General features: G+C 69.2%; 56 protein-coding genes and 1 pseudogene (2 of these 57 running past the window's edge). 21 read left to right on the forward strand and 36 right to left on the reverse strand.

Translation table 11 applies throughout. The annotated features are described in order from the left end of the window. Positions 1-46, forward strand: partial view of a GntR family transcriptional regulator gene (locus EV644_RS27595; protein ID WP_132191871.1) — the end only. The gene continues 635 nt to the left of window position 1, outside the view; the window shows 46 of its 681 coding nt (coding positions 636-681); the start codon falls outside the window, past its left edge; the stop codon is at positions 44-46. A 131-nt stretch (positions 47-177) separates the two neighbouring features. Here the strand turns inward: EV644_RS27595 and EV644_RS46600 are convergent, their stop codons facing one another. The 15 genes from EV644_RS46600 to EV644_RS27660 form a co-directional block, all read right to left on the reverse strand. Further along, complete coding sequence (locus tag EV644_RS46600; RefSeq protein ID WP_241998895.1) at positions 178-375, reverse strand: endonuclease domain-containing protein; 198 nt, start codon at positions 373-375, stop codon at positions 178-180. Beyond that, complete coding sequence (locus EV644_RS27600; protein ID WP_241998896.1) at positions 320-1,069, reverse strand: type IV toxin-antitoxin system AbiEi family antitoxin domain-containing protein; 750 nt, start codon at positions 1,067-1,069, stop codon at positions 320-322. Before EV644_RS27600 ends, EV644_RS46600 begins: the two co-directional genes overlap by 56 nt. 162 nt (positions 1,070-1,231) lie before the next feature. After that, entirely contained in the window at positions 1,232-2,884 is a 1,653-nt protein-coding gene (locus EV644_RS27605; protein ID WP_132191872.1) for a phosphodiester glycosidase family protein, read from the reverse strand. A 119-nt stretch (positions 2,885-3,003) separates the two neighbouring features. Further along, positions 3,004-4,200: a Gfo/Idh/MocA family protein gene (locus tag EV644_RS27610; RefSeq protein WP_132191873.1), complete on the reverse strand. Its 1,197-nt coding sequence runs from the start codon at positions 4,198-4,200 to the stop codon at positions 3,004-3,006. A 122-nt stretch (positions 4,201-4,322) separates the two neighbouring features. Beyond that, positions 4,323-4,997 (reverse strand): glycerophosphodiester phosphodiesterase, encoded by a 675-nt coding sequence (locus tag EV644_RS27615; RefSeq protein ID WP_132191874.1) that lies wholly within the window; start codon positions 4,995-4,997, stop codon positions 4,323-4,325. A gap of 118 nt (positions 4,998-5,115) precedes the next feature. Further along, positions 5,116-6,531: an MFS transporter gene (locus EV644_RS27620; RefSeq protein ID WP_132191875.1), complete on the reverse strand. Its 1,416-nt coding sequence runs from the start codon at positions 6,529-6,531 to the stop codon at positions 5,116-5,118. Further along, positions 6,528-6,956: a MarR family winged helix-turn-helix transcriptional regulator gene (locus tag EV644_RS27625; protein WP_132191876.1), complete on the reverse strand. Its 429-nt coding sequence runs from the start codon at positions 6,954-6,956 to the stop codon at positions 6,528-6,530. The genes EV644_RS27620 and EV644_RS27625 overlap by 4 nt, the downstream gene beginning before the upstream one ends. A gap of 33 nt (positions 6,957-6,989) precedes the next feature. Next, on the reverse strand, positions 6,990-7,124 hold the full coding sequence (locus EV644_RS47260; RefSeq protein ID WP_255511354.1) for a hypothetical protein: 135 nt from the start codon (positions 7,122-7,124) through the stop codon (positions 6,990-6,992). Between the two features lie 19 nt (positions 7,125-7,143). Continuing rightward, complete coding sequence (locus EV644_RS27630) at positions 7,144-8,166, reverse strand: 2-hydroxyacid dehydrogenase (RefSeq protein WP_132191877.1); 1,023 nt, start codon at positions 8,164-8,166, stop codon at positions 7,144-7,146. Then, positions 8,163-9,635 (reverse strand): FGGY-family carbohydrate kinase, encoded by a 1,473-nt coding sequence (locus EV644_RS27635; RefSeq protein ID WP_132191878.1) that lies wholly within the window; start codon positions 9,633-9,635, stop codon positions 8,163-8,165. Before EV644_RS27635 ends, EV644_RS27630 begins: the two co-directional genes overlap by 4 nt. 23 nt (positions 9,636-9,658) lie before the next feature. Next, entirely contained in the window at positions 9,659-10,498 is an 840-nt protein-coding gene (locus EV644_RS27640; protein WP_132191879.1) for a DeoR/GlpR family DNA-binding transcription regulator, read from the reverse strand. Then, positions 10,495-11,112 (reverse strand): histidine phosphatase family protein, encoded by a 618-nt coding sequence (locus EV644_RS27645; protein ID WP_132191880.1) that lies wholly within the window; start codon positions 11,110-11,112, stop codon positions 10,495-10,497. Before EV644_RS27645 ends, EV644_RS27640 begins: the two co-directional genes overlap by 4 nt. Further along, entirely contained in the window at positions 11,109-12,530 is a 1,422-nt protein-coding gene (locus EV644_RS27650; protein WP_241998897.1) for an FGGY-family carbohydrate kinase, read from the reverse strand. Before EV644_RS27650 ends, EV644_RS27645 begins: the two co-directional genes overlap by 4 nt. Positions 12,531-12,711: 181 nt before the next feature. Beyond that, the gene (locus EV644_RS27655) at positions 12,712-12,945 is read right to left on the reverse strand and encodes a hypothetical protein (protein ID WP_132191881.1); all 234 of its coding nucleotides are present in this window, start codon (positions 12,943-12,945) and stop codon (positions 12,712-12,714) included. 175 nt (positions 12,946-13,120) lie between these two features. Continuing rightward, positions 13,121-13,741, reverse strand: a complete 621-nt coding sequence (locus tag EV644_RS27660) for an excalibur calcium-binding domain-containing protein (protein ID WP_132191882.1) — start codon at positions 13,739-13,741, stop codon at positions 13,121-13,123. A 127-nt stretch (positions 13,742-13,868) separates the two neighbouring features. Here EV644_RS27660 and EV644_RS27665 point away from each other — a divergent pair, with 127 nt between their 5' ends. The 4 genes from EV644_RS27665 (at position 13,869) to EV644_RS27680 (ending at position 16,310) form a co-directional block, all read left to right on the forward strand. After that, entirely contained in the window at positions 13,869-14,573 is a 705-nt protein-coding gene (locus tag EV644_RS27665) for a phosphatase PAP2 family protein (protein WP_158292940.1), read from the forward strand. After that, a complete protein-coding gene (locus EV644_RS27670) occupies positions 14,510-15,211 on the forward strand; it encodes a phosphatase PAP2 family protein (RefSeq protein ID WP_132191884.1) in 702 nt (233 codons plus the stop codon). Before EV644_RS27665 ends, EV644_RS27670 begins: the two co-directional genes overlap by 64 nt. A gap of 64 nt (positions 15,212-15,275) precedes the next feature. Continuing rightward, entirely contained in the window at positions 15,276-15,953 is a 678-nt protein-coding gene (locus tag EV644_RS27675; protein ID WP_132191885.1) for a hypothetical protein, read from the forward strand. Between the two features lie 36 nt (positions 15,954-15,989). Continuing rightward, positions 15,990-16,310, forward strand: coding sequence for an NIPSNAP family protein (locus EV644_RS27680; protein ID WP_132191886.1), 321 nt, complete (start codon positions 15,990-15,992; stop codon positions 16,308-16,310). A 502-nt stretch (positions 16,311-16,812) separates the two neighbouring features. On the opposite strand, the gene EV644_RS27690 is transcribed toward EV644_RS27680, so the two are convergent. Genes EV644_RS27690 through EV644_RS27720 form a run of 7 tightly spaced genes read right to left on the reverse strand, consistent with a single transcriptional unit; the run spans position 16,813 to position 26,867 of the window. Next, on the reverse strand, positions 16,813-17,358 hold the full coding sequence (locus tag EV644_RS27690) for a GNAT family N-acetyltransferase (RefSeq protein WP_132191887.1): 546 nt from the start codon (positions 17,356-17,358) through the stop codon (positions 16,813-16,815). Positions 17,359-17,412: 54 nt separating this feature from the next. Continuing rightward, positions 17,413-18,276, reverse strand: a complete 864-nt coding sequence (locus EV644_RS27695; RefSeq protein ID WP_132191888.1) for a discoidin domain-containing protein — start codon at positions 18,274-18,276, stop codon at positions 17,413-17,415. Further along, positions 18,273-19,904 (reverse strand): alkaline phosphatase D family protein, encoded by a 1,632-nt coding sequence (locus EV644_RS27700; protein ID WP_132191889.1) that lies wholly within the window; start codon positions 19,902-19,904, stop codon positions 18,273-18,275. The genes EV644_RS27695 and EV644_RS27700 overlap by 4 nt, the downstream gene beginning before the upstream one ends. 16 nt (positions 19,905-19,920) lie before the next feature. After that, positions 19,921-23,808, reverse strand: coding sequence for a hypothetical protein (locus EV644_RS27705; RefSeq protein ID WP_132191890.1), 3,888 nt, complete (start codon positions 23,806-23,808; stop codon positions 19,921-19,923). Between the two features lie 4 nt (positions 23,809-23,812). After that, positions 23,813-24,640, reverse strand: a complete 828-nt coding sequence (locus EV644_RS27710; RefSeq protein ID WP_132191891.1) for a carbohydrate ABC transporter permease — start codon at positions 24,638-24,640, stop codon at positions 23,813-23,815. Continuing rightward, positions 24,637-25,575 (reverse strand): carbohydrate ABC transporter permease, encoded by a 939-nt coding sequence (locus EV644_RS27715; RefSeq protein ID WP_132191892.1) that lies wholly within the window; start codon positions 25,573-25,575, stop codon positions 24,637-24,639. Before EV644_RS27715 ends, EV644_RS27710 begins: the two co-directional genes overlap by 4 nt. After that, a complete protein-coding gene (locus EV644_RS27720; RefSeq protein WP_132191893.1) occupies positions 25,572-26,867 on the reverse strand; it encodes an ABC transporter substrate-binding protein in 1,296 nt (431 codons plus the stop codon). Before EV644_RS27720 ends, EV644_RS27715 begins: the two co-directional genes overlap by 4 nt. A gap of 214 nt (positions 26,868-27,081) precedes the next feature. Between EV644_RS27720 and EV644_RS27725 the strand changes: the two genes are divergently transcribed. The 3 genes from EV644_RS27725 (at position 27,082) to EV644_RS27735 (ending at position 29,169) form a co-directional block, all read left to right on the forward strand. Next, positions 27,082-27,693 (forward strand): TenA family protein, encoded by a 612-nt coding sequence (locus tag EV644_RS27725; RefSeq protein ID WP_132191894.1) that lies wholly within the window; start codon positions 27,082-27,084, stop codon positions 27,691-27,693. Continuing rightward, positions 27,690-28,385, forward strand: a complete 696-nt coding sequence (locus EV644_RS27730) for a hypothetical protein (RefSeq protein WP_132191895.1) — start codon at positions 27,690-27,692, stop codon at positions 28,383-28,385. The genes EV644_RS27725 and EV644_RS27730 overlap by 4 nt, the downstream gene beginning before the upstream one ends. A gap of 76 nt (positions 28,386-28,461) precedes the next feature. After that, positions 28,462-29,169 (forward strand): hypothetical protein, encoded by a 708-nt coding sequence (locus tag EV644_RS27735; RefSeq protein WP_132191896.1) that lies wholly within the window; start codon positions 28,462-28,464, stop codon positions 29,167-29,169. Positions 29,170-29,300: 131 nt separating this feature from the next. Here the strand turns inward: EV644_RS27735 and EV644_RS27740 are convergent, their stop codons facing one another. After that, a complete protein-coding gene (locus tag EV644_RS27740; RefSeq protein WP_241998898.1) occupies positions 29,301-30,959 on the reverse strand; it encodes a serine/threonine-protein kinase in 1,659 nt (552 codons plus the stop codon). A gap of 62 nt (positions 30,960-31,021) precedes the next feature. Here EV644_RS27740 and EV644_RS27745 point away from each other — a divergent pair, with 62 nt between their 5' ends. The 5 genes and pseudogenes from EV644_RS27745 to ptsP all read left to right on the forward strand — a co-directional run bounded on the left by EV644_RS27745 (position 31,022) and on the right by ptsP (position 35,771). Continuing rightward, a complete protein-coding gene (locus tag EV644_RS27745; protein ID WP_132191897.1) occupies positions 31,022-31,582 on the forward strand; it encodes an RNA polymerase sigma factor in 561 nt (186 codons plus the stop codon). A 103-nt stretch (positions 31,583-31,685) separates the two neighbouring features. Next, the gene (gene dhaK / locus EV644_RS27750) at positions 31,686-32,690 is read left to right on the forward strand and encodes a dihydroxyacetone kinase subunit DhaK (RefSeq protein ID WP_132191898.1); all 1,005 of its coding nucleotides are present in this window, start codon (positions 31,686-31,688) and stop codon (positions 32,688-32,690) included. A gap of 2 nt (positions 32,691-32,692) precedes the next feature. After that, on the forward strand, positions 32,693-33,325 hold the full coding sequence (gene dhaL, locus EV644_RS27755; protein WP_132192005.1) for a dihydroxyacetone kinase subunit DhaL: 633 nt from the start codon (positions 32,693-32,695) through the stop codon (positions 33,323-33,325). Positions 33,326-33,350: 25 nt separating this feature from the next. Next, positions 33,351-33,761, forward strand: a pseudogene (gene dhaM, locus EV644_RS47860) (dihydroxyacetone kinase phosphoryl donor subunit DhaM); the annotation flags it as partial. 45 nt (positions 33,762-33,806) lie between these two features. After that, complete coding sequence (gene ptsP, locus EV644_RS27760) at positions 33,807-35,771, forward strand: phosphoenolpyruvate--protein phosphotransferase (RefSeq protein ID WP_369410543.1); 1,965 nt, start codon at positions 33,807-33,809, stop codon at positions 35,769-35,771. 3 nt (positions 35,772-35,774) lie between these two features. Here the strand turns inward: ptsP and EV644_RS27765 are convergent, their stop codons facing one another. The 9 genes from EV644_RS27765 to purS form a co-directional block, all read right to left on the reverse strand. Next, positions 35,775-36,425 carry a cupin domain-containing protein gene (locus tag EV644_RS27765; protein WP_132191900.1) on the reverse strand — a complete coding sequence of 217 codons (651 nt, stop codon included), beginning with the start codon at positions 36,423-36,425 and terminating at the stop codon, positions 35,775-35,777. Between the two features lie 13 nt (positions 36,426-36,438). Further along, complete coding sequence (locus EV644_RS27770) at positions 36,439-37,008, reverse strand: GNAT family N-acetyltransferase (protein WP_241998899.1); 570 nt, start codon at positions 37,006-37,008, stop codon at positions 36,439-36,441. A gap of 14 nt (positions 37,009-37,022) precedes the next feature. Continuing rightward, positions 37,023-37,355 (reverse strand): YnfA family protein, encoded by a 333-nt coding sequence (locus EV644_RS27775; RefSeq protein ID WP_132191901.1) that lies wholly within the window; start codon positions 37,353-37,355, stop codon positions 37,023-37,025. A gap of 124 nt (positions 37,356-37,479) precedes the next feature. Beyond that, positions 37,480-37,980, reverse strand: a complete 501-nt coding sequence (locus EV644_RS27780) for a DUF1707 SHOCT-like domain-containing protein (RefSeq protein WP_132191902.1) — start codon at positions 37,978-37,980, stop codon at positions 37,480-37,482. A 68-nt stretch (positions 37,981-38,048) separates the two neighbouring features. Next, positions 38,049-38,744, reverse strand: a complete 696-nt coding sequence (locus EV644_RS27785; protein ID WP_132191903.1) for a tyrosine-protein phosphatase — start codon at positions 38,742-38,744, stop codon at positions 38,049-38,051. Position 38,745: 1 nt separating this feature from the next. Next, positions 38,746-41,007 (reverse strand): phosphoribosylformylglycinamidine synthase subunit PurL, encoded by a 2,262-nt coding sequence (purL, locus tag EV644_RS27790; protein WP_132191904.1) that lies wholly within the window; start codon positions 41,005-41,007, stop codon positions 38,746-38,748. A 2-nt stretch (positions 41,008-41,009) separates the two neighbouring features. Next, on the reverse strand, positions 41,010-43,079 hold the full coding sequence (locus EV644_RS27795; protein ID WP_241998900.1) for a hypothetical protein: 2,070 nt from the start codon (positions 43,077-43,079) through the stop codon (positions 41,010-41,012). A gap of 14 nt (positions 43,080-43,093) precedes the next feature. Then, a complete protein-coding gene (purQ, locus tag EV644_RS27800; RefSeq protein WP_132191906.1) occupies positions 43,094-43,765 on the reverse strand; it encodes a phosphoribosylformylglycinamidine synthase subunit PurQ in 672 nt (223 codons plus the stop codon). Further along, positions 43,762-44,013, reverse strand: coding sequence for a phosphoribosylformylglycinamidine synthase subunit PurS (gene purS / locus EV644_RS27805; RefSeq protein ID WP_132191907.1), 252 nt, complete (start codon positions 44,011-44,013; stop codon positions 43,762-43,764). The genes purQ and purS overlap by 4 nt, the downstream gene beginning before the upstream one ends. A 111-nt stretch (positions 44,014-44,124) precedes the next feature. On the opposite strand from purS, the gene EV644_RS27810 reads away from it, so the two are divergent. From EV644_RS27810 to EV644_RS27825, 4 genes are all read left to right on the forward strand, one after another. Then, positions 44,125-44,646 carry a PadR family transcriptional regulator gene (locus EV644_RS27810; RefSeq protein WP_132191908.1) on the forward strand — a complete coding sequence of 174 codons (522 nt, stop codon included), beginning with the start codon at positions 44,125-44,127 and terminating at the stop codon, positions 44,644-44,646. After that, a complete protein-coding gene (locus EV644_RS27815) occupies positions 44,643-45,323 on the forward strand; it encodes an ABC transporter ATP-binding protein (RefSeq protein WP_132191909.1) in 681 nt (226 codons plus the stop codon). The genes EV644_RS27810 and EV644_RS27815 overlap by 4 nt, the downstream gene beginning before the upstream one ends. Beyond that, positions 45,320-46,735 carry an ABC transporter permease family protein gene (locus EV644_RS27820; protein WP_132191910.1) on the forward strand — a complete coding sequence of 472 codons (1,416 nt, stop codon included), beginning with the start codon at positions 45,320-45,322 and terminating at the stop codon, positions 46,733-46,735. The genes EV644_RS27815 and EV644_RS27820 overlap by 4 nt, the downstream gene beginning before the upstream one ends. 159 nt (positions 46,736-46,894) lie before the next feature. Next, positions 46,895-47,383 (forward strand): VTT domain-containing protein, encoded by a 489-nt coding sequence (locus tag EV644_RS27825; protein WP_132191911.1) that lies wholly within the window; start codon positions 46,895-46,897, stop codon positions 47,381-47,383. 21 nt (positions 47,384-47,404) lie between these two features. Here the strand turns inward: EV644_RS27825 and EV644_RS27830 are convergent, their stop codons facing one another. Together EV644_RS27830 and EV644_RS27835 are read right to left on the reverse strand one after the other, a co-directional pair. Further along, positions 47,405-48,280, reverse strand: a complete 876-nt coding sequence (locus EV644_RS27830; protein ID WP_132191912.1) for a phosphoribosylaminoimidazolesuccinocarboxamide synthase — start codon at positions 48,278-48,280, stop codon at positions 47,405-47,407. Then, positions 48,277-49,416 (reverse strand): FAD-dependent monooxygenase, encoded by a 1,140-nt coding sequence (locus EV644_RS27835; RefSeq protein WP_132191913.1) that lies wholly within the window; start codon positions 49,414-49,416, stop codon positions 48,277-48,279. The genes EV644_RS27830 and EV644_RS27835 overlap by 4 nt, the downstream gene beginning before the upstream one ends. Positions 49,417-49,464: 48 nt before the next feature. Between EV644_RS27835 and EV644_RS27840 the strand changes: the two genes are divergently transcribed. From EV644_RS27840 to EV644_RS27855, 4 genes are all read left to right on the forward strand, one after another. Next, positions 49,465-50,076, forward strand: coding sequence for a TetR/AcrR family transcriptional regulator (locus EV644_RS27840; RefSeq protein WP_132191914.1), 612 nt, complete (start codon positions 49,465-49,467; stop codon positions 50,074-50,076). A gap of 313 nt (positions 50,077-50,389) precedes the next feature. After that, positions 50,390-50,779 carry a hypothetical protein gene (locus EV644_RS27845; RefSeq protein WP_132191915.1) on the forward strand — a complete coding sequence of 130 codons (390 nt, stop codon included), beginning with the start codon at positions 50,390-50,392 and terminating at the stop codon, positions 50,777-50,779. Positions 50,780-50,995: 216 nt separating this feature from the next. After that, entirely contained in the window at positions 50,996-52,171 is a 1,176-nt protein-coding gene (locus tag EV644_RS27850; protein ID WP_158292941.1) for a DUF222 domain-containing protein, read from the forward strand. Next, positions 52,129-52,665, forward strand: a complete 537-nt coding sequence (locus EV644_RS27855; RefSeq protein WP_132191917.1) for an HNH endonuclease signature motif containing protein — start codon at positions 52,129-52,131, stop codon at positions 52,663-52,665. Before EV644_RS27850 ends, EV644_RS27855 begins: the two co-directional genes overlap by 43 nt. A 412-nt stretch (positions 52,666-53,077) precedes the next feature. Here EV644_RS27855 and EV644_RS27860 read toward each other — a convergent pair whose 3' ends face one another. Further along, on the reverse strand, positions 53,078-53,497 hold the full coding sequence (locus EV644_RS27860) for a hypothetical protein (protein WP_132191918.1): 420 nt from the start codon (positions 53,495-53,497) through the stop codon (positions 53,078-53,080). A 902-nt stretch (positions 53,498-54,399) separates the two neighbouring features. Next, on the reverse strand, positions 54,400-56,394 hold the 3' portion of the coding sequence (locus EV644_RS27865) for an ArnT family glycosyltransferase (protein WP_132191919.1). The gene runs 84 nt beyond the window's last position; 1,995 of the gene's 2,079 nt are visible here — the last part of the coding sequence; its start codon lies beyond the right edge, outside the window; it ends in the stop codon at positions 54,400-54,402.

Consider the following 56,394-nt stretch of genomic DNA (forward strand, 5'->3'; position numbering starts at 1 on the left):
CATAGAAAACTCCATGTCAGTAAGACTCCGCCGAATCTACGACTAGGTACTGCAGCCCCGTGGGGTCCGACGTACCGACCGACAGGGAGTACTTCCTGCCGCCGCCGACATCCCGCCTCGCCACGGCGCACCGTACCGGACACAAGGAGGTACTACCTGTCGGTCCGTACGCCGACGTCAGCTGATCCGGTGCGACAACGCTCGGCGGACCGTGGCGACCACCCAGTCCGGGTCGGCTATCACCTGCTGGTAGGTGAACCTCAGGACCAGCCATCCCGCAGCCACCAACTCGTCGTACCGGCGGCAGTCGGCCGCGAAGTCACTGCTCGATCCATGGAATTGGTATCCGTCGGCCTCCAGAGCGATCCGGGCCACGCCGTGGCCGAGGTCTCAGGTAGACCTCGGCCACGCCGTGGCCGAGGTCTACCTGAGCACGGAAGCGCCCATCCTCCACCAAGTACTGCGGAACGAATCCCTCGATGCCAGCGGTGATCAGCAACGCCCGGAGCATCGACTCGAGGAAGCTGTCCGCGGCACCGGTCGCGGTTGCGGCGACCCGACGGGCATTCGTCCGCCCAGGTCCACGCATCGCGTCGGTCGCCGCGGCCAACTGGTGGTGGCGCATCATTCCACTCGCCAGGGCGGCATCGGCCACCGCGAGCGCCTCGCCGTACGGCAGGATCCGCGCGCAGTCGGCGACTGTCCGAACCAGCGAGGTCAGCCGACTCGGACGATCAGCGGGACCGATCGGCGCCCAGTGCAGCACAGCAGGCGGTCCCGGCCGCGGACGGCGTTTTGTCGGGACTGTGATGTGTGGCTTCGGTGGATGGGAAAGCAGCGGCAGATCCCCGGCGACCGCCGCACTCAGGTGCGAGACGACTCCGTCATACGCCAAGGCTGTCCGGCGATCACTGTCAATGCCGGGAAGGACGTAGATCCCGCGGGCCGGGCGCTCCACCCGCCCCGCCTTGACCGCTGCCGCGAGCGCTCGGCGCGAGGTCGCCTCGACCAGCTCGGCGAAGGTGGCGTTGCCGCGATTGCGGGCCACCACCTTGGGCACGGATTCCATCCGCACAAGCCTGCCGGAGAACTGCCGGTCGCCTCTGGAGTTGTCCACAGGCGTACCGACCGACAGGTAGTACTTCCTTCAGCGGCTGCGGTTCACGGTGGGTGCAGGCAGCCTGAGGCGGAGTACGAGGGGCACTTCCTGTCGGTCGGTACGGGGGTTGATCTACCTGCGCGGGGTGATGACCAGGGCGTCCCCGACGGGGCGTTCGCCGGCGGCGTCGGACGGGGTGTTCAGGACCTTGTTGTTGGCGACCATGGTGGTGGAGCCGCCGCCGTCCAGGTTGATGGCGTCGCGGAGGCCGAAGGACTTGGCTACTGCTGCGGCTTCGCCGATTCCGAGGCCGAGGCTGTCTACGTTGCGGCCGTCGGCGGTGATCAGGACGGTGCGGCCCTGGGCGTCTACGCCGGCAATAGTGCGGGGGTTCCGTTTGTGGACCCAGCCGTAGTAGAAGCTCGGGTTGTCGGCCGGGGCCATGCCGTCTGCCTTCGGGGTCGCCAGCAGGCGGCCGTCGCGGACTAGTTCAGGTCCGCCGTTGACGATCGTGGTTCGCGGCGAAAGGCGCACGTCGTGACCCCGCGTGTCGACCAGTGACGCGCGGATCTCAAGTCGCTCGCCGATCTTGGCCGCGGCCAGGAGCGGCGCCACCTGGGCACCCGTCGCCTGGACGGTCCGGCCGCCCTCGGGGATCGCGCCACCGCGCGTCGTACGAATCGCTGTGACCACGCCGTGCCGGTCGATTACGACCTCGGCGCCGGGACCGCTTGGGGTCGCGGCAGCGTACGACGCGTCGAAGGCGATCAACTCGTCCGCGTCGGTACACGTGACGTCGTGCAAGGGCTTCGCGGTCGGCAGGTCGTCCGCAGTACCGCCGCAGTTGCGGATCAGGCCGGGCACTCGGTTCAGTCCGTCCAGCGGAAGCGGGCGTCCCACCCCACGGACCTCGCCTTGCCAGCGGAACCGCTCGACCGCAGTACCGCGGGCGTTGTCGCCGATCACCAGCGCGGGCCGTCCGGCGGTCGGCTCGCTCACCAGTCGCCCGTCGTACACCCCAACGCCCGCGGGGTCGCCAGGAGCGCCGGCCTTCGGGTCGAGCACGAAGAACCCGGCGTTGACGGCCGCGGTGGCGCCGGTCAGCGTCGCCAGCGTGCTCGTCGTCTCGCGCGCTTCGATGTCAGGCCCGTACGTCGCGTCGAGGCCGCCGCGGAACTTCGTCGGGTCGATCGTCAGCACCTGGACGTGCCAGGGGCCGGTGGAACCGCTGACGTCGTCGGGTTCGCCGTCCCAGCCGGTGTAGAGGCTGGATCCGCCCAGACCGGCGGCGATCACCTTGGTCCGGAGGGCATCGGCCTCGGCCTTGGTGGCGAGGGAGCCGAGGCGGACGCGGTAGCCGAGCGACCCCCCGCCCGCGTCAGCGAGCTTGGGAGTCGGGACGTTCTCCACCCTCGGGTCGAGGCCCGCGGTGCGAAGACGCGCGGCGGTGGCGTCGGCGGTTGCCTGGTCGGACAGCGCGGCCGCCGGGGCGTCGGGGTCGGGCGAATTCGACGGGATCGCGACCTCGACGGTCCAGAAGGACTGGGGCCCGGCTTGTCCGCGGACGATCGTCGTCAGCGTCACCCCCGGCTGGAGGGTGCTGGTGTTGCGGGTCTCGGCGAGGTTGGCCGGGCCTAGTGGCAGCGACTTGGAGACCGAGGAGGTTTCAGCGGCGGGGGGCTGCGCGACCGCAGTACTGGCGGCTACTGAGCCGGCCACGAGAGCGGCGGCGAGCGCAGTACCGGCCAGGGCTGAGCGGGGGGAGGCAGGGTGGCGGATGGTCATGGCTCTGTCCTATGTCAGTCGCCGACCACCTGCAAGGCTTCCACGTGAATTACCAACGACCTCCAGACAAAAGTGCCGCACCCCATCCGGACAAGGGGTGCGGCACTGGCAGCTGAGGCTCAGGCGGGGGCGTCGCCGTGGTCGGGGATCTCCAGCTGGACGCCGCCCTGCAGCGCGGACTGGTGGGCGAAGATGCCGGGCAGCGTGTACCGGGCGGAGACCCAGGCGTTGATCGGCGGCAAGGCCTTGTCGGCGACCGCGCGGACGAAGTCGTCGGCGAGGAAGTGGTGCGAGCCCTCGTGGCCGTTGTGCAGGCCAGCGAACTCGGCCGGCAACCGGTCGCGGTCGTGCACGGGCGAGAGCCCCGACATGAACGCGTCGCGCAGGGCCGGGTCGACGGCCGCCAGGTCGTCGTCGTCCAGCGAGCCGCTCGGCGCGGTCTCCATCAGGTGGCTGACGTCCTCGACGCCTTCCTTGGTCTGCCAGAGCGTGGTGGTGGCCAGCTGCTCGAAGCTGCCCTCGGTGCCGAAGACGCGCAGCCGGGACTCACGGATGTGCGACGGGTAGCCGACCCGGCGCATCTCGTTGGTCCGCATCACCCCGCCGTCCGCGAGCTTGAACAGCGCGGTCGCGTTGCTGAAGTCGTTGTCGAACTGGCTGATCTCCTTGTCGAAGACGCCGTCGCCGCGGTCGTCCTTCACCCCGATGCAGGACACGTGCGTGGCGTGCTGCCCGGTCACCGAGAGAACGTTGCCGACGGCATGCGTCGGGTAGAGCATGGGCGGGAACGAGGCGGTCTTCTTCCAATCCTCGCCGCCGCTGTACTGGTAGGCGGCGTAGAAGCCGAGGTCCATGTCGTGGACGTAATCGCCCTCGGAGTAGAAGACCCGGCCGAAGTCACCGGCGGCGAGCTTCTGGCGGCAGTAGACCGACGACGGGTAGTAGAAGCTCGTCTCGCCCATCATGTAGGTCAGGCCGGTCTCCTTGACCAGCTCGACGATACGGGCGATCTGGTCCGCCTCGATCGCCATCGGCACGGTCGAGTAGACGTGCTTGCCGGCCTCCAGCGCCTGGATCGCCATCTCGCCGTGCAGCCAGCGCTGGGTGAAGATCGCGACCGCGTCGACGTCGGACGCGAGCATCTCCTCGAACGACTGGTACGTGATGGTCACGCCCTGCTTCTCCGCCAGCTCGGCCAGCCGGTCCGGCAGGACGTCGGTCAGCCGGACGTCCGAGACGTCGGGATGCGCGGACCACAGCCGCAGGAACGAGGGGGCGAACTGGCCGGCTCCGACCACACCGATGCTGATGCTCATGAACCAAGGCAATCACACATTTCCCGCTCATGTAAGAACAATTCCGCACACCAAGATGTGACCCACCCCACCCGTACTGCGAACGCCGCCGGCTGAGGTGGGCTGCATGGCTGAGGTGGGGGTTAGCGGGTGGGGAGGTGGTTGGGGTGGTCTGTGGTGATGCCGTCTACGGCCAGGGCTACTGCTTGGGCGTAGGTTTCGGCGTCGGGGACCGGCCAGGCGGTTACGGCGAAGCCTTCCTTGTGGAGTTTCTCAACGGCTTCGACTGTGAGGCCTGCGATGCCGCACAGCGCAGTACCGGCTTGGGCTGCCTTGGTGAGGGCGAGCACGTCTGCCACGTCCGGGGTGCGACCGAAGATCAGGCCGGTTTCGGCTGTCGGCATCGCCTGGCGGACAGTTAGCAGGATGTCCGCGTGGGAGGAGGTGACGAGTGTCCGGGCGGCCAATGAAGGATCAGCCTGCAGGGACTCCACCAGGAGCGGGACCGCCCGCGCAGCCTTGACCTCTGCCTGGAAGCGCACGGAGATGGCATCGACCGTTTCCGCCCAGGTGGGCACAACCTCGCCGAGACCGGCGTCGAGGGACCGCAGTTCCTCGAAGGTCAGGTCCTCGACCGCGCCGGTTCCGTTGGTTGTCCGGTCGACCGTGGCGTCGTGCATCACCACGAGGTGGTCGTCGGACGTGACCCGCAGGTCGAGCTCGATCTCGTCGCACCCGTCCGCGACGGCGCGGCGGAACGAGCGCAGGGTGTTCTCCGGTTCGGACCCGACTGCTCCCCGGTGGCCGGTGATGATCAAAGCACCTTCTCCTCGTACTGGCGGCGAACCTCGTCACCGATCGCCTCGAGCCGGCGAGGCCACTGACAGGTCGTTCGACAGCTGGCGGCTTGTAAGGCGCCAGTGGCCGAGCAACTCGTCATCGGGAGGCCACAGAGGCCGGTCCAGAGCGGGACTGACGGAGGGCGTCGACCAGGAGCAGGGCGGCGATCCCGACCACGAGATAGCCGAGTCTGTGGAGGCCCGCGTCGGTAGCGGGGCCGGAGTACACGAGGGCGATGGCCGCGGCGGCCAGGTTCGCACCGACGTACTGGGAGGTTCTGAAGAGGCCGGCGGCCGCGCCTGTCTCTTCGGCCGGCGCCGCGCTGTAGACGGCGAGTTGGTTACCGAGGCCGTTGAAGCCGTTCGGGATGCCCAGGACCGCGCTGACGAGGACCAGTACGACGATCGGCGTCCCGGAGTGCACCCCGAAGGTGAGGGCCGAGCCACCCACGAGGAGACCGGCAGAGCCGATCAGCAGCAGCGGGCCCGGGCCTCGGCTCCGCGCGAGCCTGGTCGCACCGATGACGGTGAGCGCGCCGATCGCGGCGATCGGCAGCACCACCAGACCGACCTTTGACGGGTCGAGCTTGCGACTCTGCTCGAGCCATCCCGGCAGGCCGTAGAAGATCGCGTAGAACGCCACGTACGTGAGCATCGTGCGCAGATAGCTCATCGAGAGCGTCGCGCTGGTGGCGAGCAGCCGGACGTCGACGAAGGGACTCGCGGCGCGCCGTTCCCAGACCACGAAGATCACTCCGACGGGAATCGCCACAGCGAGTAGCCACCAGAGCGGATGGTCGGCCAGGGAGAGCAGGATCAGCATCACCGCGGTCATCGCCGCGCTGAAGAGTACAAGTCCGGGGAGGTCGATCTCCCGCCAGATGGATCTGCTGGTGTCCCGCTGATGTGGCGGGTCGCGTGGCACGAGGACGAGGACACAGATGCCGGCGATCGCGGCCACCGGCAGGTTGAAGATGAAGATCGCCTGCCAGTCGAACGTGCCGACCAGGAACCCACCGATGCTGGGGCCGAGCGCGGCCGACGTCTGGGCGAAGATCGAGAGGAGTCCGAGGGCGCCGACCGCGGACGCCTTTCGCCGGTCGGCCATTCCGCGGATCATCGCGACACCCGACGGGAACTGCGCGCCCGTCCCGATGCCGAGCAGCACGCGCGCGGCGATCAGCCAGCCGAGGGTCGGCGCGAATGGGGCGAGGGCGGAGACGAGAGCGACCAGGACCAGTCCGGAGAGGAACACCCGCCGAGCGCCGAGCAGGTCCGCCAGGCGGCCAGCGGTCGGGGCCGCGATCGCAGTGGCGAGATAGAGGCCCGACACCAGCCATTGGGTCTCGGTGCCGGCGTGGAAGTCGATGCCGATCTGGACCAGCGCGACCGCGATCATCGACGAGTTCAGCGGCTGCAACAAGGTCCCGAGCCCGATGGCCCCCGCATACCGCCGCGGCAAGTCCGGCTGCTCGACGACGTGTGTGTCTGCCGAAACTGCGGTGGCCGTCATTGCTGGTACTCGGAGAGGCGGTCGAGGAGGCCGGCGGCGAGGCGGAGGAGTTCACGTTCAGTCGGGGTCAGGGTGGTCTCCATCGCCTCGGCGAGGAAGCTGTCACGCCGTCGGCGATCCTCCAGGATCAACTCCCGGCCCGCTTCGGTAATCGTCAGCAGCACCTGACGGCGATCTTCGGGATTATCAGCACGGCTGATCAATCCACCGGCGACCAGTTCCGCCGTCGTACGCATCATCGTCTGCGGCGCCACCCCCTCCGCCGCAGCCAGGTCGGCGTTCGTCATTGACCCCTCGCGCTCCAACCAGCCCAGCGCGCCGAGCTGCGAATAGCTCAGCCCGGCCTCGGGCCGCTCCTGCCGCAGCCGGCGGACCAGCCGGAAGACGCTCTGCCGTACTTCGTGTGCCCCCACATCGCTCGCCATACCATCAGCATAGCTGATGACTTTCAATCACCGTCAGCGTCCTTCGGCCGTACCCCGGTGATCGCCCGCAACACCCCGGCCCCGTTCGACGCCGATCACCATCGACAGGACGAACGCGATCAGCAGCAGGAGGAGCTCTGTCCAGGTGCTGAAGGTCGCCAGTTTCATGCCTGTGGGTTCCCGGTGGTCAGGAAACCAGTCCGATCGGATCACGACCCGCCAGGTACGCCGCGACCGCCTCGGCTGCGATCGAACCGGCCCGCTGCGCGGTCTGCCGGGTCGCACCGGCCAGGTGCGGAGTCATCACGACGTTCGGCGCGGTCAGCAGCCGTGAACCAGCCGGCACCGGCTCGGTCGGGAACACGTCGAACGCCGCCGCCCCCAACTGCCCCGACTCCAGCGCGTCAACGGTCGCCTCGTAGTCGAGCAGGCCGCCGCGCGCAGTGTTCACCAGTACTCCGCCCCCCGGCATCAGCGCGAGCTGCTTCGCCCCGATCATGCCGCGGGTCTGTTCGGTCAGCCGCGCATGCAGGCTCACCACGTCGGACCGCCTGAGCAACTCGTCCAGCTCGACCACCTCGGTCCCGTCCGGCGATGAGGACGCGTCGATCGCCGGGTCCACCACGAGCACCGTGGCACCGAAGGCAAGCATCACTCGGGCCACCCGGCGGCCGATCGCGCCGTACCCGACCAGGCCGACGGTCGCGCCGTCCAGTTCGGAGCCACATTCGTCGTACGCGTAGAGGTCGCTGCGCCACTGCTCCTGTTCCAGCGTGCGCTGCAACTGCGGAAGCTTGCGCAGGGCACCCAGCATCAGGGCGACCGCGTGCTCGGCGGCCGCGACGGCGTTGCGGCCCGGTGTCGACGAGACGATGACGCCGCGCTTGGTTGCCGCAGGCACGTTCACGTTGACCGGACCACCTCGGCAACAGACCAGGAATCGCAGGTCCGGCGCTGCCTCGAGCACTCTCTCGGTGAACGGCCCCATCTGGGTGACCGCAACCTCCACTCCGGGCAACGCCGCGATCAACTGGTCCTCGGCGTCACTCGCCTCATCCACCTCGGCGACCCGCCCGTACGGCGTCAGCGGCCACGGCAAGGTCACCTCCCGGAAGTCGAAGGTGACGCCTTCCAGCTTCGACAGGGAGGCGGCGAGCAGATCGTTGCGGACGAAGTGGTCGCCGGCGAGCAGGGTACTGACGGTTCTCATCGAGCTCCAGAGGTTTGCGCAAGGGCGGTTGGCGCTGGGTCGGCCCAGCGGGGACGCGCGGCTTCGACGCGGCGCAAGTAGTGGGCGTATCCCTCGTCATAGAAGGCGGCACGGGCCGGAGCGGGGTCGACCTGACGGCTGACGGCGACCCACTCGGGTCCCGCGCTGGACGGGTCGGCCGCGAGCCGGGCTCCGATCACTGCACCCCGCGCTGCGACCTGGGACGCGTCGGTCGTGTGCAGCGGACTGTGCAGCACATCGGCGAGGATCTGGGTCCACTCACGACTCTTCGCACCGCCGCCGCACACCGTCACCCGGCCGGTCCAGCCGGCCGCGTCCAGACAGTGCCGCGCGGCATAAGCGACACCTTCGCAGGTCGCGCGGACCACATCGGCCTGGGTGGTCGACAACGAGATCCCGTCGATCGTGCCGCGCGCGCCGGTCTCGACGAACGGCGCCCGCTCACCGGCCTCCGACAGATAGGGCAGCACGGTGACGCCATGCGCACCCGCCGGACTCTCGGCGAGCAGAGCCGGGAGCGCGTCGGTCCCCAGCCCCACCAAGGACAGCACCCGATCGAGAGCAGCCGTGCCGACCATCGCCGGCATCGCGCGCAACCACACACCAGGCGTCCACGTGCCGAGGAACAACCCCGCGGGCTCGTCGTCCACCGGCAGCTCTCGCGTGACCACCTGGCAGGCGAGCGTAGTACCGACAGTCAGCAGGGCGTCGCCGACTTCGCTGACTCCGGCGCCCATCGCGGCGGCCGGCAAATCGTAGGGGCCAGCCGAGACGCGCGTCCCGAGAGCCAGCCCGGTGGCCGAGTCACGCAGCTCGCCGACGGGACCACCCGGCTCGACCGGAGCCAGCAGGTGTTGCCAGTCGGACAGACCACAGGCACTCAAGGCGTCAGCGTCGTACTCGCTCGTGCGCGGATCGAGGAAGGGCGCCGACCCGTCCGAGACATCCGTCGCCCTGACTCCGGTGAGGCGCTGCATCACGACGTCCTTGCAGTACGCCGCTGTGCCGGCGCGCGCGAGAACCTCAGGCTCCTCAGCCAGTACTGCGGCCAGCAGCGGGCCGGACGCGCCGGGGAACATCCGGTTACCCGATCGCCGGAAGACCTGCTCGGCAACACCTTCGGAGGTCCACCGCTCGAGGATCGCGCCGCTGCGCGCATCGAGCCAGGAGATCGCCGGGCGGACCGGGCTGCCGTCGGAGTCGAGCAGCCAGAGCCCGTCGCCCTGCGCGGTGATCGCGAGCACGCCCGGCTCGGTGCCGACGTCCGCCGCCAGCTCGGCCACCACCTCGTTGACCGAGGCAACGATCTCGTCGGTGTCGTGCTCGAACCGGCCGGGTCCCGGCCGGACCAGCCGGGTCGGGCGGGAGGTCTCGGCCAGTTGGCGGCCCGCCTCGTCGAAGGCCACGGCCTTGGTGACGGTGGTGCCGACGTCCACTCCCACGTCCACGCGGTACTCCCCTCCTAGAACAGCTAGAGCGGTGCGACCTCCACGGTCGCGCCGTTGTCACGCAAGGCCTGAACCAGGTCGGCCGGGGTCTTCTCGTCCACCACCACGACGTCGAAATCGGTCAGCGGCGCGAGCCGGTGCAGCGCGGTCCGCTGCAGCTTGCCGTGGTCGACGAGCAGCACCTTCGTCCGTGCGGACCGCAGCATGGCCCGCTTGACCAGCACGATCTCCTCCTCCTGGTGGAACGCGTGCGTCGGCGAGACCGCCGAGACGCTGCAGAAGAGGAAGTCGGTGTGCAGCGCCTCGACCGCTTCCGCACAAGGCATGCCGCCGAACGAGTCGTGGGTGGCGGAGTAGATGCCGCCGAGCGCGACCAGGGTGATGTCGCGCAACCCGGTCAGCTTGCTGATCGCCGGCAGGAAGTTGGTTGCCACGGTCAACGGAGTGATGTCCTCGAACAGGTCGACCAGGGCGAGCGCGCTGGTCGAGTCGTCGAGCATCACGGACATGCCGGGCTCGATCATCGCCCGGGCGTGCCGGGCCAGCGCCGACTTCTCCGCCTGCGCGGTGTTCAGCCGGTACGCGACGTTGCTCTCGAACACGCTGGTCGGCTGGGCGGTCACGCCGCCGCGGTACTTCCGGACCACACCTTGCCGCTCGAGCTCGTCCAGGTCGCGGTGGACCGTCATCACACTGACCCCGAACGCCTCGACCAGGTCGTTCGCGGAGACCGAACCGTGCTCGACGACGTACGCGGCGATCTCGGCCTGGCGGCGGGCCGGCCGGCTGAGCTCGGCCGTGTCGGGGCGACCAGGATCAGCGGGTTCCGGCCGGGTGTCGCCGTCGACGGTGTCTGAACTCATACCAGGGTCTCCATTCGGACAGCTGGGGTGTTGTAGGCCTCGAGACCCACTGTGCCGTCCTCCCAGCGCAAACGCACCAACGCCGCGGGACCGAGGGCCGGTAGAAGTCTGCGGTACTCCTTCAGCTCCAGTCCCAGTACCCGGCAGACCAGCAGCCGGATCAACGTGTTGTGCGCGACCACGAGCACCTTCTTGCCTTGGTGCTCGCGTCCGATCTGGTGGAACGCGTCCTGCACCCGATCCGCCGCCTCCGCCGGATCCTCACCGCCCGGGAAGTGCCAGCCGACCGGATCCAGCTCGAACGCCTTGGCCACGGCGGGCGGCAGTTCGCTCAGCATGCGCCCTTCGGCCGACCCGAAGTCGACCTCGCGCAGGCGATCGTCCAACGTCGGTTTGAGCTCGAGCGCGTCCGCTATCGGCTGGACGGTCTGCCGCGCGCGCAGCATCGGCGACGACCAGAGCGCGTCCGGCGCGAACTCCGCCGCCCACTCCTTCAGTTGCTCCGCCTGCCGGTGACCGACCTCGTCGATCGGCAGATCCGTGGAACCGGTGTACCTGTTGCCGTGATGCCACTCGGTCCGCCCGTGCCGCGCCAGTACGACGGTCGTCCTCATCCCCGGTACCCCCGTCGATCCAGCTCGGCCACGAACTCGCCGTACAAGGTGGTCAGCCGTTCCTGCGGTCGTGGTTCGAGTACCCGGTCGATCCGGACCATCCGCTCGGCGGTCCGCGTCACCGACGTACCGGCCGACGCCGCGAGCACCGCCATCCCGTATGCCGGGTCGGGCGAGGCGGGCAGCTCCACGGGTACGCCGAGGACGTCGGCGCGGAGCTGGTTCCAGTAGCCGCTGCGGACGGCGCCACCGGTGAGCGAGACGGATCGGACCGGCTCCGCGCCGAGGCTTTCCAGATGCTCGAACGCGAGCTTCTCGATGAACGCGACGCCTTGCAGTACTGCGGCGTACGAGTGCAGGTCATCGGGCAGGTCGCCGAGCTGGAAGCGCTCGGCCTTCGGGGCGACGAAGGGGAATCGCTCGCCTCTGCCGGTGATCGGGTAGATCGCGGCGTTGATCGGGCCGAGCTCGCGGGCCTGCCGGTCGAAGGCGTCCAGGTCGGCGCCGGGGAGCATCGCCGTGAGTGCGCCGGCCCCGGTGTTGGACGCGCCCCCAGGGAGCCAGCCGCCATCCGGGTGGCGGTGGCTGTAGACGGCGCCGGTCGGGTCTTCGAGGAGCACCTTGCTGACGCCTTTGAGGACGAGGGTGGTGCCGAGGACGGAGTTCCACGCGCCCGGGGCGAGGGCGCCGGCCGCGATCTGGGCCGCGCAGCCGTCGGTCATGCCCGCGTAGATGGGAGTGCCTTCGGGGACCCCGCTGACCTGGGCTTTTGCCTTGGAAACCTGGCCGAGCTCAGTACCTGGGAGAACTACCTGGGGGAAGAGGCCGGGCTCGAGGTTGAGGGCGTCGAAGGCTTCGCGGGGCCAGCGGTCGCCGATCAGGTCGTAGCCGGTCTTGAGCGCGTGGCTGGTGTCGGTGGCGACGGGATGACCCACCAGGTGGGCGGCGACCACGTCGGCGCTGTGGGCGACCCGCCGGGGGCTGCCAAGGTGGGTGCTGGTCCGCTCGGCGTCCTGCTGTTCGAGGAGCCAGATGATCTTGGGGAGGGCCCAGGTCGGCTGCATAGCTCCGGCCCAGCGAGCGGGATCCGCCGCCACGATGCGCTCGAGGTACCCGGCCGCGCGCGCGTCGTCGTACATGAGCGCGGCGGTGGTGGGATTGCCGTCGGTGTCGGTGAGCAGGATGGTGCCGGAGGTGGAGCAGATGGTGATGCCCCGGACGTCCGGCGTACTGACCTCGGCAAGGATGGCGTCGACGGTGTCGAACCACTCGCGCGGGTCCTGCTCGTGCCGGCTGCCGTCGCGGCGACTGGTGAGTGGGCGGGCGGCGCGGGCGAGTACTGTCCCGGTCGCGTCGACGAGGACGGACCGGACGCTCTGCGTTCCCAGGTCCACGCCGATCCAGGCCGGTTCGCGCACTGACCGCTCTCCCCTCACGCGGATGTTAGCTACATTGATAACATAACATCAGATCGCGATAAGAAACGCGTGTCTCGTCCGCTGAAACAGTCTCCTCCGGTGGAACAGCTACAGGCCCGGCCATCGAGGCCGGGCCCGTTTCACGCTGTGTAGCAGGCTGTTCAGGTTCTGAGCTGCTCCGTCAGCTGTGCATCAGGAGGAGCGAAGGATGGGCGGTGGCCAGCTCGAGGCGGCCCGCGTCGATGGCGCCGTACGCCCCGATCGGACCACTGGCCTTGCGGCCATGACGGTTGATCCAGAATCCCCAGCCCGCGGGTGCGTCGGGCCACTCGGGGTCAGGTTCCCACCCGAGCGGCGGACGCCAGGCGGCGGTCGGCGGCTCAGGCCAGCTGGGCGGTGGATTGAATCGATGCACGGGCGGCCCTTCCGGATCCCCCAGGACCCGATGATCAGTACCTGTCTGACAGCTCAACGACCGGCAACCTCGAACGTCACGCCTAAATCCTGGTAAAGAATATGGACCCCTTCGGCGCGTTGACCAGCTCACCAGGCAGTAAGCAGCTAATTACACGGAGGCAATTTCTGCCGGTCTACTCGCACGCGACTCCGTCGTTATCGCGATCCAGATGCGAGGCGTAGCCCGGATCCCCCCTATATAAAGGCGTCACACCGGCTGCCCGCGCTGCCGAACAGTTCGCGTAGTACACCGCGGGCGCCGCTGTCGTCTTTCGCGGCTGGACACTCTTGGTCGGCTGCACCAGCGGGACAGGCCTCGTGGGCTGAGTCGTTGCCGTAGGCGCTTTCACCGTCACCGTCCGTGCAGGAAGTGGCGGCTGAGTAACCGTTGCCGTCGGCCCGGGCACGGTCTCACGAACCGTCACAGTCGCCGTCGCCGTGGCGGTCGCGGTGACGGTCGGCCCTGGAACAGGCCGACCCGCCTGCGCCGCCTGTCCGGTGTTGCCGCCGCCGATCGTTCCCACCACGAACAGGAGAATGAGACCGCCACCAATACCCGCCGCTGCCAGGCGACCTCGGCCGACCGAGCCGTACAGACCGCGGGGGCCGATGCTGCGTCCGCCGCGTTCGTTCAGCCAGAAGCGCCAGCCAGGTGGCGCCGGTGGCCAGGTCGGGTCTGGGCGCCAGCCGGGTGGTGGCTGCCAGTCGGATGATGGTGGCGCGGGCCAGTTTGGTGGCGAATTGAAGTGATGCATGTGAATCCCCCTCGGGGACTACATCGCGGATGATGACTCTGTGTTACATCAGACTCCAAACCTTTGCGGCCGGGTTTCGGGGCGCGCGTCCGGTTGCTGGGTGAATGGGTACAGGTTGGTTATGGCGATGCGGCGGGTAGGTGCGACTGCGGTCGTCCGGGTGCGGAGTTGGCGGTTGCTCCGGGGTGTCCTGGCGATGATGGTGTTCGCGCTGCCTGTCGTGCTGCTGGGGTTTGCGGTGCGGCAGCAGTTCGATCCGTTGATCAGGGCCGATGATGCGGCCATCCGGGCTGCCACCGGGTTCAGCGTTCGTCATGGATTGGTGCCGGCCCTGACCGTGATCCAGCTCGTCAGCCAGCCGATCTTCGTGTACCTCGTCGCGACCGTGATCGTGGTCTGGGCCTGGAGGTCGAAGAACCTCAGGGGGCGCGCGCTGTGGGCTTTCGTCACGATGATGGTCGGCTGGGGAATCGGTGGCGCCTCCAAGCTCATCGCCCAGCGCGCCCGGCCGGTCGTCGACGACGAGTCGGTGCCGCATGCAGCGGGTTATTCCTTCCCCTCCGGCCACGCCCTGAACATCACCTTGGCGGCCGGTGTCATGGTCTTCCTGCTCTGGCCGCTGCTCTCCGCCACCCAGCGCCGCATCGCCATCGCACTCGCGATCGTGGTGCCTGTGATCGTCGGTCTGGACCGGCTTTTCATCGGTGCGCACTTCCCGTCCGACATTCTCGCCGGGCACGTACTCGGTCTGGGCATTATGTTCGCTTCATGGATCGGATTCATCGGCAAGACGGCAGCGACCTCCTCACCAGGGCCGTCGCACCCGGCATAGCGCTCGGTGGCCTCATCATCGGCATCGGGCTCACACTGAAAGGACCACTCGACGGGTTCCACGCCGAAGAGGCGATCAACAAGGATCTTGCCGCGGACCGGACCGGCACCTGGAACACGATCACGGCGGTGTGGTCGCAGATCGGCAACACCGCGGCCGTGATCGGAGTCTGCATCGTCGTCTCGTCCTTGCTCCTGTGGCGGACCCGGGACCTGCGCCTGGCGCTCGTTCCACCGATCGCGATCGCCATGCAGGGTTTGATCTTCCTCATTGCCGCCAGGGTCGTGGACCGCGATCGCCCGCCGGTCGAGAAGCTCGACGCGTCACCACCCACAGCGAGTTTCCCCAGTGGGCACGTGGGTGCGTCGACCGGCCTCTACCTCGCGTTCACACTGCTCGCGCTGGGCATCGAACGCGCGTGGCTGCGGTGGACGACAGTGATCCTCTGCCTCGCGATGCCGCTGCTCGTGGCGTTCGCGCGGCTGTACCGCGGGATGCATCACCTCACGGACATCGGCGCGGCCGTGATCAACGGCGCCATCTGCGCCCTGCTCGCGTACGGCTGGTACCGCCATTGCACCCGCCGGCGACGAGGAGTCCGCGCTGCCAGCGCGAGGTCGGCCGGCCACACCGGGTGACCCCCTTGACATAGCCCCGGCGCGGGCGGACCTTGAACTATTCGATCGGCGTCGTGGGGGGACCATGGATACTGATCAAAGCATGGTGGCGGGCGCCTCCTGGGCGCCTCGCGACGTGCTGTCGGGGGCGTACGACGGATCACGCGGCGACGGGGTTTCCCTTGTCCGCTTGGAGTTGTCGGGGATCGCCGGTGATGCCGCACGGCTGCGCGAACTGGTGGTCGCGGTACAACTGCTGCGGTGCAAGGGTTGCATGGTGGAGTACGAGCTCGACCTGTTCGGCGGCTCGCCGAGATTCGCGACCGTACGGGAGAACGTCGCACTGCTGCGCGCGATCGTGGTCGACGGGACCACCGCGGCGAGGTTCACCGTGAACCCCTTGGTGGGTGATTGCTCGCCCTGGGTGGCGTCGTACCGCGAACAGGTGGCGCCCGCAGTACAGCCGTGGTTGAGCAGGTTGTCGGCGCCGCTGGCCGAGGCATGGCTGGAGGTGATGATGGGCGAACGGATGTTGCTCGGCATGACCGGCGTGGCCGCTCATCGGATCGCCCTGCAGAGATTGACGTTGCGGAGCAACACCGAGCTGCTGAACCTGGTGTCCGACAGTGCCCGCGAGTTCGAGCTGTCCGGCGACACCCGCTTGCTCGACGACGAGTTGGTGAGCCCGCGGGTCGGTGCGCTGATCGAGTCATTGCTTGCCCTGCGCAACAGATTCCAGCCGGACCGGCTGCTGACCGGTTGACCTGTCGTTGCCACCCGGGGATGACAAGGTGGTGAGGTGATTACTTGCGTGGTGGACTACGTCATCGATCCGGCGAAGCTCGAAGCGTTCGAGCGGTTCGGTCGGCGATGGATGGACCTGGTGGAGCGGCACGGCGGGACGCATCACGGCTATTTCCTGCCGTCGGAGGGGGCGAGTGATCGTGCGTTGGCGTTGTTCAGTTTCGAGAGCCTGGCCGCCTACGAGCAGTACCGGCAGGGGTTCGGGGTTGACCCCGAGTTCATCGCGGCCGACCGGATCCGCGAGGAGAGCGGGTGCGTGCTGCGGTACGACCGCACCTTCATGCGACCGCTGCTGCCGAGTGACCTGCCTAACTAGTGCGAGGCGCTAGGCGGCGTACGACGTGGTCCCGCTGACGCGGGCGGGGTGCACGCCGACGGCGACAGACTGGTCGAGGGTGGCGAGCTTGGCGCAAGCGGCGGTGAGGGCTTCCGCCTGCCTGCGGCAGGCGGCCGGCGGTCTGACGAGAAGTCCACTTCGGGCTGCTGCGCCGGCCCGGCTGTACCGAACGACAGGAAGAGGTCGCTCGCGACGCCAACCTCAACACCTACCGCGGCGTTTCAGGTGCACAGAGAACGCAGTATCTCCTGTCGTTCCGTATATCGGTCACCCTTCCTCAGCACTGCCAGACACCCGTCAGAGTTCTCCGACTATCGGTCGGTAGTTCGTGGGCTCCGCGTGTCTTGCCGACGCGGTGACGCCTGCGGCAGTTCGCAGTTCCAGCTGGCGTAGCTCTGCGCGACGAACTGTTGTACTCCGGTGGCCTCGACGGCAGCCAGCAGGTGGTCCGTGTCCTCGGTGCGTAGCCGGTTGGTGGTGGCTAGCGGGCGAGCCATTCCGGGGCTAGGAGGGACCAGACCTGGGAATCGTGGCGGACGCCCTGATGGAGGTATTCGGCGCGGAGGGTGCCGTCCAGTTGCATGCCGAGGCGGCGGGCGACGTTGCTGCTGGCGGTGTTGTCGGGGCGGGTGATCCACTCGATGCGGTAAAGGCCCCGGACGCGAACCGCCCAGTCGATCAGATGGGTGGCGGCCTTGGTGATCAGGCCGCGCCCCTGGCCGGCAGGCTCCAGCCAGCAGCCGATCTCGCAGTTGCCCGCGGCGGCGTCGAACGAGACGAACATGGTGCCACCGACCAGCGTGCCGTCCAGCCAGATGCCGTACAGGCGGCCGGCGTCGCGGGCGGCGAGGTCCGCGTAGCGTTGCAGGGTGGCGCGAGCCGAGTCCAGGTCCGTACTCCGGTTCGCCCACGGGATCCACGGGTCCACCACCTCACGGGCCCGGTCCATGTGGGCGAGGAACTCCTCGGCCTGCCACGGCTCCAGCAAGCGCAACTCGGCAGCTTCATCCAGCTCGATCGCAAACACGCTGGAACTGTAGCCGTGCCACCCCGCACGCCGCGCGCGATTATTCGTCCGGTCTCACCCCGCGTAGACCTCCAGCTCGACGATCCGTGAGTAGGTCGGGCCTTCGTTGGAAGCCAGGGCGAGGAGCCGTACTGCGGTGGCGGTGACTGGGGTGAAGGTGGAACTGTTCAGCGGGGCTGTGTTGCCGCGGACCGAGGCGACCGTCTGCCAGGCGCCGTTGACCTGGGCAAGTACGTCCCAGTCCTTCAGGCCGTACCCTGCGGCGGGGTACTGCTTCGAGTTCAGTGTGTACAGCTCGACCCGGCCGACGGTCTCCGGCTTGTCGAAGGTGACCTGCAGCCAGTCGGGGAAGTTGCCCTTGGTGGCGTCGTTCCAGCCTGTGGTTTTCGCCCAGTGCTCCGAGTCCCGGTCGCCATCCACCGCGCCACAGGCCGGGTAGACCGGCAGGTGCTCGCTGGACGCGGTCACCGGCACGAAGCGCGCGAGGTTGCCGCTGTTGTCGGCCGGTGGCTCCCCGACGCGCACCGGCAGGCTGAGCTTCTGGTCGCCGGCCTTGACCTCGATGGTGTAAGTACCAGCCGCTGTACCTCGGGGCGCGCCGACGTCGATCGGCACCTTCAGCGTGTAACCAGGCGGCAGGTAGCTCGAGACCAGCTTGCGAGACAGGGTCAGCGGAGCACCTGCCTCGAGGAACGCATCCGCGTACACGGCGGTCTTGCCGGTGTTGCCGAAGCGGAGCTCGAAGCCCTGCTTGGCACACGGCACCGGTACGGCGGAGACCTCCGCCACGTCGGCCGCGAGTGTCAGGCCGCCTTGAGTGGGGCGGTCGGCGACAGCCGGTCCGGTGATGCCTGCGGCAACCACTCCGGTCAGGACCGCGCCAAGCAGCACCAACGACTTCCAGCCACGGATTCTCATCGGACCGCCCTTTCATCCTCGACAGTGCCGCCTGCGACGGAGTTCAGACCCGGGTTGCCCGCCTCGACCACGAACGAGTGGATCGTGGAGATCGGCGCGCCCGGCTTGTCGATGTACGGCACCGCGCGGAAGTCGACCCGGAGCTCACGCTCGTCGAACCGGAGGACGGAGTAGCCGCGCTTCTCGTTGACCAGCTTCAGGTGCGGGTTGCCGTCCAGGAACTTCTGGCCGTTCGCCGACACGTCGACGCCGTTGCCGCCGCTGCTGAACGAGGTCGGCACGAGCTCCACGCCGTACGTCTGCGAGGACGGGTCGGCGAAGTCGCGCTTCATCTCCATCGCGTAGCCGGCGTGCACGTCACCGGTCAGCACCACCGGGTTGCGGTGGCGGTTCGCGGCGATGCCGTCGAGCATCACCTTCTGCTCGGCGTCGTAGCCGTCCCACGCGTCCATGTTGTAGAGGTCGGCCGCGGTCGGGTCGAGGTCCATCCGGCTCATGATCACCTGGTTGGCGAGCACGTTCCAGGTGGCCCGCGAGCGGTTCAGGCCGTTCAGGTACCACTGCGTCTGCTGCTGCCCGGCCAGTACGCGCGCCGGGTCGCGCCGGGCCTCCGAGTCTGCCTTCCAGCCGTCGCCGGCCGCCTGGTCGGACCTGTACTGACGGGTGTCGAGCACACTCAACTCGGCCAGTCGCCCGAAGCCGAATCGCCGGTAGAGCTGGTAGTTCGGCCCTTGCGGTGCAGGACTCCGCAGGGGCAGGTGCTCCCAGTACGCGCGGTACGCGTTGGCTCGGCGTACCAGGAAGTCTTCGACGGGAGCGTTGCTCTTGGAGACCGTGCCCGCGTAGTTGTCCTGGACCTCGTGATCGTCCCAGGTGGTGATCCAGGGCGCGTTGAGGTGAGCCGCCTGGAGGTCCGGGTCGGACTTGTAGAGCGCGTACTGCAGCCGGTACCGGTCGAGCGTGTCCGCCTCGGTGCGGAACTGGCTGGGCACCGGGTCGGCCACGTTGCGCAGTCCACCGGCGGCAGCGATGCCGTACTCGTAGATGTAGTCACCGAGGAAGACCACCGCGTCCACGTCCTCGGAGGCCAGGTGCCGCTGGGCGGTGTAGTACCCGTCGGGCCATGACTGGCAGGAGCTCACGCCGAGCGTCAGTTGACCACCGCGAGCACCGGGCGCGGGCGCAGTACGGGTGCGGGCCGTCTGGCTGAGGTAGCCGTCGCAGCGGAAGCGGTACCAGTAGTGGCGACCGGGCTGCAGCCCCCTCACGTCGACATGCACGCTGTGCGCGTACTCCGGCCGAGCGGTGGCCCGGCCTGAGCGGATCACTTGGTGGAAGCGCTCGTCGGTCGCCACCTGCCAGTCGACGCGGACCTCCTTGTAGGGAGCACCGCCGAGCGGCTCGAACGGCTTGGGCGCCAGGCGGGTCCAGATCACCACACCGTCGGGCAGGGGATCACCCGAGGCGACCCCGAGCGTGAACGGGTTGCCGGTGAGACCACCGGTCCCGCCGGTACCGAGCGCGCTGCCCGGCAGGTTGGTTCCGAACGCCACCGCGGTCGCGGCGCCGGTGAGGGTGAGGAATCGGCGCCGGGCCATCCTCGCTGCGGGTATGAGATCTTCGGTCACTTGATCAGGCTCCTCACTAGGGCTTCTGCTGCCTCGCCAGGGACCGCAGCCGGACCGGCCCGAACAGGCCCGACGTCCGCTGTCCCCCGAACACGAAATGGGTCGGGCTCACCGCGTCCAGGTAGGGCGCGGCCGTGCCGAAGACCTCGACGTCGACGGTGACCTCACCAGCCGAGCCGTGCGAGCCGACCGACCCGGTGAGGTCGAAGACGTACGGCGCACAGAACCGGACCCCCGCGCTCCGGCCGTCCACCAGCACCTCCGCAGTACCGCGTACTCGGCCCAGGTCGAGCTGGATCCGTTCGCCTGCGGGAATCGTGAGCAGCCGGCGGTAGCGGACTCCCCCGCTGTACTCCGACAGGCCGTGGTCCTCCCAGTCGCCCAGGCCGATCCGCCCGGAGCCGACGATTGCCCGGATCGGCCCGGTGAGCGCCGCGCCCGCCTCGAAGCCCGGCGTGGTCAGCAAGGCCAACTGCCCGACCCGACCGCCGGCCGGAACCTCCGCGACCAGGCGCCCGGAACCCGCAGCAATCTCGGTCTCGTCCACGGCGACGACAGCATGCCCGGCCAGCTCGAACTCCAGGCGAACGGTGCCCGGCGGCAGGTCGAACCGTAGGTACTCGACGCGCTGCGGATCGGTCCGCGGTACCGCGAAGGTGACCGGCTCGACCACACCTGCCGCCGCACCGGCTACACCTGACCCCGAGCCGGCCCGGCCGTTCTCCCCGGCACTGGAGCCGTCCAGCCAAGATGCCTTGGGCAACGGGTGCGCCCGGCGGTTCAGGTACAGGTCAGCGAGCGCGCGGTGCTGTTGCCGCCTGCGGACCACCTTCGCCGGCACACCGGCGACCTCGCCCACCCAGTCGTGGTCCGACACGACCAGCCCGTCGACCAGGATCGGCGACGGCTGCGTGACCTCGATCGTCACCTGGTTCTCCCCCGGCCGGAGCGCCTCCGCGAGGTCGTACCGCCGAACCCGTGGCGTCGGCCGCTCGTACGGCAGGAACCCGCCCTGACGTCCCACCTCGACCCCGTTGACGATCACCCGCGCCGACCCGCTCGCCGTCACCGTCACCTCCGACTCACCAGCCGGTACTACGGACGTGGTGAACCGGATCGCGGTACCGGCAGGTGGTGGCTCGACCAGGGCGATCCACTCGGGCCGCCGGTAGGCGGAGGTGTCCCGGACCAACGCCAGGTTCGCCCGCAGCGGCGTCTCCACTTCCGGAGTCAGGCGGAGCTCCACCGTGTGCCGCCCGGCGGAGAGACGGGCGGCCGCGGCTCCGAAGTGACCACCCGCGTCCTCGGTCGGCACGGATACGCCGTCGAGCAGGAGCTCCTTGGCTGCAGGCGCACCGACCACCACCGTGGTGTCGAGCGACTCATCCAAGGCAAACGCAGCCTGGAAGCAGACCGTTCGCCCGGCCGCGACCACCCCGAAGTCCAGGAACTCCTCCGGCACATGACCCTTCGGGCCAAGGGCATGCTTGTGGATCGGGTCCTTGTGGATTCCGCGGCTCTCGGAGTACTCGATCGGCAATCCGTCGATCAGCCCATGCGGCCCGAAGGTCGCGTGGGCCGATCGCCACTGCTCGTCACCCTCGACGCGATGCAGGAGCGCCCACCGTTCCACCACAACCTCGCCCATGCCAGGCCCACTCGCCGGCCAGGCGAAGTCACCCCAGGTGTTGTCCAAGGTCGGCAGCAGAGTCGCCTCCCAGTCACCCTCGAGCGCCTCATCCCGCCACTCCGCAGCGATGACCGGCGCGTCAGCCGGATTGCCCACGGCAAACACCACGAGCGCCGCAGGTCCCTGGTCGAAGGGAACGACAACCTCAGTGACATCCCCATCCACCTGGTAGGCAAGGGTTCTCGGCTCTCCACCGAACGGGGAAACCAGCATCGGAGCGCCCGGAACGTCCCGAACCCGGACGCTCACCTCGCGCAGGTACCGCTCGGGGTCGAAGTCGTAGCCGACGGTCGCCCAGTCGTGACTGATGCCGCGCTCGACGGCTCGCCCATCGCCGACCCGCGTCGCGCTCCACTCAGTCGCCGTGACGAAGACGACCAGCTCGCCGTCCACCTCACGCGCGAGCGTCGGCACCTCGGCCTCGACCCTCCGTGGCAACCGCGCCAGCACAGCCGGGATCTCCGCCGCAGTAGCTACCAAAACCGCCTCGCCTCGGGCGAATCGCTCGCGCAACAACGCGACCGCCTTGTCACCACCGGCGACGCCACGCGCCGGCAGCGCGCCGACGGCAACCACCAACCCACCCGCGGCAACGAACTCATCCAGCCGCTCGGCCACCGCACCTTCCAGCACCGTTGCCGCAGGCAACACAACAGCGGCGTACCGCTCATCGGCGACGAACAGCCGCACATCCGACCCGACTCGTACCTCCGCACGCGCGAGCGAGTCGTCATCGATCACATCGGCATCGAGCCGCGCCCTGTCCAGCACACCCCGCACCGGTGCGAACCAGGTCGCATCCCCGATCAGCTCCCGATACACCTCCTGAGCCCGTACGGCGTCGGGCCCGGGACCATCCATCGTCAGATCGGCCTGCACCGTCGCAGTCGGAAACAGTACGGCGATGTCACACAGGTGCCTGCCCATCGACAGGGCGGCGCACAACCCGGCGACTGTGTCGGCGAAGTGCTTGTGGTGCCGCCAGTACGGCTGGCGCCAGTCCGTCGACGGCGGCGCCCACTCCCACCAGCCGGCCCGGGTCGTGTAGTAGACCGCGTGCGGGTTGTAGAGCGTGGCGCCGGTTCGCAGCCAGGGCAGCAACCAGTCGAAGGTCTCCTCGAGCGTGCCGCCCCACCCGGTCGAGTGAAACGCCTCGATCCACGTGCGCGGGCGGTCGTAGAGATGCGCGAGCGACGAGTGGATCCGGGCATCCCCGTGGTGATCGGATCCCGGGGCACTGAACCACCGATGCGTGCGCGCGTAGTCGGCGTACAGCTGGACACCTTCGACCGGGCGGCCCGCTCGGGCCGGGTCCTGCTGGTCGCAGCCGACCATGAGCCCGTACTGCTCGTGCCACTCGTGCAGCGGCTTGAAGAACGCCTCCTCGGCCAGGGTCGCCCGGAGTGCGTGGTAATCCCGTCTGACCTGATCCGCATCCGGCAGCGGCGAACCCCACAAGGCAGCCAGGCGATCGCGCAGGTCGTAGCCGTACCGGCTGACGAACTCGTCGGCGAAGGATGCGGACCACGTCGGCACCGAGGGCAGCTCGTCCTGGAACGACCCGACCACCACCTTGCCGAGCCGGTCGCCCAGCCGGCGGGCGAACTCCCCGTGCACCTGGTCGAGCAACGCAGTACAGGCTTCTCGCCCGAGGTAGTCGAAGCCGTGGTCCGTCTCGTAGAACAAGGAGAGCGTGGATTCCAACGAAGCCTCGCACTCGACGCCGTCGCCCGTGACGCTCACCGGCTGGCCCGGGGCTCCGTCCGATGGTTCCAGCACCGCCGCGATCGGCCGACCCCCCGCAGGGCAGCTGACGACCAGGCGACCCGTACCGGTGGTGGTCGCGCGCTGCAGCCGACGTCCGGCGTACGAGGGCTGACGGGCGACCAACCGGGCCTGGAGGTCCGCTCCGGAGAAGCCGAGCTGGTCGTAGAACCACAGTGAGACGCCCAGCTCCTCCGCATCCGAGCAGACACCCAGGAAGAGGTCCCACCAGGCTTCGGACAGGAACGGTGGATCGTCGGCATCGCAGCCGTGGTCCGACCCGGCGGGCGCGAGGTTGAGGACGACGAGTTGGTAGACGCCGCCCTCGACGAACCGCTCGAGCTGCCAGCGCAACCGCACCGGGTCGAGCGGTTCGCCGCTCCACCACCAGATCGGTACGGGTGAGAAGGACCTCGGAGGATCGGCGAAGATCTCGGCGAGCGACGGCACACGGTTATCCCTTCAGTCCGCTGGAGAAGCCGCGGATGACGTAGCGCTGGAGCAGCAGGAAGACGACCAGGATCGGCAGCGCGGCGAGCACCAGGCCGGCCGCGACGAGCCCGTAGTCCGACGTGTACTCGTTGACGAACGCGAACACCCGGACCGGGACCGTCTCCCGGCCCGAGCCGCCCAGGTAGAGCAGCGGGGTGAAGAAGTCGTTCCAGATGTGCACCGCGTTCAGGATCAGCACCGTGCCGGTGATCGGCCGCAGCAGCGGGAAGATCACGTGCACGAACGCCTGCAGGTGCGAGGCCCCGTCGATCAGCGCCGCGTTCGTGTAGTCGGCGGGCAGCGACCGGATGAAGCCGGTGTAGAGGAACACCGTGAACGGCAACTGGATCCCGGTGTAGAAGAGGATCATCCCCTGATAGGTGCCGAGCAGGCCGAGATCGTTCACCAGTTGGTAGAGCGGGATCATGCCCAGCTGGAACGGCAGGATGATGCCGACCAGGAACAGGATGTAGAGGCTGTAGCTCAACCGGCCGGCCTGCCGGGCCAGGAAGTACGCCGCGAGCGAGCCGAGCACGATCAGCACGACCACGCTCGACACGGTGATCAGCGTGCTGTTCAGCAGGGCGGACCCGAGCGAGGCCGACTGCCACGCCGTACCGAAGCTGGCCACCGACGGCGGATCGGGCGGGGACAGCGGGGCGTTCGCGATCTGCCCGGGATCCTTGAAGGCCAGCGTCACCAGGGCGTAGACCGGGAACAGGAAGGCGACCGCGGTCGCCACCATGACGAGCTCGAGGACGAAGGTGCGGGGCCGGTAGGCGGTCCTCATGCGGTCGTCTCCCGGGAGCGGAGGTAGGCGATCTGGAGGAAGGAGACGGCGGCGACGAAGATCGCCAGCACCAGCGCCACCGCGGTGCTGTAGCCGAACTTCCCGAACACGAACGCCTGCTTGTAGAGCACGGTCGACAACGTGTCGGTCGCGTACCCCGGACCGCCGTTGGTCATCGCGATGATCTGGGTGAACAGCGTCAGGCCGCCGACCGTCGACAGCATCACGTTGATCGTCACTGCGGGCGCCAGCAGCGGCCAGGTGATGTGCCGGAACCGCGCGACAGTGCCGGCCCCGTCGACCATCGCCGACTCGTGCAACTCCTTCGGCACGCCTTCCAGACCGGCCAGGAAGATCACCATCGAGTAGCCGGCGCACTGCCAGATCACCGTGAAGGCAACCGACCAGATCGCCAGCGATGGGTTACCCAGCCAGTCCTGCCGCAGAGCCCCGAGCCCGATCGCGTTCAGCGCCGCGTTCAGGCCCGCGTCCGGCGCCGGGTTGTAGACGTACTTCCAGAGGAATGACACCATCACCGGGCTGACCACGACCGGGGCGAAGAAGATCACCCGCAGCACCATCCGGCTCTTGATCGTCGTGTGCACGCCGAGCGCGAGCAGCAGGCCGAGCCCGTTCTGGACCACCACGATCGCCAGCGTCAGCAGCAGGGTGTTGCGGAGCGCGCCGAGCGCCTGGTCGTCGTGCACCAGTTCCTGGAAGTTGTCGAACCCGACGAACGACCGTTGCTCGCCGACCCCCGACCAGTCGGTGAAGGCCGACCCCGCGCCGACGATGCTCGGGTAGAGCATCACCAGCGCGTAGACCAGCAGAGCCGGCGCCGCGAACAACCAGGGCGGCGCGATGCCACCCCCGCGGCGTACCCGCTTCACCGGTGGCGGCGCGGGCTTCACCGGCGGCGCCATTACCGCCGTCATGCGGTCTTCCGGTACGCCTCGTCCATCTTCTTCAGCGCGCCGTCGACGGTGGTCTTGCCGCCGAGCAACTCCTGGACGACGGCGAAATGGGTCGGCTGCACCTCGGCGTTGGGCCAGCGCTGGTCCATGAACGGCACCGCCTTGTTGCCCGACAGGTAGGGCAGGAACGGCTTCAGCACCGGGTCCACCTTCGCCGCGCCCTCGGAGTACAGGGGAACGCAGGCAACTGCCTCGGCCCAGGTGTTGATCATGTCCGGCTGCCCGCAGAACTCGATGAACTTGCGCGCCTCGTCGGCCTTCTTGCTCTTCGCGCTGACCGCCAGGCCGACCACGATGCCGCCGGGGATCCAGTTGTCGGCCACGGTGTCGGTGGCCGGCAGCGGGAACATGCCGAGGTCGTCGGGCGACGGCGCCGCGTCGCGGTAGGCCTGCAGGACCGCGGAGACCTGGACCGCCATCGCGGCCTTGCCGGTGCCGACCATCGAGGTGGCCTGCTCGTACGTGGTGCCGTTCGGGTTGTCGTTGAAGAAGCCGCGCTTCTGCAGTTCGAGGTACTTGTTCATCGCGTCGGCCCAACCGGAGCCCGCGAAGGTAGCGGAACCGGCGGCCATCTTGTCGTCGAAGTCGGGCTGCTTGGAGTAGACAGTGCCCGGCACCAGTGCGTAGTTGATCAGCTGGGTGACCCACGGCGTCTGCGCGCCGAGAGCGAGCGGCACGATGCCCTTCTTCTTCAGCGTTTCGCAGACCGTCAGCAGTTCGCTCCAGGTGGTCGGCACCTCGACGCCGGCCTTGGCGAACGCCTTCTTGTTGTAGATCGCGCCGAGCACGCTGGTGCCGGGCGAGAAGATGAAGGTCTTGCCGTCCTGCTGGTAGGCACCCTTGAAGCCGGTCGGGATCTTCTGGGTCCAGGCCTGGTCGCTCAGGTCGGTCAACAGGTTGGCCTTGCTCAGCTGGACCATCGACATCGCGCTGCCGTTGCCCGGGTAGACCGCGTGCATGTCCGGCGCGTTGCCGGCCGCGAGCTGGGCCCGGAGCGCCGTCTGCAACTGGTCCGCCGGCGAGAAGGACAGGTTGAAGTCGAACGAGCTGTTCAGCTTCTTGTACTCGTCGAGCGCCTTGCGCAGCCCCGCCTCCTGGCTGCCCGCGCCGATCACCTTCAGGGGACCGCCGCCACTGCCACCGGCGGAGTTGCCGCCACCACACCCCGCGAGGGTGCCGGCGACCGCGACGCCGCCCATCAACTGCAGCAGTCGCCTCCGGCTGACCTGCGGACGGATGATCTCGGATGCCACGGTTCCTCCTGAGCTCGGGGCAGCACAGAACCCCGGAAATATCACCATTGAATGTGAATAGAACGTGAAGGGATGTTATGTTCCTCACTGCGGCACGCTACGAAGAGCTCAGATGGCATGTCAAGGGTTCGGAGGTCACCTTTTGAAAGGATTCAGTCCGGCGCTCGCCGGAATCGGGCAGGCGGCCCTCCGACCGGCCTGAGAAGATGGCGACGTGCCCGAGACAACCGCTGCCCTGCTCACCGGGCAGGCCCGCGCCTGGCAGCGCATCCTGGCCCACCCGTTCGTCGCCCGCACCTCCGCCGGTTCGTTGCCCAAGGCCACCTTCGACCGGTGGCTGACCGAGGACCACTACTTCGTGCTGTCCTTCCGGAGCTTCCTCGAGGCGCTGTCCGAGGTCGCTCCCGGCGACGACGCCCGCAAGGTGCTGGCCGGCGGACTGGCCGCGCTGGTGCCGGAGCTCGAGCTGTTCGAGACCGAGGCCGCCGAGCGCGGACTCGACCTCACCGCCGAGCCCTCGCTACTGAACGTGGGCTACTCCTCATACCTGCTCGCCTCGGTCCAGGAGGGCTGGCCGGTCGGCATCACCGTCCTCTACGCCGTCGAGAAGGCGTACTACGACGCGTGGGCCTCCGTCCGCGACAGCACCGGCCCGGACACGCAGTACGCCGGCTTCATCGCGAACTGGTCCTCGCCGGAGTTCTCCGCGTACGTCGACCAGCTCGGCGAACTGGTGGACCGCGAGGAGCTGACACCTGCGATGACCCGAGCCTTCGACCGGGTGGTGCGGTTCGAACTGGCCTTCTGGGATCTGGTGCACGGGTGAAGACCGCAGTCCTGGTGAGCGGCGTCGTACTGCTGGGAGTCGTCGGAGGCGCGGCCGGCTACGAGACGGGCGTCCTCACCGAGCCCGGCACCACCCTCACCGCCGGCGCCGCCGCACCACTGGGCGGGGTCTACCCCGCTGCGCCGCTGCCGGTCAAAACTCCTGTCCCGAGTGATGTTCCGGCCCTCACCACGGCGGAGCTGACCTTCCGCCAGCACACCTTCCAGGTCCAGGCCTCCGATCGGACGGTGGAAATGGCGATCCAGGTACCCCGCGGCTGGCAACTGACCACCAACCCGAAGAGCCCCGCCGAGGTCAAGTTCCTCGATCCGCTGAAGGAGCGAGGGGTCCGCGTCGAGGCGATCTCCCCGCCCGGTCTGAGCCCGAAGGAATCGCGGCAGAAGCTGGTAGTGGACCTGGAGAAGAGCCAGGCGCCGGAGAACGACCTGCGGATCGTGTCCCAGACCGACGACCAGATCGAGGCCGACGGCGAGCTTCGCGCGGTCTCCACGCTGATCTACACCTACATCCCGAACAAGACCCGGCGGTACGTGATCGTCTGCTGGGTGGCCGCCGCTCGCGGCGACGACCTCGCGACCGTCGAGATGAGCATCACCGGTCTTCCCCAGGACGCCGCCGGCCTTGCCTCGGTCCTGCAGGAAGCGACCCGCTCGGTCCACGAGACCGGCTGACCGGAGACGCCCGAACCTTCCGGTGACCTACGGTGTCTAAAACGGGTACTGGGGGTGGACCGGGAGGGGGGTGGCCGTGGCCGGGCGGAAGGTCGGTACTGCGCTGCTCGGGTCCGGGTTGCTCGCGATCACGGTGCTCGGTGGAGCGGGTGGGTATGGGGTGGGCCTGTGGACGACCACCGAGACCGCTGCGACCAACGGGGAGGCCAGCCCGCTCTCCGGGCTGAATCTGCCCAGCGCTCCGCCCCCTCAGTCTCCGACGCCGCCCGCCAAGAAGATCGTGCCGGACGATTCCCCGGCGCTGGAGGCGGACGAGCTCACCTACAAGACCCGCACGTTCACCGCGCGGATGGCGGTGAAGTCGAGAGTGCGGGTCCAGGTGCCGGCGCTCTGGGACTTCACCCAGCCCGATCCGCCGAAGCTGGGCCGGTACACAGATCCGACCAAGAAGCGCTGGATCCGGATCGAGGCGGGCTTCACCGTCCAGCGTGCGCCTGCCGAGTCGATGGCGATCCGGATCGGTGAGCTGAAGGCGATCCCCGCCAACCAGATGGTGAAGGTACTGGACCAGCAGGTCGACCCGGACACGAACAACGCGACCCTGGTCTACACCTACGTGCCGGACTCGAGCGTCCGCTACGTGATCGTCCGCTGGATAGCCGACGAGACCGGCAACTGCATCTTCGAGATGGGCTCGACCGGCCTACCCCAGGACGAAGACGCCCTCCTGGCCGTCCTGGACCGAGCCACCGAAACAGCCACCCGCACCGACGAAGACATCTGACAGGAGCCGGGTCTCCGGACGAGGTCAGCGGAGCCAGATGATGCGGAAGATCGTTGAGCGGATGCGGTAGAAGCGGCGGCGGTTCGCCTGGAGCAGCGCTGGCGACGGCCTGAGCCGCTCGACGACCATCATCACGGAGTTCCTGCACCTCTGTACACGATCGAGTTGGCCACCTCGATGACCTTGTCCCGATCGGGGCCCTGGACCTGCACGAACATCAGGTCGCTCCCCGTGTCGACGACTCTCTGTAGCAGAATGGTAGCGCCTGGTCCACACTGCGCCGAAATCTGCTCCAGGCCGGGCTTCCCGCCGATGGTGGAGTCCATGATCTCCCCCGGCAGACCGCAGTTGTACTCCTTGGGGTCCGGGAACCGCTTGCGCGGGTCGCCGTCGCGATCGATCAGGCCGGCGAAGACGCCCGGGGTGAGCTGGTCCGGCAAGGCCCAGTTGTCGTTCTCGCTGACGCGCAGCGCAGGGCGGTCGTCAGCATTGCCCGGTGGGCGCCAGTTCGACTTGGCGACGACACCGGCCCAGTCGCTCGGGACCTCCACCGAGAACCCGTTCCCACTGGCCGTGACGTCATGGACCGGCAGGAGGTACCGCTCGACGGCGTATCCCGCTCCACCGCCGATGACGAGCGCGAGCACCGCGGCAACGACCCACCGACCCCGCCGGCTCCGCCTGGGCTTGCCCGGAGCTGAGGTGGAGGTTGCCGCGGAGTCTGCAGTTCCGGCTGATGCAAGGACTGGTTCGGGCACAGCCGGACTGGCGGCAGCCTCTGTGGAACTGGCGGCCGGCGTCTTGACCAAGGTCGGGGCGTTTGAGTCGCTCAGCGCCGTCCTCTCGCCGACCTCCGGCTCCGCCCCGGGGAGGACGATCTCCGGCTTGAGCTTGACTGGTTCGGCCTTGGCGGTGGCCACTGCGGCCACCGGGGCCGCAGTACCGGCGACTGCGCCGGCTGGGAGGAAGTTCTGGGTGGTTTCGTCCAGGGCGCCGACGAGTTCGCGGGTGAAGGCCTCGATGTCGGGCCAGCGGTTGTCGCGGTTCGGGTCCAGGGCGCGGACGATCGCGGCGTCGACCCGGTCCGGGACGTCGAACCCCAGGGAGCTCGGGGGCGGGGCCGCCTTGACCCGGCCGGCCGCACCCAGGCCGTCCACCTGATGCGGGGAACGACCCGTCAGCGCGGCGTAGGCGACCGCGCCCAGGGAGTACTGGTCGGCTCGCTGATCCAGCCGCTCCCCCATCGCCTGCTCTGGCGCCACGTACGACGGGGTGCCGCCCGGCAGGGTGATCCTCGACACCTCGTCGAGGGACTTGCCGAGGCCCAGGTCGGACAGGACCGCCCGTTCGCCCTCGTCGGTACTCCGGAAGAGCACGTTGGCCGGTTTCACGTCCCGGTGCAGGAGTCCCCGTCGGTGCAGGGCCTGGAGCCCGCGGCCCACCTGGACGATCACCCCGACGGCTGATTCGAGGGCGAGCGGCTCCTTCTTCAGCCGGTCCGCCAGCGTGCCGCGATCGGCGTACGTGAGCACCAGGAACGGCCGCCCGTCCTCGAGCTCGCCCACGTCGTGCACCTGGACGACGTGCTCGGACTCGACCCGGCGCAGGAACCGGCCCTCCTCGAGGAATCGGCGGCGCACAGAGTCGTCGTGCGCCCAGTTGTCGGCCAGGACCTTGATGGCCACCTCGGCGTCCAGTTGCTCGTCGTGAGCCAGCCACACCGTGGCGAAACCACCAGAGCCCAGGCGTCGGCGCACGACGTACCGGCCAAGTCTGGTTGGGACCCCCATACAAGGCATTATGGATCACTCGGAGTCCCACGCCCGGGGGACCGATGACAACGAAGGCGCAGATGAGCGAGAGCAGCAGCCCGACCGACGATCTCGGAGAACTCGCCGAGCGCGCCGCCGGGGGTGACAAGAACGCGATGGACGACCTGCTCAGGCTGGTCCACCCCCGCGTGCTCCGGATCTGCCGCAGCGTCCTGCCGTACTCCGCGGACGCCGAGGACGCGGCCCAGGAAGCGCTGCTGAACATCGCCACCAAGATCCACACGTACTCCGGCCGGAGCAGCTTCTCGACCTGGGTGCACTCGGTCGCGGCGAACTCGGCCCGCTCGACGTACCGCAAGCTCAAGCGGACCGCCCAGGCGGCGCACAACCCCGACCAGATGGACCGGCCGGACCCGCGGACCACCAGCGTCATCGCCGGCACCCGGCTGGACCTGCTGGAAGCCCTCGAGACCCTCGAACGCGACCGCCCCCAGATGGTCACCCCGCTGGTACTCCGGGACGTGTACGGCCTGTCCTACGAGGAGATCGCCGCCCTGGTGGGAGCCCCGCTCGGCACCATCAAGTCCCGCATCCACGACGCCCGCGAGGTCGTCCGCCCCCTCCTCCGCCCGAAGGACTGACCCTCCGGCTGTCGCGGCCGGCCGAGGTCGCCGAGCACCCGGTGGGCTGACCGGAACGCCTGGGGGCTCCCGCAGCGGCGTTCGGTGTGCTCAGATGGGCTTCATGAAGAAGCTCATCAACGACCCTGCCGATGTTGTGAGTGAAGCGCTGCGTGGGATGGAGGCGGCGCACCCGGACCACGTCCGGGTCGATCACGAGAACCGGATCGTCTACCGCAAGGACGCACCCAAGGCCGGCAAGGTCGGTCTGATCTCCGGTGGCGGGTCCGGCCACGAGCCGATGCACGGCGGGTTCGTCGGGCTCGGCATGCTGGACGCCGCCTGCGCGGGCGAGGTGTTCACCTCACCGGTGCCGGACCAGATGATGGCCGCCACCAAGGAGGTCGACGCCGGCGCCGGCGTGCTACACATCGTGAAGAACTACACCGGCGACGTGATGAACTTCGAGATGGCCGCCGAACTGGCCGCCGCCGAGGCCGGTACCGAGGTGCTGTCGGTCGTCACCGACGACGACGTGGCCGTCCAGGACAGCCTCTACACCGCGGGCCGCCGGGGGGTCGGCGTGACCGTGCTGCTGGAGAAGCTCGTCGGCGCCGCCGCCGAGGAGGGCCGCCCGCTGCAGGAGATCGCAGACCTCGCCAAGCGGATCAACGACAACGGCCGCAGCATGGGCATGGCGCTCACCTCCTGCACCGTGCCGGCCGCGGGCAAGCCGACGTTCGAGCTGGCCGAGAACGAGATGGAGGTCGGCATCGGCATCCACGGCGAGCCCGGCCGGCAACGGTTGCCGCTGGCACCGGCCAAGGACATCGCCGCGCTGCTGGTCGACCCGGTGGTCGGCGACCTGCCGTACCAGCAGGGCGACACGGTGATCGCCTTCATGAACGGGATGGGCGGCACGCCGCTGATCGAGCTCTACCTGATGTACAACGAGGTCCGGCAACTGCTCGACCGGGCCGGGATCACGGTGGCCCGCTCGCTGGTCGGCAACTACATCACCTCGCTGGAGATGGCCGGCTGCTCGGTCACGCTGCTCAAGGTGGACGACGAACTGGTACGTCTCTGGGACGCGCCGGTGAACACCCCCGGCCTACGCTGGCGAGCGTGAGCATGGGTGAGCAGAAGACCGTCGAAGACTTCGCGAACTGGCTGCGGGACCTGGCGGTCACGCTGCACGAGAACGCGGCGTATCTGACCGAGCTCGACTCGGCGATCGGGGACGCGGACCACGGCACCAACATGGACCGTGGTTTCACGGCGATCGTCGCGGTGCTCGACGAGACCACGTTCGAGAGCGTCGACGAACTGCTGAAGAAGGCCGGGATGACGCTGGTCAGCAAGGTCGGCGGCGCGAGCGGGCCGCTGTACGGCACCTTCTTCCTGCGCTTCGGGACCGCGCTGGCGGGCAAGGAGATCACGCCGGCCTCGGTCGGTGAGGCGTTGAAGGCGGGCATCGGCGGCATCCTCGCGCGCGGCAAACCCGAGCTCGGCGACAAGACCATGTACGACGCCTGGGCGCCCGCGCTCGAGGCGTACGACGGGGCGGTGGCGGGTGGGTCCGACCTGGGTGGGGCGCTCGCGGCCGCGGCCGAGGCGGCTGCCAAGGGACGGGACGCGACGACGCCGCTGGTGGCTCGCAAGGGGCGGGCCAGCTACCTCGGTGAGCGGAGCGCCGGCCACCAGGATCCGGGCGCGACGAGCACCACCCTCCTGCTGGAGTCGGCAGCACGCACTCTGGCATGAGTTCAGCTCGGTTGGTGGTGGTCCCGTGATCGGGATCGTGGTGGTGTCGCACAGCCGGGCGCTGGCGGAGGCGGCGGTCGGGCTGGCTTCGGAGATGGTTGCTGAGGGCGACCGTCCGGTGATCGCAGTCGCCGCCGGCCTGGACGAGACGACCTTCGGCACCGACGCGGCAGCCGTCGCGGAGGCGATCGGGACAGCCGACAGCCCGGACGGCGTGCTCGTGCTGCTCGACCTCGGCAGCGCGATCCTGAGCGCCGAACTGGCCCTGGAATTCGTCGATCCCGAGACCGCCGAGCGGGTGAAGCTCTCCAGTGCACCCTTGGTGGAAGGGCTTGTGGCGGCTGTGGTGACCGCGTCGACCGGCGCCTCACTGGACGCGGTGATCACCGAGGCTTCGCGCGGCCTGGCCGGCAAGCAGGATCACCTCGGAGACAGCCCGGCTGTGGTCGATTCGGCGCCGGTTGCCGCCGAGAGCGCCTCTGTGGAGATCGCGGTCGGCAACGAGCATGGATTACACGCGCGACCGGCCGCGAAGCTGGTTGCCCTGGTCAACGGGTTCGACGCGGCCGTGACGTTGACCGACCTCGACACCGGACGCGGTCCCGTCGACGCGGGCAGTTTGAGCATGGTGGCCACGCTCAACGCCCAGCAGGGTCATCGGCTCCGGGTCGGCGCCTCCGGTCCGGACGCTGATGCGGCACTCCAGGCGATCAGCGCGCTGGCCGACCGGGCCTTCGACGATGTGCCGGCTCAGCCGGTTGCCGAGACCGAGAGCCAGGCAACGCCCCCGAGTGCGGGTGGGTCTGGGCTGGATGTGGCGATCGGACCGGCGGTGGTTGTGGATGCCTCGGTCGACCTGAGCGGCTACGTGCGCTCGGCAGATGAGCAGAAGCGATCGGACGAGGCGCGCGCGACGGCCACCACCGGGTTGGTTCGGCTGCGCGACGACACTGCCCAGCGAGTCGGAGCGGCCGAGGCTGCGATTTTCGACGCCCAACTCTCGCTGCTCGACGACCCCACCCAGCTGAAGCTGATCTCCCAGGCGATCACCGACGGAGCGAGCGCGCCCGACGCCTGGCACCACGCCTTCGACGACCTCGCGACCACCTTCGAAGGACTCGACGACGCCTACCAGCGAGAACGCGCGCAGGACGTCCGCAGCGTCCGAGACCGAGTACTGCGGGCCATCACCCGCGGCACCGCAGCACCGGCTGTGGACCCACTGGACGCGGCGGGGTATCCCGAGGGCGGGATTCTCGTAGTACCGGAGCTTGATGCGGCGACCGCGGCTGGGGTGGATGCGGGCCGGGTCGCGGGCATCGCCGTACGGGCAGCGGGGACGACCGGGCACGGCGTGATCGTGGCGCGGTCGCGCGGGATTCCGCTGATCACCGGGATCGGCGACGTGACGGTAGCGGACGGGGTGCTGGTCGGCTTCGACGCGCGCGGCGGTTCATTCGTGGTGGAGCCGGACGAAGCAGCCTTCCGTACTGCGATCGAGACGCGGACCGCGGAGCGGGCAGAAGCTCTGGCCGACGCGGATCAGCCGGCGGTGACCGTGGACGGGCAGACCATCCAGGTGTTCGCGAACGTCGGGTCGGTCCAGGACGCGGTGGATGCGCGCGGCGCCGACGGGTCCGGGTTGGTGCGGACCGAGGTGCTCTTCGGCAACTGGCGGCAGCCGCCGGCCGTCGAGGAGCAGGCCGAGGTGTTCCGCGCGGTCGCGGCGGCGCTCGGCGGGAAGCCGATCACCATCAGGACCTGGGACATCGGCGGGGACAAGCCGTTGCCGTTCCTGCCGCAGGAGCGCGAGGCGAACCCGTTCCTCGGCGAGCGTGGGATCCGGGTGTTCCGGCGCCGGCCCGAGCTGCTGCGCGACCAGCTGAAGGCGATCTGCCAGGTGGCGACGGAGACGCCGGTGCAGGTGATGTTCCCGATGGTCACGACGGCCGAGGAGGTCGGCTGGGCGCTCGAGCAGCTCGGCGCGATCGGCACCCACTCGTGGGGCGTCAAGGTCGGCATCATGGTCGAGGTCCCGGCGGCTGCCCTGCGGATCGCCAGCCTCGCCGACGGTCTGGATTTCGTCAGCATCGGGACGAACGACCTCACGCAGTACACGACTGCTTCGGATCGCGGCAACACCAACGTCGCGGCGCTGGCCGACGCCCTCGACCCAGCTGTCCTGCAGTTGATCGACCGCGTGGTCCGCGGAGTGCCCGCGGGCGTCGAGGTCGCCGTCTGCGGGGATCTCGCCAGCGACCCCGATGCCGCCGCGCTCCTGGCCGCCCTGGGCGTTCACGAACTGAGCGCGGTCGGCCCCCAGGTCCCTCTCGTCAAGGCCCGCCTCCGCCAGACCGACCTGACCACCGCCGCCGCCGTCGCCGCCAAGGCCCTGACGCTCCCCAGCGCCACTGACGTCCGGGCCCTCCTACTGGCCGAGCTCTGACGCTCAGCCAGCGGCGTAGTAGCGGAGTTCGACGAGGTTGAAGCCGTTGGTGCGTTCGGGCTTCGCGGGCAGCGTGCAGGTCTCGCCTGGCTGGAGGTAGCTGACCATGGGGGTAGTGCGGTCGAGGTCTACGACCAGGGCTGGGTAGGCGCCGGTGCGCCAGGTGTAGGACTCGCCGGCGTCGGGGGTGATGTGCTGGACGCGGACGTCGGGGTCGTCGACGACGACCTTCGTGGGGACTTCGCCGACGCCTTCGAAGGCGCTGTCATGTTCGATGCCTTCGGTAACTTCGTAACGTTCACCGGAGGCTTCTTCGCCGAGATCGACGAGCTCGATCAGGCGGTTGAGGTACGGCGCGTCGCCTTCGTTGGTGAGCATGTGGACTGGGGAGACCGGGCGGTAGACCGAGCCGCCGATGGTCTCGCTCAGCTGGCGGGCGGGACTTCCGTCGAGCCAGTCCATGTGGCAGGGAGACGTCGCCAGGCACAGCACGACGTACGGGTTGTGGTGCAGGTGCCAGCCCTGCGCCTCGCCGCCTTCGAGGGCGACCTCCCAGACCCGGACACGGGAGTTCTCCAGCAGTACCCGGGTGCCGATCTCGCCGAGCACGACCTCGGTGCCGTCGGGGGCCAGGACGGTGGTGCCTGCGGTCATTCGTCTCTCCGATTCAGAAGGTGCCGACGTCGCGTTCCATCGCCACGGCGCCGAGTACCACGCCGTCGGGCAGGGTCAGTTGGGCGTGCTCGACCTCGGTGAAGCCGAACGCCTTGTACAGCGGTACTCCGGGCAGCGTCGCCATCAGCGCCAGGCGGGTGAATCCCTCGCTCCGGGCGGCGTCCACGCAGGAGGTCAGGATCGCCCGGCCGAGGCCGCGCCGGGTCCAGTCGGCGCGGACGAACATCGCGCGGATCCGGGCCGGCTCCGTTGCCGGGTCGAGCAGCCTCTCGTCGGCGCCGGCATCCGTGCCGTTGAAGAGCTTGTTCCGTCGGCTCCACCCGCCGCAGGCCACGATCTCCCCGCCGGCCTCGTGCACGTAGTACGTGCCGTCCTCGATCAGGGCCAGGTCGAGCGCCGCGATGTGCACCGAGGCACTCGCCGTCTGCGGGGCGTCGTAGTACGCGGGAAACAGCTCGAGCACGGAGGCTCGCATCAGCTCGGCGATCGCCGGCGCGTCGGTGGGCACGGCGAGGCGCTGCGGGGGATTCCCCTGACCGGGGTGATGCGGTGGGGTCGGCACGGTGTCAGGCTATTTCAGCCGCGGGGCGCGTACATGATCAGGCCCACGCCGACTAGACAGACCAGCGCCCCGGCGAGGTCCCAGCGGTCCGGCCGGAACCCGTCGGCGACCACTCCCCAGGCGAGCGAACCCGCCACGAAGACTCCGCCGTACGCCGCGAGGATGCGCCCGAAGTTCGGGTCCGGCTGCAGCGTGGCGACGAACCCGTAGGCGCCGAGAGCAACGATCCCACCGAGCATCCACAACACCCCGCGGTGCTCCCGCACCCCCTGCCACACCAGCCAGGCTCCGCCGATCTCCGCCACCGCAGCCACCCCGAACAACGCGACCGACCGCAACACCGTCATACCCGGAGGCTAGTTCCCCGCGTCACCGAGTCGATGGCGAACCTGCGGATGGCTGCAACCCCGATGGCCAGTGAGCGAGGCGATCGTGCGTGACGGTGACGACCGGCGGGAGCTCGGTGTCAGGTCAGCGGTTGGGTGGGTTCTGGCGGCGGGGGCGGGAGGCCCAGCGGTAGGCGAAGAAGACCCAGGCGAGGGACGGCAGGGCGAAGATGGCGGCGGCGATCTCGCGGCCGAAGACCATGAAGACCAGCCCGGTCAGGAAGAACGGGAGCGCCAGCCAGACGGCCCCGGCGAAGGCGGCCCATCGCCAGCGGCCGGGCTGACGTGGCTTCGGGGTGTAGAGCGACGGCAGCGGGAGACCTTCGAAGGCGGGCTGGAGATCGGCATGCGTGACGGCTTCGTTGACCAGGTCGACGCGGCGGTGCAGCTCAGCCTCGTCGAGGCGGCCGATCGCGAACTGCTCGGAGAGTTCGTCGATGCTGATCCGGCGTTCCTCGTCGGTGAGCCGGACCGTCAGCATCCGGCGACGCGCTGCGACGACCCGCGCCTCCTGGCTCGCAGCCGCGGCCATCCCGGCCAGATTCGCCAGATCAGCTCTCGGCCGACCCTTGTACCGATCGGTCATCGCTCACACCCCACTCCGTTCTTCCCGAGTGTGCCAGCCGCAAGGCCAACACCCAACCGATGCGGGAGTCAGGGTGCGACGAGACGGTCCCGCAACCGGTCGAGCTGCTCGAAGGTCAGCCCGCTCGACGTGAGGTAGGCGGCGATGTCGACGGAGCCGAGAAAGGCGACCATCGCGAGGCAGGCGTGCGCACAGTGCTGCTCGAGCGCCTCAGGGGTGAGCGGCTGCTCGTCCGCCTCGGGAGCCACCTCGTAGTACGCGTTCATCGTGCGCAGGCCGAGCTCGTAGTCGTCGAGGATGTCCGCGACCGGCGTCCCCACCAGGGAGAGCAGCATCGCGATGATCATCCCGGTCCGGTCCTTGCCGGCCTTGCAGTGCACGAGTACGCCGCCCGGCTGGGCATCCGCGATCCGCGCGAACACCGAGGTGATCAGTCCCGGCCAGCGGCGCAGCGCCTCGCCGTAGTACTCGGGGGTGCCGAGCCGCTCGCCCCACACCGCCATGAACTCCTCGTCCTGCTGGTCCTCGACGGGATGGTGGTGCACGACGTCGAGCACCCGCACCTCGAGCCGCTCGTAGTCGTTGCGCAGATCGATGACCGTGCCGACGCCGGCGTCCGCCAACTGCTGCCAGCCGGTGTCGGTCAGCAGGTCCGGCCGGGCCGAGCGATAGACCCGGCCCGGCTGGATCGTTCCCGATCCAGCCGGCAGTCCGCCGAGATCCCGCGCGTTGACCGCGCCGTCCCAGTCCAGCTCGCGGCTCACGTCAGCCGAGGGCGTTGGGAAGGGTCGCGGTCCAGTTGCTGCGGAGCTCCGCCAGCGGGATCTCGAACTGGTCCTGGACGTCGAGGGACTCGCCCGTGACGACGCCGATCTTGGTGTGCGGGAACCGTCGCGCCGTGCACATGTCGGTGAACCGGACCTCCTCGGTCCGCGGTACGGCGACCACCGCGCGGCCGGCCGACTCCGCGAACAGGAAGAGGAACGGGTCCAGGCCGTCCGGGGCCCACACCCGGGCACCGGTGCCACCGCGCAGGGCGGACTCGACGAGCACCTGGGCGACGCCACCGTCGCTGACGTCGTGGGCCGCGTCGATCAGGCCGTCGCGGGACGCGTTGATCAGGATGTCCGCCAGGTGGGCCTCGGCCGCCAGGTCGACCGCGGGCGGGCGTCCGCCGAGGTGGCCGTGGATCACGTGCGCCCACTCCGAGCCGGACAGCTCCTCCTCGGTCTCCCCGAGCAGGTAGAGCTGGTGGCCCTCCATCTCGGCGGTGAAACCGATCGGGGTCCGCCGGGTCACGTCGTCGATCACACCCAGTACGCCGACCACGGGCGTCGGCAGGATCGGGGTCTCGCCGGTCTGGTTGTAGAACGACACGTTGCCACCGGTGACCGGGATCCCCAGCTCGATGCAGCCGTCCACCAGACCGCGGATGGCCTCCGAGAACTGCCACATCACGCCCGGGTCCTCCGGCGAGCCGAAGTTCAGGCAGTCCGTCACCGCGGCCGGGCGGGCGCCGGTGGTGGCGACGTTGCGGTAGGACTCGGCCAGCGCGAGCTTGGCGCCGATGTACGGGTCGAGCTTCGCGAAGCGGCCGTTGCAGTCGGTGGAGACCGCGACGCCGAGGCCGCTGGTCTCGTCGACCCGGATCATCCCGCTGTCCTCGGGCTGCGCGAGCACCGAGTTGCCGAGCACGTACCGGTCGTACTGGTCGGTGACCCATGACTTGTCGCACAGGTTCGGCGAGGCGATCAGCTTCAGCAGGGTGTCCCGCAGCTGCTCCGGAGTGTTTGCCCTGGGCAACTTCTCGGCGCCGTCGGCCTGCAGCTCGTCCTGCCAGTCCGGCCGCGCGTACGGGCGCTCGTAGACCGGGCCCTCGTGCGCGACGGTGCGCGGCGGTACGTCGACCACCCGCTCGCCGTGCCAGTCGATCTGCAGCCGGCCGGTGTCGGTGACCTCGCCGATCACGTCGGCCTGGACGTCCCACTTCTGGCAGATCTTCAGGAACTTCTCGACGTTGGCCGGCGTGACGACCGCCATCATCCGCTCCTGCGACTCGCTCATCAGGATCTCTTCCGGAGCCAGCGAGGCGTCCCGCAGCGGCACCTTGTCGAGCGAGACGAACATGCCGCCGTCACCCGCGCTGGCCAGCTCGGAGGTGGCGCAGGACAGTCCGGCGCCGCCGAGGTCCTGGATGCCCTCGACGATCCGGGCGGCGAACAGCTCCAGGGTGCACTCGATCAGCAGCTTCTCCATGAACGGGTCGCCGACCTGGACCGCGGGCCGCTTGGTCGGGCCACCCTCGGCGAAGGTCTCGCTGGCGAGCACCGAGACGCCGCCGATGCCGTCGCCACCGGTCTTCGCGCCGTACAGGATGATCTGGTTGCCGATGCCGGTGGCGTTCGCGAGGTGCAGGTCCTCGTGCCGCATCACGCCGACGCAGAGCGCGTTCACCAGCGGGTTGCCCAGGTACGTCGGGTCGAAGACGACCTCGCCGCCGATGTTCGGCAGGCCGAGACTGTTGCCGTAGCCGCCGACGCCGGACACGATCCCCGGCAGCACCCGCTTGGTGTCCGGGGCGTCCAGCGGGCCGAACCGCAGCGGGTCCATCACCGCGACCGGGCGGGCGCCCATCGCCAGGATGTCGCGGACGATACCGCCGACCCCGGTGGCCGCGCCCTGGTACGGCTCGACGTACGACGGGTGGTTGTGCGACTCGACCTTGAAGGTGACGGCGTAGCCCTCACCGATGTCGATCACACCGGCGTTCTCGCCGATGCCGGCCAGCATCTTGCCGGCCGGGGTCTCCTGCGGGATCTCGCCGAAGCGCTTGAGGTGCACCTTGGACGACTTGTACGAGCAGTGCTCGCTCCACATCACCGAGTACATCGCCAGCTCGCAGCTGGTCGGCCGCCGGTCCAGGATGTCGCGGATCCGCTGGTACTCGTCCGGCTTTAACCCGAGCTCCGCCCACGGCTGCTCGACGTCCGGGCCGCTGGTCGCGTTGCTGACGGTGTCGGTCGACACTTTTATGACTCCTGAACTAGGTGGGACTCAGAGGAAACGGTAGCGGGCTGCTGGTCGGGACCGACCGACAGGAGATGCGCTACGAGCAAGGGGAGGGCGAAGCCGGCCATGATCGCGGGGAGGACGACGCCTGCGTCGTTGAGGACCATGCCGATCAGGCCGCAGGTGGAGAGGGCCAGCAGGGTCGGCCGGACCATCGGCTTGCTCGCGTAGAAGCGGCGGTACGACTCGGAGGGCACCTTGTCCGGCCAGACGGTCGCGGCCATCGCCAGCAGTACTCCGATGAGCATCGCCCAGCCGGCGACGGAATCGAAGAAGTCGAGGGACATCTGCAGTTTGCGGATCAGCACGTCGTTCACGTCACCGTCGAGCAGGCGCGCCACGAAGGTGCCGAAGTGGCTCCGCTGGTCCGCCGGCCGCAGGTAGTCCAGGAAGGCGACGGCCGACACAGCGAGCACTCCCGCGGCGCCGATGCCCAGCAGCGCCTTCCAGGTGATCCCGCCGCGCCAGGTCAGCCAGGCCATCAGCAGCACGGCCGGGGTGAGCGCGATGATGCCGCCGAAGTCCGTCCCCCAGCCGGGCTTGCCGTCGACGATGATCGCCAGCCCGCCGATGGCCAGTACTACGAGCGCCGCCTGGGCTCTGCTGCGGTCCAGCACCTTCTGCGCTGCCCACCCGGCCATAACGAGCGCGGCGACCGCCAGTACGGCGAAGGTGGAGTTCCCGAAGCCGTAGAACCGTCCGCCGATCACCGGACCGTCCGTGAACATGCTGCCGAACTGCAGGGGCGTCCCCAGCACGCCGTCAACCAGCAGGATCACGTACGCCGCTCCGAGGATCCCGAGGTACGCGTACTCCTTGAGGACGGCCCAGGCCAGCCCGGCGAATCCCGCGCTGATCGCGAGCGACACGAAGTACAGCGAAAGGCCGGGCGACGGCCAGCGCCACCACTGCGTCACCGTGGTCAGGAACACCGTGATGAAGAACCCGCCCTGGGTCAGCAACGTGAACACGCTCGTATTGCGGGCCCGCCGGCTGCGGGTGATCAGGAACCAGCCGAGCGCGGCGAGTTGCATCACCAGCAAGGTGATCGCGAGCCAGCCGAGCACCGGGTGGGGATGTTCGAACCGTTCGTTGGTGACCAGGCGGTTCTCGATCACCGCGGCGGCATCGGTGTGCACGGGTCCGGTGAAGTGGATCTCGTTCCCGTCCAGCGGGCCGGGTTGCTCGGCGCCGGCCGGGTCGATCTCCTTCGCCTCGCCGCGCAGGATCGTCGCGGTGACGTCGGTGAGCTGGATGAGACCGGGCCTGCGGGTGGAGTCGCTGGTCAGCCAGCGCGGGCCGTTGTCCGGCGGCAACTGCATCGCGACGAGGAGTTCCTGGTGCGCGTTGGCGGTCTCCTCGGCGACGCCGACGAGCAGGACCCAGCCGTCGGCCGCGCGCGCCTGCGCGACCAGATCGGCGACCTTCTTGCTGGCCTCCTCGCGGCCTTCGCGCAGCGGCATCGGGCCGGCGTCGATGATCGCGTCACCGCAGGCGTTGCTCGCGAGCAGTGCGGGGTCGAGGGACTCGGTCCAGTTCGCGACCGTGCCGTCCGTGCGAGCCAGTGCGACCGCGGCACCCGGGCCGAAGCCGCAGATCCGGTCACGGCTCTCCGCGAGCCGCCCGAGCGGGGCGCCGGTGTGATGCTCGGCCTGGCGGTCGACGTACGTCTGCCAGCCCTGGATCTTGCCGTCGACGACGCCGGGGAGTTCGCCACAGCCCTGGTCGGGCACACTGCCCCAGGCGCGGGTGCCTGCGTTGATCGTCAGCCAGCCGTCGATCGGACAGGTGTGCGGCCCGGCCGTCTTCACAGTGATCGACCCGACATGCGACTGGTCCACCAACGCCGTCAACTCCGGCGAAGCCTCAACATCACTCCACCGCAACCCAGGCACACCAATCACGACAACCTTGGCCAGCAGATCCTGCGAACCCTGCGGCTGGGTACCGGGAGCGGCCGAGGCCGCGCTCGCGGTACCGACGAAGATGGTTGCGGCGAGGAACAGGGTGCGGAGCAGGAGCCGCCGCACCCCACGAGACTTCATCAGGAGGCGACGACGGCCTTCAGCACCGAGGTGAAGAAGCCGAGGCCGTCCGTGCTCGGGCCCGTCAGGGTCTCGACGCAGTGCTCCGGGTGCGGCATCAGGCCGACCACGTTGCCCCGCTCGTTGCTGATCCCCGCGATGTCCCGGTAGGAGCCGTTCGGGTTCTGGCCCAGGTACCGCGCGACCACCAGGCCCTCACCCTCGAGCCGGTCCAGCGTCGGCTCGTCCGCGACGTACGAGCCGTCCTGGTTCTTCAGCACGATGGTGATCTCGTGGTTCGCGTCGTAGTCGCTGGTCCAGGCGGTGCGGTTGTTCTCGATCCGCAGCGGCTGGTCCTTGCAGATGAACTTGCGGTGGTGGTTCTTGATCAGCGCGCCCGGCAGCAGGTGCGACTCGCAGAGCACCTGGAAGCCGTTGCAGATGCCGAGTACCGGCAGGCCCTCGCCCGCCTTCTTGATGATGGTCTCCATTACCGGCGCGAACCGGGAGATCGCCCCGGCGCGCAGGTAGTCGCCGTACGAGAAGCCGCCCGGCAGGACCACCGCGTCGACCCCGTGCAGGTCCGCGTCGCCGTGCCACAGCGCGACCGCCTCGGCGCCCGCGACGGTGGCCGCCCGGCGGGCGTCCACATCGTCGAGCGAGCCCGGGAAGGTGACGACCCCGATCTTCACTGGTCACCCTCGACGTGCAGGGTGTAGTCCTCGATCACCGGGTTGGCCAGCAGCGTGTCCGCCGCCTTGCGGATCTCGGCGACCTGTTCCTCGGTCGCCTCACCGTCCAGGGTGATCTCGAAGCGCTTTCCCTGGCGGACATCGGCCACGCCGTCGAAGCCGAGCCGGCCGAACGCGCCGTGCACCGCCTTGCCCTGCGGGTCGAGGATCTCGGGCTTGAGCATGACGTCGACGACAACGCGAGCCACTACAACTCCTGGTTCGGACCGGGGATGACGCCTGAATCCTACCGATCGAGCGCCAAGAATCCGCATCGCCGACTATTCACTGAGTACATACATCGTGTGTATAGTCACCCAATGGCAACAGCTGAACTCGTTCTGGGACTGCTCCACGACGGGCCGGCTCACGGGTACGACGTGAAGCGCGGCCATGACGCCTGGTTCCCCGACAGCCGGCCGCTCGCGTTCGGGCAGGTCTATACGACGCTCGCCCGACTCGAGCGCGACGAACTCGTCGAGGTGGTCGACCGGGGCTCGGAGGGCGGTCCCGAGCGGACCGTCTACGCACTCACCGCGATGGGCCGCGAGCACCTGGCGAACTGGCTCGCCGAGCCGATCCAGCCCGCCCTCGGCCCAGTCGACGAACTGGTCCGCAAGGTGGTCGCGACGATCCGCACCGGCGAGGACGCGACCGCCTTCCTGGCCCGGCAGCGGTCGAGCCACCTTCGCCGGATCCGCGAACTGAAGGCCGCGACACCGGACGACGACTCGTCGTCCCGGCTGGTGCGGGACTACCTGGCAATGCATCTGGATGCCGACCTGCGCTGGCTGGACAGCACGCTGGACCGGATCACCCAACAGAAGGAGATCAGTCGATGACCGACCTCGCCCTGGAGATGCGCCGGGTGGAGTACGCCTACCGCCGTGACGTGGCACTGCGAGGGATCTCCCTCGCGGTCCGCGCCGGCGAGGTGGTGGCCGTCACCGGCCCCAGCGGCTGTGGCAAGTCCACCTTGCTGCACTGCGCGGCCGGGATCCTGCGGCCGCAGGGTGGCGCCGTCAGCCTGGTCGGCCGCGACCTGGCCGAGCTCCCCGAGGCCGAGCGGACGCGGTTGCGCCGGACACAGGCGGGCGTAGTACTCCAGTTCGGGCAGTTGGTTCCGGATCTGTCCCTGATGGACAACGTCGCGCTCCCACTACTGCTCGAGGGCCACGATCGCGATGCGGCTCGGCGGGCCGCACTGGGCTGGTTGGAGCGCGTCGGCGTAGCCGGAGACGCCGCAGCCGTGCCAGGCGAGCTCTCCGGCGGCCAGAACCAGCGGGCCGCGGTCGCCCGTGCGCTGGTGACCGGGCCGGCGATCGTGTTCGCCGATGAACCCACCGGCAGCCTCGATAGCCACGCGGGCGAGCAGATGATGGAACTGCTGCTCGCTTCCACCCGGGACGGCGGCGCCGCCCTGATGATGGTCACCCATGACAACCTGATCGCCGCGTACGCCGACCGCGAGATCCGCCTGCGTGACGGCGTGATCCAGCACGAGGTGGCGCTGTCGTGAACCTTCGCACGCTGATCACACTGGCACTCCCCCGGTCAGCCACTGATCGCCGCCGCCTCCAATTGCTGGTGCTCAGCGTCGCCGTGGCAGGCGCGTTCCTGCTGGCCGGCCTGCGGATCACCCGGCTGGGCTTCAGCAGCGATCTGGCGTACGACGACGTCATCACGTCATCCGATGGGTACATCGTCGCCACCCCCAGCGGCGGGTACAGCGACTACCTGCAGGAAAGCGGTCTTCGGGGTGGCGTAGCCCTGGCCACGGTCTTCCTGGCCGCAACAGCCTGCGCCCTGGCCTACCAAGCCCTCAAGCTCGGTACTGCGGCACGCGACCGGAGGCTGGCCGCGTTCCGGCTCGCGGGGGCGACCCCGGACCAGGTCCGCACGCTCGGCGCTGTCGAGGGCGCACTGGCCGGCCTGGCCGGTGGCATCCTCGCCGGACCCGTCTACCTCGTCCTCGCGCTGCTCATCCAGGCATTGCCGCAGGTGGCGCGGGTCCTTCCTCGCCCGGACGGGTGGGACGCGGCCGGGTGGCCGGCCCTGGCGATCCTGCTCGGCGCGGCGACCGCAGTACTGGGGTCGCGGCTGCGGCGTGGTCTGGTGACGGATCCGCTGGCGGGTGCCGAGCACAAGCCGGTCCGAGTCCGCACCGGGATCATCGGCGGCGTCGTCGGCCTGGTGCTCATCGTGGCCGGGATGAGCGGCCTGATGGCCCGCGCGGAATCGTTCGGTACGGCGATCATCTTCGTTCCGGCTGCCGGCGTTCTGATCGCCACGATCACGCTGGCTCCGCTGCTGGCGTACGGGCAGGGCCGGCGACTCAGCCGGTCGACGGATCCGATCAAGGTGCTCGCGGGTGGGCGGCTGATCCGGACCGCGCGGACCGCCGGGCGATCGATCACCCTCTTCGTACTCTGCGGCACCGTGGTCGGACTCTGCGCCGCCTCGATGGTCGCTCTGTGGCGCGAGTACTCCACGCAGGAAGGCGGCATGGGAGGTTCGCTGACCTTCTACTCGACCGGATTCGGCCTGGCCGCCTTCGCCTCGCTGGCGGTCGCGCTCGCCGCCGGCGCCTCCCTGCTGGCCGGAACGGCTGACGATCTGGTGGATCAGCGCCGCAACCTCGCCTGCCTGAGCATCTTCGGTGTGGGCGAGGACCACCTGCGCCGCTCGGTGCGGCTCCGGCTCACAGCGATCGCCACACCGGCCGTCGCGGTGGGGCTGGCGGTCGGGTACTTCCTGACCTCGAGACGCGAGGTCTACCCCTCGCTCGACAGCGGCACTGCCCTGCTGGGGCTGCTGATCCTGGTCGTGGTCGGCACCGGACTGACCTGGCTGGTCGCGGCCGGCGCGGCCGCGCTGCTGCGTGGACAGGTCCGCGAGGCGATCGATCCCCAGAACCTGCGGTCGGCCTGACGCCGCATTCCGGCGGACTCCGCAGCCGCGCTTGACGGCGTCACAGGAACAGAGGGACTGTCAAGGGAGCTGGAACCCGGGGTTGAGGGGCCCCGGGTTTCTCCCTGAGGTGGGACTGCCATCACTGAGCCGGAAACGGTCTGCACATAGCCTCAAGGCATGTGGTTGTGGCAGTTCGCGCTGGCGGTGGGCTTCGGGATCGGGTCTGCCGTCATCCCAGTGCTGAACGCGGAGGCGTACGTCCTCGGCGTGGGCGTCTCCGGCGCGCTCGATCCGGTGGTCGCCGCAGTCGGGGTCTCGGTCGGCCAGACCATCGGCAAGGTGGCGATGTTCCTGGCGGTCCGGTACCGCCCGGGCTACGCCGCGAGGAAGGGCAAGGAGCCCAGACCGGTCAACCTGTATACGCGGTGGGGCCGGTTCGTGCAGTGGAACCGGGATCTCAGCAAACGCCTTCTCGACGCCCTGAGCGACCGCCGCTGGGGCATCCCCGTCACCCTCCTCAGCTCCTCGGTCGGCATCCCCCCGCTGTACGGCGTCGCCCTGATCGCCGGCGCGAGCCGCATGGGCGTAGTCACCTTCACCCTGTCGGTCCTGACCGGCCGCCTCGCTCGCTTCATCACCCTCGCGGCTGGCGTCAGCCTCTTCTGAAGCGCTCAGCCGGTGAAGGGCTCAGCCGGTGTACTTCTCGCCCGTCAGTTGTTCGTAGGCGTTGATGTACGCCGCGCGGGTGCGGGCGATCACCTCGTCCGACAGGGGCGGCGGGGCCTCGCCCGACTTGCGGTCCCAGCCGGACTCGAACTGGAGCCAGTCGCGCACGATCTGCTTGTCGTACGACGGCTGCTGCTTGCCCGGCTGCCACTGGTCGGCCGGCCAGAAGCGGCTGGAGTCCGGAGTCAGCACCTCGTCCGCGAGCACGATCGTGCCGTCCGGGCGCGCGCCGAACTCGAACTTCGTGTCGGCCAGGATGATCCCGCGCTGCTCGGCCCGGGCGTGCGCCTCGCGGTAGATGTCGAGGGTGAGCCCGCGCAGCGCCTCGGCGATCTCCGCTCCGACCGTGGCGACCACAGCGTCGTACGAGACGTTCTCGTCGTGCTCGCCGAGATCGGCCTTCGTCGCGGGGGTGAAGATCGGCTCATCCAGGCGCGAGCCCTCGACCAGGCCGTCCCGCAGCGGGATCCCGCAGACCTCGCCGGTGGCGTTGTAGTCCAGCAGCCCCGAGCCGCTCAGGTAGCCGCGGGCGACGCACTCGACCGGGAACATGTCGAGCCGCTCGCAAACCACCGCGCGCCCGGCGACCTCGGCCGGTACGTCGGTCGACAGGATGTGGTTCGGCACGTCCAGCTGCTCGAACCACCACAGGCTCATCGCGGTCAGCACCTTGCCCTTGTCCGGGATCGGCGTGTCCAGGATCCAGTCGAAGGCGCTCATCCGGTCGCTCGCGACCATCAGCAGGTCGCCCGACTCCAGCTCGTACAGATCTCGGACCTTGCCGGAGTGGATGTGCTTCGCGCCGGGGATCTCGACAGCCTGCGGAGGGATGATCACACCCGGGATTGTTCCACCCGCCGCCGCCTGGCCAGCAACCCGGCCACTTTGCCGCCGACGCCGAGGAACCCGTCGCGGAGCGTGCAGAGCACCCTGTTGTCCAGCTGACCGATCGTGCCGATGCTCCTGGACCGCTTGACGAGCTTGGCCGTCGCGGGACGCCGCTCGGCGTCGTACTGCGTCAGCGCGGCCGGCAAATCCTCGGTCGCCCTGAGGTGTCTGGCGAGCGCGCCGGCGTCCTCGATCGCGGAGCACGCGCCGCGGCCGAGGTTCGGCGTCATCGCGTGCGCGGCGTCGCCGAGCAGGACCACGCGGCCCTGGACGAACGGGACCAGCGGCACTGGCAGGTCGTAGATGTCGTTCTGCAGAACGGTTTCCGGCGGTGTCCCGGCGAGCAGGGCCGGGATCGGTTCGTGCCAGTCACCGAAGAGCTTGGTGACGTCGTCGTGGATCCCGCCCGGACCGACCGGTCGGCCGGCTTCGCGGTTGGCCGTGGCGTACCAGTAGATCCGCCCGTCGATCAGCCGGGCGAACCCGAACCGCTGCCCGCGTCCCCAGGTCTCGCCACCGCCGTCGCTGATGTCCGCCTCGGCGATCCCCCGGTACGCCGTGTAGCCGGAGTACCGCGGTCCTCCGTGGGACGGGTGGAGCGTGCGGCGGGTGATGCTGCGGATCCCGTCGGCCGCAATCACCAGGTCAGCGCGGAACTCCTCGCCACCTGAGTCGAGGCCGGTCCCGGTGATTGTGACGCCCGAGTCGTCCTCGGCCAGGCCGGTGAAGGTGATGCCGGTGCGGACGATGATCCCGGGGCCGAAGCGGGCAGTGATCAAGTCGTGCAACTGGGCCCGGTGGATCATCACCGGGATCTCCACTCCGATGTCGGCGGCCGCGACGAGCCAGCGTCCGCTCGGCTGCCGCATCCCGGCCGCGGAACCCGTCGCGGCGGCCTTCTCGACACCCTGCACGCCCAGGTCTTCCAGCACGGCGACGGCCGACGGCCACACCGAGATCCCGGCGCCGATCTCGCCCAGCTCCGGCGCCCGCTCCAGCACCGTGACCTGCCAGCCGCACTGCTCCAGCGCGACGGCCGCCGTCGCCCCACCGATCCCCGCTCCCACCACGATCGCTGTCCTCATGGCCAGTGACTCTACATCTGTAGAGGCTGGTTGGGTAGAGTGTGCGCTGTGACGAAAAAGGTGCCGCTCGGCGAGGACCGCCAGGCAGCCATCGCCGATGCAGCCATCCACCTCGTGGCCACCCGCGGTCTCCGCGGCCTCACCCACCGAGCCGTCGACGCGGAAGCCGGCCTCCCACCGGGCTCGACCTCGTACTACCTCCGCACCCGCTCGGCCCTCCTCACCGCCTGCGTGAACCGCATGCTCACCCGGGACCTGACCGCCCAGCCCCCTCCTGGCGCAGTTGGCCCGGCCCCGGACCGAGCAGCGACCGCTGCAGATCCTGTGGATTTGTTGGTCGGGATGGTCGTGGGGCTGGTGCGGGATCGGCCGGACGACCTGGTCGCGCGGTACGAGTTGTCGCTCGAGGCGAGCCGTCAGCCGGAGTTGCGCGAGGCGATCATCCAGGGCGGCCGGCAGTTGCGCGAAGGTCTCGCCGGCATGCTCGCCGCACTCGGGATCGCCGACGCGGAGGCAGCCGCCTGGCCGGCCGCCGCGATGATGGACGGCCTCATGTATGACCGGGTGGCCGGCGCCGGCACCACCCTCACCCCCGAAACCTTCGAAGCCTCGGTCCGCCGAAGCCTCAAAGCCCTGCTCACCGGCCTCAACCACCACTGATCAAGGCCGCCACGCGCGGCTCTGCGAAGTGAGGGCTCCTCACTTACAGGCGAAGCTCGGCCGGTTTCAGCCTGGGGGTACGAACATGCCGCTGTCCGCTGCGCAACGCTTCGCCCAAGGTCACCCCGCCGACCCAGACGGTCAGTCCCGCAACGGTCAGCACGCGGCCGTTGCGGGAGGTTCGCGGGTGTGGGGGATGCGCGGCAGTTGGACCAGGCAGACGACAGTGTTGGCGTGACCTTGCTGCTCGGGCCTCTGTGTCACCTGACCCGAGGCAGTGGATCGCGCGCGGGTGCTGGCCGAGGCTGCCCGGGTGACGCGACCCGGTGGGTGGTGGTTGCCGCAGGCATCAGCCGCTACGCCGGGCTCGAGTACGGCAACAACGGGCCGACTTGCCGAGGACAGCCTTCACCTGTTCACGGACGCCCTCGTGACGGGTCGGAACTACGACGATCCCGAGGGGTTCACGAACGCGCACTTCCACCATGCGGAGGAGCTGCGCTCGGAATTCGAGAGCGCGGGCCTCGCCGACATCGCAGTACTGGGTGTCGAAGGCCCGGCGGCTCCGACTCTCGACAACCGCCACCCTCGACGAGGTTCCCTCCTGCTCCCGTCTGCGATTCTCCTGGCCCGCCTGCTGGAGACCGACCCCCTGATGATGTCCGCCAGCCTCCACTTCCTCGCCTTCGGTCGCGTCTCCTGACGAGTACGGCGCTCGGCGGGATAACCACACACGCCGAGGATCCTTCGATCACCTCGTGATCGAAAACCTTCTCGCGGGTCCGCAGCTGCAGGTGGGTTGTGGACAACTCGTCCGGATCCGATGCCTGCATCCAATTTCGGTCAATCTTCGAAATCCCTTACAAATAAGGGCCTTACGGGCCGGAAACTGTCGGAGCCGGTGTCTAGGGTCTGGGGTATGGAGATCTTGGGTGAGCGGCCGGTGTGGTCGATGAGCGACAGCGAGCAGCTGGCGACTCTCGACGCGCTGCAGGCCGAGGTCTCCCGGTTGCAGACCTACCGCCTGCAGGTCCTGGCCGGCTACGACGCGTCCGGTCACGCCGCCACCCTCGGTGCCGGTGACACCGCCCGGCTGCTGGCGTTTCGGCACCGGCTCGACCCGGGCGTGATCAAGCGTGACCTGGCCCTGGCCAAGGCCCTGCCCAAGTACCCCGCCGTGGCCGACGCCCTGCCACCGGTCCACCCCGACCCCGTGCACGACACCGACACCGGCGGTGCGGACGCCGACGGCAGCGACGCAGACGCGGATGCAGCTGCCGGTGCGGGGGTGGGGGTGGTGTTGTCGCCGGCGCAGGCCGCGGCGATCGTGGCCGAGCTGGAGGCCGTCCCCAAGACCGTCGCGGTGGCGGACCTGGCCGTGGCCGAAGAACAACTCGTCGCGCTGGCCCGCCACTTCAACCCCTCCGAACTCCGCAAGGCCGCCCGCCGGGCCCGCGACCTGCTCGACGCCGACGGTCCGGCACCCGAAGAGGACAAGGCCTATGCCCGGGAGGAGTTGCGGGTGCGGCCCGCGGACCGGGGCGTGAAGTTCAGCGGCTACCTGGCCAACGAGAACGCCGAACTGTTCCAAGCCCTGATCCTCGAGGGTTCCAAGCCCCGCAAGACCGTCACCGGCGAGTTGGACCCGCGCTCACCGGACAAGCGCCGCGCCGACGCCCTCACCGACATCCTCAACGTCACCTCCAACGCCATCAACGTGGCCAGCTCAGCCGACCCGGCCGACCCGGCCGGTAGCGCCGCCCAGACCGGTACCGCCGAGAGCGGTCCTGCGGTGGCCGGGTACGGCCCGAAGGCGCACATCACGATCACCATCGACCTCAAAGACCTCACCGACGCCGGAGCCCACGCGGTCGGGACCCTGGTCCACGGCGAGGGGCTGTCCGCGGGCGCGATCCGGCGGTTGGCGTGCGAGGCGCAGATCATCCCGATCGTGCTCGGCGCCAACTCCGAACCCCTCGACGTCGGCATGGCCCAACGCTTCGTCAACCGCGCCATGCGCCGCGCCTCAACGCCCGCGACAAGGGCTGCGTCGTGTGCAAAGCACCACCCATCTTCTGCGACGCCCACCACCTGATCTCCTGGATCGACCACGGACCCACCGCCCTGACCAACCTGGTCCTGCTCTGCCGCCGCCACCACATCGACACCCACCACGGCCACTGGACCATCACCCTCCAAAACGGCACCGCCACCGTCGCCCGCCCCACCTGGGCCGAACCCGGCCCCACCCGAACCCGCTACCGCACCCCCAGCTACCCCGACCGCGGGCATGGAGTGTCGGACAACGCTGCCCGAAACAGCGCCCACACCCCGGCACACACCACCGCCGTGAATGGCGCCGCCACCGGGAACAACCCGGTCGCGCAGTTCGACCCGTGGGCAGACACCGACCCACCCGATCCAGCCTCCGGCAAACACACCCATCCACCCGACGACCCAACCCCAGGTGACGGGCGCGGCTCATCGGTGACCGGGACTGGCGCCGCACCGACGACCTCGCCCTTCGCCGGCGATCGCGTCGCCGGCGTGCTGTTCGTCCCGGCGGGCGGCCGATTCCGAGGAAGGTGAGGCCTCGGACTTCCAGGTCGTCGCGACCGGCCGTTCCAGCCGGCTGAGCGACCGGCTCGCCGCCTGGGGGCTTGCCACAACCACCGATGACGTGGATGCCGATCAAGCTCAACTACGCGATCCGCCCTGTTCCGGCGCGAACAGAAAGTCAGCAATGCCTCGGTCGTGACCTCGCCGGCACAGCCTGGCCACGGCCAGGTCGCGCGGATCGGTAGCGTGCTGTTGGTCGAGGGCGATCGCTGGGCCCTCGATCAGCCCGCACACTCGTACTTCGAACAGGTGCGCGGTCGTCAACGCTGCCCGGCTCGCCCATCCCAGTTCGCTCAGCCATCCGAGCACCATCTTCCGCGTCCTACGGCAGGGCCTGTTCCGCACCTCCTGACTCACGGCCGTCTTACTTCGGGCGGTTGACTCAAAGGCGGTCCGTGACGGTGATGAAGGTGAAGTAGGCGACGCCGACGACCATGCCGACGTGGCCGAGCAGGGACAGGCCTGCGCCTGACCCCCAGGCATCGGTCGCCTTGTCCTTGGCGTGTTTGCTCGCGCTCGGGAGCCAACGGGCCAGCAGCAACAGTCCGACGATTGCCAGCAGCCACCAACCGACCAGCGCCACCAGCGCGATCTCGCGGCGAGCGATCACGAGGGCGGCGATCCAGGCCAGCAAGGTGAGCACACCGACCTTCGTATGCACCCGCACCAGGGCACCGGAAAAGCTCGCCACGCCGCTCGACCGCGTCTCACTCGCGCTCTCACCTCCCAGCCGGACGCGCGTCAACAGCACGACGACCGCGCCGAGCGCGGTCAGGAACCAGGTGACGTTCGACCATTCCACCTCCCGATCCTTACCCCACCAGCCACTCAAACGAACGCATGAAGCGTGTCGAACCTCTCGCTCTCCGTGAGCGACACGCTCCCGCTTCGCCCAAGTGGCCCTACGCACCAGATGACAGTCCCTGCCATTTGACCCTGTCAGGTGGTCCATGGTCTGCCCGTCGGACCACCTGTCAGGTGGTCCTTGTCTGACCGTCGGACTGCGTGCTCTGCCCTGGCACTTGCTGTCCTGGAGGTACCGCGCCCGAGTCCTGCGTCCCGTCGCCGGGCGCCGTCCCCTGCCCGGGGACAGTCCCCTGTGTCCCGTCGCCGGGAACTGTCCCTTGCCCGGGCACAGTTCCCTGCCCCTGCGTGCCCGGGGCCGTTCCCTGGCCCTGCTGCGTGCCGGGCGCCTGCTGGGTGCCCTGACCAGGCTGGGTGCCCTGGGGAAGGTGCCGGAACCGGCCGCCGCCAGGCCCGTTGAACTGCGTCTGCCCAGTCCCACTCCCTGAGCTCCCCCACGCATGCCCGACCGCAGTCCCGCCGAGGAACGCCAGCACAGCCAGCAACGACCCGGCCCCGGCAAGGACAACTCCAGCCGGCTTCCCATCCCCAGACCGCCACCGACTCTTCGCCGCTGCGGCCGACGCATCACCCGGTACTCCGGTGTCTGTGGCACCCGCCGCGGCCGGTACTCCGGTTGCTGGGGTGCTCGACGCGGATCCGACAGCCGGATTGTCTGGTGCAGGGGTTCCGCGGCGGGCTGCCTGCCACTGCTGTTCCGGCTGCCCGTGTCCTGGCTGCCCAGCGCCGGCAGCAGGCGTCGGGTTGCCTGTTAGGCCCTGTGGGTTGGTGACCCAGTGCGGGACGTTCGGGTGGGGCGGGGTGCCAGCGGGGTTCTGTGTCATCTCTGTCTCCGGGTTGTCAGTTGGTGGTGGTGAGGTCGTAGATGGTCGTGGAGCCGACGGTCTGGGCCTGGAAGTTCTCGGCCACCCAGGTGCTGATCTCGCTAGAGGTGCCGCCCCGGCCGCCGCCGAAGCCACCACCACCGGAGCCGATGAAGTAGTGGATCTTGCCCTGGGCAACTAGTTCCTGGAACTGAGCGAGGGTAGGCGCCGCGTCGGTTCCGTTGAAGCCGCCGATCGCCATCACCGGAACCTCGGCAGCGATCTGCACCGGTGCCGCCCCGTTCGCGGTGACCGCCGCCGCGGCCCAGGTGTATCCCTTGGCGCCCTGCTGCAGCAGCGTCACCAGCTCACTGGACACTCCGCTGATCCCACCGCCTCCGAGGAAGCCGCCGGCGCCACCCTGCCCGCGCCCGGTCGTCCCGGTCCCACCCTGACCGGTCGTTCCACCCTGGCCGTTCGTGGTGCCCGGCGCGCCTTGCCCGTTCGTCGTACCGGTTCCGCCCTGGCCGTTCGTCGTACCGGTACCGCCCTGTCCGGGAGGTGCGCCCATCGGGCCGCCGCCTCCGCCCATCCGGCTACCGGCGCTCGCAGGGCCGGCCGACGGGAGTGCGCCGGCGTGGGCCGTGCTGATCGTCTGGATCGAGTACGCCGCAGGTCCCGCGAGCGCCGTCAACGCCAGCAACGTGGCGGCGAACAACCCGGCCCGGCGGACCGTCGTACGGCGCAGCTCCAGCTCTGGCAGGATCAGTACCAACCCGGCAGCCGCAACCCCGGCGATGAGGATCGTCCAGCGCAACCACGGCATCCAGGTAGGTGTTGCCTGCAGCAAGGAGAAGCTCCACCCGGCCGTCAGCAAGGCGCCGCCGGCAAGGGCTGCGCGCGCCACCCACTCCGCCCGCCGACGCCACAGCACCATCGCGGCAGCACCGATCAGCGCACCGATCGCCGGAGCGAGAGCGATCATGTAGTAGCTGTGGATGATCCCCTGCATGTAGCTGAAGACCAGCCCGGTGACGACCAGCCACCCGCCCCACAGAATCGCGAACGCCCGAGTCTTGTCAGTACGCCCGGCACGGCCCGCTGCGACCACCAGCACGATCGTCGCCAACAACGCCGTCGGCAGCAGCCAAGCGATCTGGCTGGCGAACTCCCCGCCGAACAGTCGCTGCAGACCCGTCGCTCCACCCCAACCGGGGTTCCCGACGCCACCGCCGACAGAACCGGTTTCGTTGCCCGTCAGCCTCCCGAGCCCGTTGTAGCCAAGGGTCAGCTCGAGAATGCTGTTCGTCGTCGATCCGCCGATGTACGGCCGAGCCGAGGCGGGCATCAACTCCACGATCGCGATCCACCAGCCGGCACTGACCACCAGCGCGGCCAACGCCCCCAGACTGTGCAGCAGCCGCTTCCCGAGCGCGGGCTTACCTGCGATCAGATACGCCAAGCCGAACGCGGGCAGCACCAGGAACGCCTGGAGCATCTTCGTCAGGAACCCGAAGCCCACCAGCACGCCCGCCAGCGCCATCCACCGCGCAGCATGCCGCTCCGAGTCGATCGCCCGCGTGACCGCCAAAGCACCTGCCACAAGGAGCAGGATCAACAGCGCGTCCGGGTTGTTGAAGCGGAACATCAGTACGGCGACCGGCGTCAGCGCCAGGATCGCCCCCGCGAGGAGAGCCGCGTTAGCTGAGAACCACCGCCGCACGGACACGTACAGGAAGGCGACACTCGCGACGCCCATCAGCGCCTGCGGGATCAGCATGCTCCACACGCCGAACCCGAAGATCCGCCCGGACAACCCCATCACCCACAGCGAAGCGGGTGTCTTGTCCACGGTGATGAAGCTCGACGAGTCGAACGCCCCGAAGAACCAGGCCTTCCAGCTGGTGGAACCAGCCTGTACGGCGGCCGCGTAGTACTCGTTGGCATAGCCGTTCTTGGACAACCCCCACAGATAGGCGATTGCCGTCAGCAACAACAGTCCGCCGTACAGCATCTTCTCGCGGCTGATCGA

The sequence above is a fragment of the Kribbella orskensis genome, from assembly GCF_004342085.1.
Lineage (GTDB): Bacteria > Actinomycetota > Actinomycetes > Propionibacteriales > Kribbellaceae > Kribbella > Kribbella orskensis.

Excerpts from the sequence above, each read along its gene's own strand:
- EV644_RS27600 (WP_241998896.1), bottom strand. The coding sequence starts at position 1,069 with ATGGAATCCGTGCCCAAGGTGGTGGCCCGCAATCGCGGCAACGCCACC.
- EV644_RS27605 (WP_132191872.1), bottom strand. The coding sequence starts at position 2,884 with ATGACCATCCGCCACCCTGCCTCCCCCCGCTCAGCCCTGGCCGGTACT.
- EV644_RS27610 (WP_132191873.1), bottom strand. The coding sequence starts at position 4,200 with ATGAGCATCAGCATCGGTGTGGTCGGAGCCGGCCAGTTCGCCCCCTCG.
- EV644_RS27620 (WP_132191875.1), bottom strand. The coding sequence starts at position 6,531 with ATGACGGCCACCGCAGTTTCGGCAGACACACACGTCGTCGAGCAGCCG.
- EV644_RS27625 (WP_132191876.1), bottom strand. The coding sequence starts at position 6,956 with ATGGCGAGCGATGTGGGGGCACACGAAGTACGGCAGAGCGTCTTCCGG.
- EV644_RS47260 (WP_255511354.1), bottom strand. The coding sequence starts at position 7,124 with ATGAAACTGGCGACCTTCAGCACCTGGACAGAGCTCCTCCTGCTGCTG.
- EV644_RS27630 (WP_132191877.1), bottom strand. The coding sequence starts at position 8,166 with ATGAGAACCGTCAGTACCCTGCTCGCCGGCGACCACTTCGTCCGCAAC.
- EV644_RS27640 (WP_132191879.1), bottom strand. The coding sequence starts at position 10,498 with ATGAGTTCAGACACCGTCGACGGCGACACCCGGCCGGAACCCGCTGAT.
- EV644_RS27645 (WP_132191880.1), bottom strand. The coding sequence starts at position 11,112 with ATGAGGACGACCGTCGTACTGGCGCGGCACGGGCGGACCGAGTGGCAT.
- EV644_RS27660 (WP_132191882.1), bottom strand. The coding sequence starts at position 13,741 with ATGCATCACTTCAATTCGCCACCAAACTGGCCCGCGCCACCATCATCC.
- EV644_RS27665 (WP_158292940.1), top strand. The coding sequence starts at position 13,869 with ATGCGGCGGGTAGGTGCGACTGCGGTCGTCCGGGTGCGGAGTTGGCGG.
- EV644_RS27670 (WP_132191884.1), top strand. The coding sequence starts at position 14,510 with ATGGATCGGATTCATCGGCAAGACGGCAGCGACCTCCTCACCAGGGCC.
- EV644_RS27675 (WP_132191885.1), top strand. The coding sequence starts at position 15,276 with ATGGATACTGATCAAAGCATGGTGGCGGGCGCCTCCTGGGCGCCTCGC.
- EV644_RS27695 (WP_132191888.1), bottom strand. The coding sequence starts at position 18,276 with ATGAGAATCCGTGGCTGGAAGTCGTTGGTGCTGCTTGGCGCGGTCCTG.
- EV644_RS27710 (WP_132191891.1), bottom strand. The coding sequence starts at position 24,640 with ATGAGGACCGCCTACCGGCCCCGCACCTTCGTCCTCGAGCTCGTCATG.
- EV644_RS27715 (WP_132191892.1), bottom strand. The coding sequence starts at position 25,575 with ATGACGGCGGTAATGGCGCCGCCGGTGAAGCCCGCGCCGCCACCGGTG.
- EV644_RS27740 (WP_241998898.1), bottom strand. The coding sequence starts at position 30,959 with ATGGGGGTCCCAACCAGACTTGGCCGGTACGTCGTGCGCCGACGCCTG.
- EV644_RS27745 (WP_132191897.1), top strand. The coding sequence starts at position 31,022 with ATGAGCGAGAGCAGCAGCCCGACCGACGATCTCGGAGAACTCGCCGAG.
- dhaK (WP_132191898.1), top strand. The coding sequence starts at position 31,686 with ATGAAGAAGCTCATCAACGACCCTGCCGATGTTGTGAGTGAAGCGCTG.
- dhaL (WP_132192005.1), top strand. The coding sequence starts at position 32,693 with ATGGGTGAGCAGAAGACCGTCGAAGACTTCGCGAACTGGCTGCGGGAC.
- EV644_RS27765 (WP_132191900.1), bottom strand. The coding sequence starts at position 36,425 with ATGACCGCAGGCACCACCGTCCTGGCCCCCGACGGCACCGAGGTCGTG.
- EV644_RS27775 (WP_132191901.1), bottom strand. The coding sequence starts at position 37,355 with ATGACGGTGTTGCGGTCGGTCGCGTTGTTCGGGGTGGCTGCGGTGGCG.
- EV644_RS27780 (WP_132191902.1), bottom strand. The coding sequence starts at position 37,980 with ATGACCGATCGGTACAAGGGTCGGCCGAGAGCTGATCTGGCGAATCTG.
- EV644_RS27810 (WP_132191908.1), top strand. The coding sequence starts at position 44,125 with ATGGCAACAGCTGAACTCGTTCTGGGACTGCTCCACGACGGGCCGGCT.
- EV644_RS27815 (WP_132191909.1), top strand. The coding sequence starts at position 44,643 with ATGACCGACCTCGCCCTGGAGATGCGCCGGGTGGAGTACGCCTACCGC.
- EV644_RS27825 (WP_132191911.1), top strand. The coding sequence starts at position 46,895 with ATGTGGTTGTGGCAGTTCGCGCTGGCGGTGGGCTTCGGGATCGGGTCT.
- EV644_RS27835 (WP_132191913.1), bottom strand. The coding sequence starts at position 49,416 with ATGAGGACAGCGATCGTGGTGGGAGCGGGGATCGGTGGGGCGACGGCG.
- EV644_RS27850 (WP_158292941.1), top strand. The coding sequence starts at position 50,996 with ATGGAGATCTTGGGTGAGCGGCCGGTGTGGTCGATGAGCGACAGCGAG.